Annotated in this window: 51 protein-coding genes, 1 tRNA gene, 1 riboswitch and 1 other annotated feature (1 of these 54 running past the window's edge); of the genes, 16 read left to right on the top strand and 36 right to left on the bottom strand. The window is 46.8% G+C overall.

Going from position 1 to position 57,671, the window contains the following annotated elements:
- From C8U37_RS11445 to C8U37_RS11435, 3 genes are all read right to left on the bottom strand, one after another.
- Positions 1-985, bottom strand: the 5' portion of a protein-coding gene (locus C8U37_RS11445) for a L,D-transpeptidase family protein (protein WP_108033354.1). 392 nt of this gene lie to the left of the window's left edge; only the first 985 of its 1,377 coding nucleotides appear in the window; it begins with the start codon at positions 983-985; its stop codon lies beyond the left edge, outside the window.
- Positions 986-1,772: 787 nt separating this feature from the next.
- The gene (locus C8U37_RS11440; RefSeq protein WP_108033353.1) at positions 1,773-2,501 is read right to left on the bottom strand and encodes an O-methyltransferase; all 729 of its coding nucleotides are present in this window, start codon (positions 2,499-2,501) and stop codon (positions 1,773-1,775) included.
- A gap of 70 nt (positions 2,502-2,571) precedes the next feature.
- Complete coding sequence (locus C8U37_RS11435) at positions 2,572-3,906, bottom strand: hemolysin family protein (protein ID WP_108033352.1); 1,335 nt, start codon at positions 3,904-3,906, stop codon at positions 2,572-2,574.
- A gap of 384 nt (positions 3,907-4,290) precedes the next feature.
- Here C8U37_RS11435 and cbpA point away from each other — a divergent pair, with 384 nt between their 5' ends.
- Positions 4,291-4,932, top strand: coding sequence for a cyclic di-AMP binding protein CbpA (gene cbpA, locus C8U37_RS11430; RefSeq protein ID WP_108033351.1), 642 nt, complete (start codon positions 4,291-4,293; stop codon positions 4,930-4,932).
- A 346-nt stretch (positions 4,933-5,278) separates the two neighbouring features.
- Here cbpA and C8U37_RS11425 read toward each other — a convergent pair whose 3' ends face one another.
- From C8U37_RS11425 to C8U37_RS11380, 10 genes are all read right to left on the bottom strand, one after another.
- Positions 5,279-5,926 carry an MBL fold metallo-hydrolase gene (locus tag C8U37_RS11425; protein WP_108033350.1) on the bottom strand — a complete coding sequence of 216 codons (648 nt, stop codon included), beginning with the start codon at positions 5,924-5,926 and terminating at the stop codon, positions 5,279-5,281.
- Between the two features lie 142 nt (positions 5,927-6,068).
- On the bottom strand, positions 6,069-6,557 hold the full coding sequence (locus tag C8U37_RS11420) for a QueT transporter family protein (protein WP_245879829.1): 489 nt from the start codon (positions 6,555-6,557) through the stop codon (positions 6,069-6,071).
- A 7-nt stretch (positions 6,558-6,564) separates the two neighbouring features.
- Positions 6,565-6,610, bottom strand: a riboswitch (PreQ1 riboswitch).
- A gap of 183 nt (positions 6,611-6,793) precedes the next feature.
- On the bottom strand, positions 6,794-7,915 hold the full coding sequence (gene alr / locus C8U37_RS11415) for an alanine racemase (protein WP_108033349.1): 1,122 nt from the start codon (positions 7,913-7,915) through the stop codon (positions 6,794-6,796).
- Between the two features lie 13 nt (positions 7,916-7,928).
- Entirely contained in the window at positions 7,929-8,279 is a 351-nt protein-coding gene (gene acpS, locus C8U37_RS11410) for a holo-ACP synthase (RefSeq protein WP_108033348.1), read from the bottom strand.
- Positions 8,280-8,402: 123 nt separating this feature from the next.
- Entirely contained in the window at positions 8,403-9,977 is a 1,575-nt protein-coding gene (gene cshA, locus C8U37_RS11405; protein WP_086987011.1) for a degradosome RNA helicase CshA, read from the bottom strand.
- A gap of 405 nt (positions 9,978-10,382) precedes the next feature.
- Positions 10,383-11,759: a UDP-N-acetylmuramoyl-tripeptide--D-alanyl-D-alanine ligase gene (locus C8U37_RS11400; RefSeq protein ID WP_108033347.1), complete on the bottom strand. Its 1,377-nt coding sequence runs from the start codon at positions 11,757-11,759 to the stop codon at positions 10,383-10,385.
- Positions 11,760-11,900: 141 nt separating this feature from the next.
- Positions 11,901-12,986 (bottom strand): D-alanine--D-alanine ligase, encoded by a 1,086-nt coding sequence (locus C8U37_RS11395; protein WP_108033346.1) that lies wholly within the window; start codon positions 12,984-12,986, stop codon positions 11,901-11,903.
- Positions 12,987-13,161: 175 nt separating this feature from the next.
- The gene (locus tag C8U37_RS11390; protein WP_108033345.1) at positions 13,162-13,911 is read right to left on the bottom strand and encodes a hypothetical protein; all 750 of its coding nucleotides are present in this window, start codon (positions 13,909-13,911) and stop codon (positions 13,162-13,164) included.
- A gap of 228 nt (positions 13,912-14,139) precedes the next feature.
- Positions 14,140-15,048, bottom strand: coding sequence for a zinc metalloprotease HtpX (gene htpX, locus C8U37_RS11385; RefSeq protein ID WP_108033344.1), 909 nt, complete (start codon positions 15,046-15,048; stop codon positions 14,140-14,142).
- Positions 15,049-15,084: 36 nt separating this feature from the next.
- Entirely contained in the window at positions 15,085-15,642 is a 558-nt protein-coding gene (locus C8U37_RS11380; protein WP_211306217.1) for a LemA family protein, read from the bottom strand.
- 182 nt (positions 15,643-15,824) lie between these two features.
- Here C8U37_RS11380 and C8U37_RS11375 point away from each other — a divergent pair, with 182 nt between their 5' ends.
- On the top strand, positions 15,825-16,604 hold the full coding sequence (locus C8U37_RS11375; RefSeq protein ID WP_108033342.1) for an SMI1/KNR4 family protein: 780 nt from the start codon (positions 15,825-15,827) through the stop codon (positions 16,602-16,604).
- A 280-nt stretch (positions 16,605-16,884) separates the two neighbouring features.
- Here the strand turns inward: C8U37_RS11375 and C8U37_RS14500 are convergent, their stop codons facing one another.
- From C8U37_RS14500 to C8U37_RS11325, 9 genes are all read right to left on the bottom strand, one after another.
- Positions 16,885-18,018, bottom strand: coding sequence for a YdeI/OmpD-associated family protein (locus C8U37_RS14500; protein ID WP_170100274.1), 1,134 nt, complete (start codon positions 18,016-18,018; stop codon positions 16,885-16,887).
- A 384-nt stretch (positions 18,019-18,402) separates the two neighbouring features.
- On the bottom strand, positions 18,403-18,666 hold the full coding sequence (locus tag C8U37_RS11360) for a type B 50S ribosomal protein L31 (protein WP_108033340.1): 264 nt from the start codon (positions 18,664-18,666) through the stop codon (positions 18,403-18,405).
- Positions 18,667-18,853: 187 nt separating this feature from the next.
- Positions 18,854-19,219 carry a DUF6568 family protein gene (locus tag C8U37_RS11355; RefSeq protein ID WP_108033339.1) on the bottom strand — a complete coding sequence of 122 codons (366 nt, stop codon included), beginning with the start codon at positions 19,217-19,219 and terminating at the stop codon, positions 18,854-18,856.
- A 94-nt stretch (positions 19,220-19,313) separates the two neighbouring features.
- Positions 19,314-20,573 carry a transcription termination factor Rho gene (rho, locus tag C8U37_RS11350; protein ID WP_108033338.1) on the bottom strand — a complete coding sequence of 420 codons (1,260 nt, stop codon included), beginning with the start codon at positions 20,571-20,573 and terminating at the stop codon, positions 19,314-19,316.
- Between the two features lie 136 nt (positions 20,574-20,709).
- Positions 20,710-21,981 (bottom strand): UDP-N-acetylglucosamine 1-carboxyvinyltransferase, encoded by a 1,272-nt coding sequence (locus C8U37_RS11345; protein WP_108033337.1) that lies wholly within the window; start codon positions 21,979-21,981, stop codon positions 20,710-20,712.
- 430 nt (positions 21,982-22,411) lie between these two features.
- Positions 22,412-23,269, bottom strand: a complete 858-nt coding sequence (gene fba, locus C8U37_RS11340; protein ID WP_108033336.1) for a class II fructose-1,6-bisphosphate aldolase — start codon at positions 23,267-23,269, stop codon at positions 22,412-22,414.
- A gap of 181 nt (positions 23,270-23,450) precedes the next feature.
- A complete protein-coding gene (locus tag C8U37_RS11335) occupies positions 23,451-25,058 on the bottom strand; it encodes a CTP synthase (protein WP_108033335.1) in 1,608 nt (535 codons plus the stop codon).
- A gap of 214 nt (positions 25,059-25,272) precedes the next feature.
- Positions 25,273-25,881: a DNA-directed RNA polymerase subunit delta gene (gene rpoE, locus C8U37_RS11330; protein WP_108033334.1), complete on the bottom strand. Its 609-nt coding sequence runs from the start codon at positions 25,879-25,881 to the stop codon at positions 25,273-25,275.
- 44 nt (positions 25,882-25,925) lie between these two features.
- Entirely contained in the window at positions 25,926-26,351 is a 426-nt protein-coding gene (locus C8U37_RS11325; RefSeq protein ID WP_170100273.1) for a YwiB family protein, read from the bottom strand.
- A gap of 215 nt (positions 26,352-26,566) precedes the next feature.
- On the opposite strand from C8U37_RS11325, the gene C8U37_RS11320 reads away from it, so the two are divergent.
- The 5 genes from C8U37_RS11320 to C8U37_RS11300 all read left to right on the top strand — a co-directional run bounded on the left by C8U37_RS11320 (position 26,567) and on the right by C8U37_RS11300 (position 31,202).
- Positions 26,567-27,409, top strand: coding sequence for a lipoate--protein ligase family protein (locus C8U37_RS11320; protein WP_108033360.1), 843 nt, complete (start codon positions 26,567-26,569; stop codon positions 27,407-27,409).
- A gap of 28 nt (positions 27,410-27,437) precedes the next feature.
- Entirely contained in the window at positions 27,438-28,823 is a 1,386-nt protein-coding gene (locus tag C8U37_RS11315; protein WP_245879828.1) for an HD domain-containing protein, read from the top strand.
- Positions 28,820-29,632: a sugar-phosphatase gene (gene yidA, locus C8U37_RS11310; RefSeq protein ID WP_108033331.1), complete on the top strand. Its 813-nt coding sequence runs from the start codon at positions 28,820-28,822 to the stop codon at positions 29,630-29,632. Before C8U37_RS11315 ends, yidA begins: the two co-directional genes overlap by 4 nt.
- Positions 29,633-29,876: 244 nt before the next feature.
- Positions 29,877-30,743 carry a helix-turn-helix domain-containing protein gene (locus C8U37_RS11305; RefSeq protein WP_108033330.1) on the top strand — a complete coding sequence of 289 codons (867 nt, stop codon included), beginning with the start codon at positions 29,877-29,879 and terminating at the stop codon, positions 30,741-30,743.
- 144 nt (positions 30,744-30,887) lie between these two features.
- A complete protein-coding gene (locus C8U37_RS11300) occupies positions 30,888-31,202 on the top strand; it encodes a hypothetical protein (RefSeq protein ID WP_108033329.1) in 315 nt (104 codons plus the stop codon).
- A 181-nt stretch (positions 31,203-31,383) separates the two neighbouring features.
- Here C8U37_RS11300 and C8U37_RS11295 read toward each other — a convergent pair whose 3' ends face one another.
- Positions 31,384-31,578, bottom strand: coding sequence for a 2-hydroxymuconate tautomerase (locus C8U37_RS11295; protein ID WP_256327908.1), 195 nt, complete (start codon positions 31,576-31,578; stop codon positions 31,384-31,386).
- Between the two features lie 67 nt (positions 31,579-31,645).
- Complete coding sequence (locus C8U37_RS11290; RefSeq protein ID WP_170100272.1) at positions 31,646-32,803, bottom strand: aminotransferase class I/II-fold pyridoxal phosphate-dependent enzyme; 1,158 nt, start codon at positions 32,801-32,803, stop codon at positions 31,646-31,648.
- A 263-nt stretch (positions 32,804-33,066) separates the two neighbouring features.
- Positions 33,067-33,334: a binding site (T-box leader), on the top strand.
- Positions 33,335-33,695: 361 nt separating this feature from the next.
- On the opposite strand from C8U37_RS11290, the gene C8U37_RS11285 reads away from it, so the two are divergent.
- From C8U37_RS11285 to C8U37_RS11260, 6 genes are all read left to right on the top strand, one after another.
- Positions 33,696-34,772, top strand: a complete 1,077-nt coding sequence (locus tag C8U37_RS11285; RefSeq protein ID WP_108033327.1) for a methionine ABC transporter ATP-binding protein — start codon at positions 33,696-33,698, stop codon at positions 34,770-34,772.
- Positions 34,769-35,449 (top strand): methionine ABC transporter permease, encoded by a 681-nt coding sequence (locus C8U37_RS11280; protein ID WP_108033326.1) that lies wholly within the window; start codon positions 34,769-34,771, stop codon positions 35,447-35,449. Before C8U37_RS11285 ends, C8U37_RS11280 begins: the two co-directional genes overlap by 4 nt.
- Positions 35,450-35,479: 30 nt before the next feature.
- On the top strand, positions 35,480-36,334 hold the full coding sequence (locus tag C8U37_RS11275) for a MetQ/NlpA family ABC transporter substrate-binding protein (RefSeq protein WP_108033325.1): 855 nt from the start codon (positions 35,480-35,482) through the stop codon (positions 36,332-36,334).
- An 80-nt stretch (positions 36,335-36,414) separates the two neighbouring features.
- Positions 36,415-37,278, top strand: a complete 864-nt coding sequence (locus C8U37_RS11270; RefSeq protein WP_108033324.1) for a MetQ/NlpA family ABC transporter substrate-binding protein — start codon at positions 36,415-36,417, stop codon at positions 37,276-37,278.
- Positions 37,279-37,398: 120 nt separating this feature from the next.
- Positions 37,399-38,259 (top strand): MetQ/NlpA family ABC transporter substrate-binding protein, encoded by an 861-nt coding sequence (locus C8U37_RS11265; RefSeq protein WP_108033323.1) that lies wholly within the window; start codon positions 37,399-37,401, stop codon positions 38,257-38,259.
- A gap of 81 nt (positions 38,260-38,340) precedes the next feature.
- Positions 38,341-39,528, top strand: coding sequence for an amidohydrolase (locus tag C8U37_RS11260; protein ID WP_108033322.1), 1,188 nt, complete (start codon positions 38,341-38,343; stop codon positions 39,526-39,528).
- A gap of 92 nt (positions 39,529-39,620) precedes the next feature.
- On the opposite strand, the gene C8U37_RS11255 is transcribed toward C8U37_RS11260, so the two are convergent.
- From C8U37_RS11255 to C8U37_RS11220, 8 genes are all read right to left on the bottom strand, one after another.
- Entirely contained in the window at positions 39,621-40,037 is a 417-nt protein-coding gene (locus C8U37_RS11255) for a methylglyoxal synthase (protein WP_108033321.1), read from the bottom strand.
- Positions 40,038-40,654: 617 nt separating this feature from the next.
- A complete protein-coding gene (locus C8U37_RS11250) occupies positions 40,655-42,091 on the bottom strand; it encodes a 6-phospho-beta-glucosidase (protein WP_108033320.1) in 1,437 nt (478 codons plus the stop codon).
- Positions 42,092-42,319: 228 nt separating this feature from the next.
- Positions 42,320-43,231 (bottom strand): ROK family protein, encoded by a 912-nt coding sequence (locus C8U37_RS11245; RefSeq protein ID WP_108033319.1) that lies wholly within the window; start codon positions 43,229-43,231, stop codon positions 42,320-42,322.
- 39 nt (positions 43,232-43,270) lie between these two features.
- Positions 43,271-43,897: a DUF624 domain-containing protein gene (locus tag C8U37_RS11240; protein WP_170100271.1), complete on the bottom strand. Its 627-nt coding sequence runs from the start codon at positions 43,895-43,897 to the stop codon at positions 43,271-43,273.
- A 62-nt stretch (positions 43,898-43,959) separates the two neighbouring features.
- Positions 43,960-44,790, bottom strand: coding sequence for a carbohydrate ABC transporter permease (locus C8U37_RS11235; RefSeq protein WP_108033317.1), 831 nt, complete (start codon positions 44,788-44,790; stop codon positions 43,960-43,962).
- 18 nt (positions 44,791-44,808) lie between these two features.
- On the bottom strand, positions 44,809-45,711 hold the full coding sequence (locus C8U37_RS11230; protein WP_108033316.1) for a carbohydrate ABC transporter permease: 903 nt from the start codon (positions 45,709-45,711) through the stop codon (positions 44,809-44,811).
- 139 nt (positions 45,712-45,850) lie between these two features.
- A complete protein-coding gene (locus C8U37_RS11225; protein ID WP_108033315.1) occupies positions 45,851-47,098 on the bottom strand; it encodes an ABC transporter substrate-binding protein in 1,248 nt (415 codons plus the stop codon).
- A gap of 87 nt (positions 47,099-47,185) precedes the next feature.
- Entirely contained in the window at positions 47,186-49,546 is a 2,361-nt protein-coding gene (locus C8U37_RS11220) for an alpha-L-rhamnosidase-related protein (protein ID WP_245879827.1), read from the bottom strand.
- Between the two features lie 219 nt (positions 49,547-49,765).
- Here C8U37_RS11220 and C8U37_RS11215 point away from each other — a divergent pair, with 219 nt between their 5' ends.
- Positions 49,766-50,842: an AraC family transcriptional regulator gene (locus C8U37_RS11215; protein WP_108033314.1), complete on the top strand. Its 1,077-nt coding sequence runs from the start codon at positions 49,766-49,768 to the stop codon at positions 50,840-50,842.
- 142 nt (positions 50,843-50,984) lie between these two features.
- Here C8U37_RS11215 and C8U37_RS11210 read toward each other — a convergent pair whose 3' ends face one another.
- Both C8U37_RS11210 and C8U37_RS11205 read right to left on the bottom strand, forming a co-directional pair.
- On the bottom strand, positions 50,985-52,421 hold the full coding sequence (locus C8U37_RS11210) for a 6-phospho-beta-glucosidase (protein WP_108033313.1): 1,437 nt from the start codon (positions 52,419-52,421) through the stop codon (positions 50,985-50,987).
- Positions 52,422-52,435: 14 nt separating this feature from the next.
- Positions 52,436-52,675 (bottom strand): SemiSWEET transporter, encoded by a 240-nt coding sequence (locus tag C8U37_RS11205; protein ID WP_108033312.1) that lies wholly within the window; start codon positions 52,673-52,675, stop codon positions 52,436-52,438.
- Positions 52,676-52,875: 200 nt separating this feature from the next.
- Between C8U37_RS11205 and C8U37_RS11200 the strand changes: the two genes are divergently transcribed.
- Both C8U37_RS11200 and C8U37_RS11190 read left to right on the top strand, forming a co-directional pair.
- Entirely contained in the window at positions 52,876-53,769 is an 894-nt protein-coding gene (locus tag C8U37_RS11200) for a MurR/RpiR family transcriptional regulator (protein ID WP_108033311.1), read from the top strand.
- 540 nt (positions 53,770-54,309) lie between these two features.
- Positions 54,310-55,287, top strand: coding sequence for an aldo/keto reductase (locus C8U37_RS11190; protein WP_108033310.1), 978 nt, complete (start codon positions 54,310-54,312; stop codon positions 55,285-55,287).
- A 372-nt stretch (positions 55,288-55,659) separates the two neighbouring features.
- On the opposite strand, the gene C8U37_RS11185 is transcribed toward C8U37_RS11190, so the two are convergent.
- Positions 55,660-57,075 (bottom strand): family 43 glycosylhydrolase, encoded by a 1,416-nt coding sequence (locus C8U37_RS11185; RefSeq protein ID WP_108033309.1) that lies wholly within the window; start codon positions 57,073-57,075, stop codon positions 55,660-55,662.
- A 468-nt stretch (positions 57,076-57,543) separates the two neighbouring features.
- Positions 57,544-57,627 (bottom strand) — tRNA-Leu (locus tag C8U37_RS11180).
- Positions 57,628-57,671 lie beyond the last annotated feature (44 nt).

The following is a 57,671-nucleotide window of genomic DNA, read 5'->3' as shown; positions in this document are numbered from 1 at the left end:
CCGCGCCGTCCGCATGATAGCCGGTGCCGTTGTAGTTCGGCGTCACCGTCACATCCTCACCTGCCAAAACATAGCTGATCAGGTTGTCCGTTTCAGCTGCGACAGCCAGTGTCCATCCATATGTGCCGGATGGGACTTGGACCGTTTCACCGTCCGTTGCCAAGAAATCCCGCGTTCGGGAATAGGTGCTGTATTTGTCGCTCAGTCCCTGCAGATAGGCTGCAACACCTTCGCGATTCACGGACACTTCGCCGTTCTCGTCTATGCCCAACCATTCGACGATGGCTGTTTGCGGCACAGTCTCTGTCTGTCCGGAAATGGTATATTGGATAACCGTATCCGTCAAATCATCCAGTTTTTGCAACGTTTCCGCCAAAGTTGGATCGTCTGCGGTTAATGTCGGTTGTTGATAAGCCTGTGCAAGATCGATTTCGGTTTCTCCGGCAATGATTGCTTCCAGCATCGTTGCCTTCAACAATTCCAGATCGACCTTGTTCCCTGCCGTTTCAGGCGAAATCGCGTAGCCTTCCGTCCCTTTGACAACTGTAGCGTTCACGGGGGCCGTACGACTCTCGTTCTCCAACGGCATCGCCGCCAAAATATTTCCTAAAGCCGTTTCGTCCACAGATACGCCGCTCAGGTCGGTTTCTTCCTGCTTTTCTTGGAACAGCAGGATTGGCCAATTCCAAACGTTTTGTTCTGCCTTCATCGTTTCCAGTTTCTCGGTGTTATCGATGGAAACGCCCAAGTCGGCGGGTGTGAATGCATGGATAGTCTCTCCACTTTCGACGATTTGGATCTGCGTTTGTGCGATTGCTGCAGTTGTCTCTTCTTTCGCTTGGGCTACGGTATCATTCGATATGTCAATGCCATCCAGCATCGTATTCGGTAAGAATTTATCCTCATAATAGCTACCTATACCAAAGTATCCGGCTGCGACCAATAAGACCGCTGTAGCGCCAATGATGATGGGTTTCTTTTTCACTGTCCAGACCACCTTCTTGTTTCATTACATTCCGATTACGTTTATGTTACAAATAATCGCGACTTACTTTTTATTACTTTACCATGTTTTCTTTAAAAAGCAACCTATTTTATCTTAATTTTTTTATAATAGGTCGGCTTCTTAGACACTAATCATAATACCAACGCGGAAGAAATGCAAACAGACACGCCCTCGTTTTCATTTGCGCGCGCCTTCGCCGGAGCTGACGAGCGCTTCATGGGTCAAGCTCCAGAACAGTTGCTCTCTGGTTGTCCGATTCTTCCCGGTTATCGGACAACTTGTAGAACATTTGCTTCTGGTTGTCCGGTTTTCCCCGTTTATCGGACAACTCGTAGAACATTTGCTCTCTGGTTGTCCGATTCTTCCCGGTTATCGGACAACTCGTAGAACATTTGCTCTCTGGTTGTCCGATTCTTCCCGGTTATCGGACAACTCGTAGAACATTTGCTCTCTGGTTGTCCGATTCTTCCCGGTTATCGGACAACTCGTAGAACATTTGCTCTCTGGTTGTCCGATTCTTCCCGGTTATCGGACAACTCGTAGAACATTTGCTCTCTGGTTGTCCGATTCTTCCCGGTTATCGGACAACTCGTAGAACATTTGCTCTCTGGTTGTCCGATTCTTCCCGGTTATCGGACAACTTGTAGAACATTTGCGTTCTGGTTGTCCGATTCTTCAATTTGAGTCTTTCTTCTCCGGAAAGCTCGTAGCCAACCTAAGCAAAAAGAAAGAAGGGGCGCCTCCAATCGAGACAGCCCCTCCTTTCCTATGCGCGATTCTGGTTCTCTGCTTTGATTTCATCGAGGATATAGCCGAAATCGAAGTCTTCTTTTTTGACGATCAGCAACAGGCCATCGCCCAGAGGAACGAGGGACGTTTCCAATGCCGGATGGTCCAGCACGGTATCCATCAGCTTGTTCAGGCGGCGGTGAATCTTGCGGACCCGTTTGGGAACATCCTTTTCATCATCCAGGATGGTGCCGCCTTGGAAAACATCATCGATGACCAGCATGCCTTCTTTCTTCAGAAGCCGGATACAGTGTGGTAAAAATTCATAATATTTTGACTTCGCGCTGTCCATGAAGATAAAATCATACGGTCCTTCCAAAGTAGGCAGGACTTCCGCCGCATCGCCTTCCAGAAGCGTCACCTTGTCCGCGATGCCCAGTTTTTCAAAGTTTGCTTTTGCGTGGTTGATCATGACCTCAAAACGATCGATGGTCGTGACATGGCCTTGCGCTCCGACATGCTGCGCCATCAGGCTGCCTGAGAAGCCGATTGCCGCTCCGATTTCCAATATTTGTTCAGGTTTGATCTGTCCCAGCAGCATATTCAGGAAAACAGCTGTTTCATGAGGGATGATCGGCACGCCTCTCTCATTCGCTGTCTTTTCCAGTTCCCCCAATTCTCCAGGGAAACGTTTCAGTCTGTCGCGCATAAAAGCGACCAGTTCTTTCTTTACGACGGGTCTATCCATCATTTCGTTCAATGCCATACTTTTTTCTCCTTATCGCATACTCTTTTATCAATGGCAACAAGGCTGGGAATGGATCCCAGCCTTGTGCTTATTCATCCTCTACAACCACTGTTTGGACGGGCTCTCTCGTGACACGGATGCCACGGATCCGGCCGCTTTCGACCTGCGTAGTCGTCAGCAGAAACTCTCCAGTCTGAATCGTCGCATGCTCATCATCTTTCGGAAAATAACCGAGTTCCTCAATCATGTATCCAGCGATCGTATCCACTTCTTCGGAAGCGATCGCCGTCTTGAACAATTGATTGAACTTGTCCAGCGGCATGCGTCCATTCACGACATAATGATTGTCATCGATTTTTTTCGACAGGCGGTAAATTTCATCATATTCATCTTCAATGTCCCCAACGATTTCCTCCAAAAGGTCCTCGAGGGTGATGATCCCCTCCACGCCACCGTATTCATCCTTGATGATGGCCATATGCGTGTGGGTCTTGCGGAACTCGACCAAGAGATCATCTATATAAATAGTGGAAGGGACGAACAAAGGTGTATTGACCAACTCACGGAAAGCGATCCGCTCGAAACCGACTTCCTTTGACGCCTTCAAAACATTTTTCATATGCAGAACGCCGATGATATTGTCCTTGTCTTCCTCATAGACCGGAATCCGGGAATATTGGCTGTTCAGAACCAGCGCGATGTTGTATTCCAGATCATCATCCAAATCCATCATCAAGGTGTCGGTACGCGGCACCATCAATTCGCGGGCAAGCTTCGTGTCCAACGAAAGCACACCCTGCATCATCGTGAACTCTGATGGATCAATGACCCCTTCGCCTCGGCTCTGTGCCAGGATGGCCTTCATTTCATCACGGGTGAGCTTCTCTTCCTCATTCGTGAATTCGATCGGCGTCAGCTTCTTCAGGATACCGGTCGAAAATGACAAAAGCCAAACGAACGGCTTGAAGAGAGTCTTGACGACAACGATCGGGCCAGCAGTGTGGCGCGCAATGGTTTCGGGCATCTGCAAGGCGATCTGTTTAGGGTACAGTTCACCAAACACGAGTGTGATGTAGGAAAGGACAACGGTGATGATGATCATCGCTATCGTTTTGCCGCCGGTGACGCTTCCCAACAACGGCTCGATATAGCCGACGAAATTGGATGAAGCGGACGCACTGCTGAAGAATCCGGCAAATGTGATGGCAACTTGGATAGTGGCCAAGAAATCATCCGGATTCTCTAAGAGACGCAAAACCTTTTGTGATTTCTTGTCGCCATCTTTGGCCAGCTTCTCGATTTTGGAACGGTTGATGGAAACAAATGCCAATTCGGCTGAGGCGAAATAAGCATTCAGTAAAGTCAGGGTTAGGATCAATGCTATTTTTGATAGTAACGACTGGCCTTCGGGGTCTGGGTTCATATGATTTTTTTCTCCTTTTTCATGATGACTCACGCAACTGGGGCATGCCCTGAAACAAGGCGCTGTGCAGTTGCATAAAAAAATATAGATTGTGTTCAATTATATACTACTTAATATAGTGAACTCCGCTCGAAAAATCAAGAGATTTTTCATACGGCACCTGCTGGAGCTTTCCGGCTCTCCTTCCTTCGGTCTTCTGGTACCGACAAGTGTTCTCATTCCAATCTAATGTTCATTGGAGGCTGCCACCGTCTTGGAAGGGCTTTACCGCTTGATTTATCAAATGTTTAAGAATTTCCAACTATGCGTTTATAACCGTTGCTTTTTTTTATTTTAATGTTATTATCACATTATACAACCGTGTTTTAGGAGGATTTTAACTATATGCTTATCCGCTCACTTGCCCTCCCCAAACGAGAGCTGACCATCGTCAAAGAGTCCGCCACGCTTCGGGATGCACTGGATATCCTCGAAGATTCCGGCTACCGTTGCGTTCCGATTTTGGACGAAACAGAAACCATTTTTCGTGGAAACATCTACAAAATGCATATCTATCGGCACAAAGCGAACGGCGGGGACATGAACCTGCCTGTCACGCATCTGCTGAAGAATGCCACAAAATTCATTTCGATAGACAGTTCATTCTTTAAGGTATTTTTTACCATCAAAGAATTGCCCTACATTTCCGTTTTGAATAAGGATATGACCTTTTACGGCATCCTGACCCATAACGCCTTGTTGAACATGTTGGCCCAATCATGGAGCATCGATGTCGGAAGCTACGTGCTGACTGTCATCGCGCCCGGTCAGAAAGGCGATCTGTACCACATAACCAAAATCATCAATCGCTATTCCTCCATCGCCAGCTGCATTTCCTTGGACATCAACCGGGAAGACGCGTTGCGCAGAGTATTGGTCACTTTACCCGCCGGCACACCCAAACAGGTGCTGGACTCCATCGTAAAGGCGCTGGAACGCAAGGATTTCCGTGTGACGGAAATCGAAAACCTGCAAGTCGATTTCTGAATCATAACGCGCAGCATTGGCTGCCCAGGGTTTTCCCGCTGAGGAGGGCCTCGCCGGGAATTTCGCGTTGATTTCTACATGATTTCCCGGTGAGGAGGGCCTCGCCGGGAATTTCGCGTCGACCGCTACATGTTTTCCCGCTGAGGAGGGCCTCGCCGGGAATTTCGCGTCGACCGCTACATGTTTTCCCGCTGAGGAGGGCCTCGCCGGGAATTTCGCGTTGATTTCTACATGATTTCCCGGTGAGGAGGGCCTCGCCGGGAATTTCGCGTCGATCCAACTCGACCTAACCAAAAAAGTCGGACCAAGCACAAGGCTTTGTCCGACTTTTTTGCGCGCACCCGGATCAGCGAGTAGCGCCATTCAGATAGGGGTTTGAATAGATTTCTTCCCTTACTGTCGTAGGATCGCCGTGTCCCGGGAACAGGACCGTTTCCCCTGGAAGAGGTACGATATATTTTTGGATGCCTTCGATCAAGGTTTCATGGCTGCCACCCGGCAAATCGCTGCGGCCGACGCTTCCTTTGAAAATGACATCCCCAACGATCGCGAACCCGTTCTCGCGGAAAATGAAAACGGTACTTCCTGGCGAATGCCCGGGAATATGTTGCATCTCAAAATGGAATTCACCGATTTCGTAAGGCCCCATCTCCTCGAAGAAGACATCCGCTTCCTTCGCCAGTTGGACATCGGGAACGTTCGGATTGCGTGCTGATCCATTCAGTTGCGGATCCAACAACCATTCCCGTTCGATAGGATTTTGATAGACGGGAACATCGTATTTTTCCCGGATTGTTTCGAGGGCTCCGATGTGATCATAGTGCGCATGTGTCAACACGATCGCTATCGGATGCAACTCATTCTCTTCGATGGCTGCGATGATGTCCTCCGCTTGCTCACCCGGATCAAAGATGATCGTATCATTCTCATGGTCTCCGATTAAAAAATAACAGTTTTCCTGGATAGGACCGACTGTGATTGCGTACATTTCCATATATTGTTGCCTCCCTCTTTTTCGATTACCCCTCTATTATAAGAGAACGATGAGAAATATCCTAGCAAAAAACGAGGATTTTTGCTGTTCATCCAGCAAAAGCCCCCGTTCTCCCGTTTTCTCATATGATTTTTTTAATGGATCAGGCCATTTTTTCGGCAAAACCGATGATCTTGTTCATGTATTTCATAAGCGGTGCTGACAAAACCAGCACGACAGCTTCCCCGAATGCCGCTGTCACAAAGCTAAACCAGAAAGGCAAATCAAGAACGATATAGAGCTCGATTGCGACAAGAACCATCGTCACTGTGAAGACGAGCGCAGTCATCATCATGCGTTTCATTTCAGAATCGTTGGGTTTGAACAATTTTTCCAGAATAAGGAAAGAGATCAATGTCTGACCAAATCCGAACACCAAGTCCCAAGCCCCTAATGTTGAAAAAATCAGATTGGCGATAAAAACACCCGCCAAAACACCGTATTTATAATCTTTGTGGTAACCCACCAAATGATTCAACATTTCTGAAACGCGGAATTGGATAGCACCGAACGACATAAAAGCAAAAATCCCTGTCAACGCAACATAAAGCGCTGCGATAATTGTATTGATAACCATTTTTCTTGTACTCAACCTTAAAAACCTCCTAGTTTTTTTTCGTGGGATGGTAGACGAACCACGCACTCATCCGAGAGCTAAAACAGTTTACCATACATGTTCGCTTTTGAAAACGACTAACGGCGCATTTTCATCTGATTTTCATTACCGGAGGTGGAGCTCTCAAGTGACTTTACTCCGTCTTTCACGCAGCAAAAAAAGCTGCCTACCCCTGACAGGCACAAGACAGCTTTACTGATTTTTCTGTTTTTCTATTTGTAGACGCGCGGAACGCGGGCATTGATTCCCGTCAAGATCTCATAGCCGATCGTGTCGATCGTTACCGCCATTTCGGAGGGGTTATTGACGAGTCCACCGTTTTCCCCCAAGAGCGTCACTTTCGTTCCGACCGGATATTCTTTCGGCAGACTGATCATGCATTGATCCATGCAGATGACTCCGCGGATTGGGCAGCGTTGACCATCGACGATGACTGTCTGATGGCGAAGATCCCGTCTCCACCCGTCGGCATAGCCAATCGGAAGTGTAGCAATCCATTCTCCCTCAAAAGTACGGTAGCGGGCGCCGTATGCGATCGTGTCGCCTTCATGCATCTGTTTGACATAACTGATCTGGGTATCCAACTGTACGGATGGTTTCAATTCATAAGGAAGCTCCAACACGGTGTCGGAAGGATTGTAGCCGTACATTGCGATTCCGACGCGGACCGCATCCGTCTGGAACGCTTCATGCCAAAGCGAAATCGCGGAATTCGCCAGATGTACAATTGGCGGGCGTTGCGCCATTCCTTGCAAAATCTCTTCAAACAAAGCCAGCTGGCGATCCACCAATGTTGGATCCTCACCGTCGGCCGTTGCGAAGTGCGTAAAGATACCTTCGAAAACAAAGCCATCCAGTTCCGCAAGGCGCTCCTCGAAGGCTTTGACCTCCTCGACCGTGCGCAGACCGATGCGGCCCATCCCGGTGTCGATGGCCAAATGCACTCGGACCGGCAGCTCCGTTTTCCGTTTCTGCAGATACGGTAAGGCAGCATCCAACCATTCCGTTGCAGTGACAGCAACGCTGATTCCGTTGTCCGCTATGAGCGCAGCGTCTTCTGCCTCCGTTGGGCCCACAACCATGATGAAGTCATCGGACAGCCCATTTTCCCGCAGCTCCATCGCCTCATCCAACAGCGCGACACAGAATCCGTCCACACCCGCCTCCTTCGCCTTTTTCGCGACCGGGACGGCACCCAGTCCATAGGCATCCGCTTTGACGACCGCGAAAAATTTCTTTCCAGGCGACAGACCCTTCCTGATTTGTTGGATGTTCCACGAAATAGCTTCCAAATCGACAGTTTCTATTGTGGGACGGTGCTTTCCTACTACCATGGTTAAAACCCCTTTACTTTTCTAATACCACTTGCGCGGCAATGATGTTCCCCGAATGGGTGATGGAAACGAATCCTGTCCCTTCAAACGGAGATTTGGTTATTTCAGGCTTCCGGTTCTCTCCGGGCAAAATTTCGACATCTTGGAAAGACAGCTTGCCGATGCCTGTGCCATAAGCCTTCGAAAAAGCTTCTTTCGCGGCATAGCGTCCGGCCAAAAATTCCATTTGGCGCGACCCACTCAGAGCCAAGAACAACTTCAGTTCCGCTTCGGTCAGAACCCGTTCCGCAAAACCCGAACGCCGATCGTAGGCTTTGGTGATGCGGTCCAGCTCGGTTACGTCCAATCCTATTCCATAAATCATTCCAATCACCGCCTATTCTGCATGCATTGTTCTCATTTTACCAAAAACGAACCAATTTTTCACCATAAGAAAAACCTCTTCCCCTGGCGTAGGCCAATTGGAGAAGAGGTTTTTGATCACGAATTAGTCGTTGTTGCTGCGGATAGTGAAGCTATGGCTGCTTTTTTTAGGTGCGCCGGCGCTGCCGCCGCCACGTTTGTCATCATAGCGTTTGCCGCCGGAGCGTGGTTTGCTGTCGCTTGAGCGATTTTTGTTGCCACTGCGTTCGCCGCTGCGTTCGCCACCGCCGCTGCCGCGTCTTTCTGATGAACTACGGTTACCTTTGTAGCCGCCGCCTGTGCTCTTACCTTTGTAACCACCGCCGCCTTTACCTTTTCTTGAAGGCAATGGGCGTTCTGGTGTGATCTTAACAGGAACATCAGTAGCATCTTTAGAAAGACTCTTCAAGAATGCTGCTACCAAATCTTCAGCAGTGTGCTCTTCAAGCAAACGAACAGCTGCACGTTGATATTTGTCTGTTTCTGTTTCTTTCACCAATGATTCCACTTCATCCATAGCTGATTTTACTTGGCCACGGAAAGCTTCTTCATCACTTGGTGGTTGTAATGGAGTGATCGGTTTTTTGGTTAAGTTTTCGATTGTACGCAAGTAATCCATTTCGTTTGGTGTAACGAAAGTCACTGACATACCTTCTTTACCGGCACGACCAGTACGGCCGATACGGTGAACATAGCTTTCTGGATCTTGCGGGATATCGTAGTTGTACACGTGTGTAACACCTGTAACATCCAATCCACGCGCAGCAACGTCAGTCGCTACTAAGAAATCCAAATCGCCAGTCTTGAATGCATTCAAAACGCTCATACGTTTTTGTTGTGTCAAGTCGCCATGGATTCCTTCTGCACGGTAACCGCGTAGTTCCAATCCTTTAGACAATTCATCAACACGACGTTTTGTACGGCCGAATACAATAGCCAATTCCGGATTTTGAACATCGAACAAACGAGTCATTGTATCGAATTTTTCGAAATCTTTACATTTGACGAAATATTGATCAATTAAGTTAGCAGAAGCGTGAGATGCTTTAATTTTTACGTGTTCTGGAGCATGCATGAATTTAACACCGATTTTTTTGATTTGGTCAGGCATCGTTGCTGAGAACAACAATGTTTGACGCTCAGACGGTGTTTCACTAAGGATGCTTTCGATGTCTTCCAAGAAGCCCATGTTCAACATTTCATCTGCTTCATCCAAAACTAGCGTTTCAATATGATCCAAACGAATTGTTTTGCGTTTGATATGATCCAATAAACGGCCTGGTGTCCCAACGATAATTTGCGGTTTGTTTTTTAAAGCGCGAATTTGACGGCTAATATCTGCTCCACCATAAACCACTTGTACTGATACATGTTTGTCTTTGCCTAAGCGATAAAGTTCTTCTTGTGTTTGAATCGCTAATTCACGCGTTGGCGCGATAACAATCCCTTGGATGGCTTTGTTTTCTGTGTTGATTTTTTGCAACATCGGCAATCCAAAAGCAGCTGTTTTACCAGTACCTGTTTGTGCTTGGCCGATAACGTCTAATCCTTTGAGTGCCAAAGGAATAGTTTCCGTTTGGATGGGTGTTGCTTCCTCGAAGCCCATTGTCTCAATCGACTGTAATAATACTGCATCTAAACCTAATTCTGAAAATTTCATGTTTCCTCCTAATTTTGAGAAACTAAAATTTAGAGAGTCTTTTCTTTTACCCGTATCTAAATACGGTTCATAATCTTATAAATAAAAGATAAACCTTTTTTACTTAATCCCTTGAATAGAAAGCTTGATAAATCAAACATTCTGCACTTCGCAGAAAAAACCCTCTTATTTCTCTATTCTTACCATCAGCAATAATAACACGTTCCGCAGATTTTTACAAATCATTTTCTCTTAAAATAATGAAATTTCTTACAAAAAAACCTTGTTGTAAGGATATTTCTAATGAAAATGACAAGTGAACCTACAATTTACCGACAATTGACACATGCGCTCCAAATTGGCTGAAAAAGGGATCTCCTTGCTTTTGCGACGACACGACCCATTCAAATTCCCTTACATTTCCTATTATACACGCAAACCTGCCACAACTGCCAACAAATCAGTGCCGAAACTGGATTTGATCAGCACTTGATCGGCTTGTTGAAGCTCTGCTTTCAGCTTATCGATCAATGGCGCCTTCTCCCCAACATAATGATAAAGTTTCCCTTCCGGAAAGGCAGTCTTTAAGTTTTCATAAAGAGCGGCCATTTCCGTGCCGTACAGATAGACCTGATCGAACTCTGCAGGAGAAATTTCAGCCGCCAAGGCAGCGTGCATTTCAGCAGAACGTTCGCCCAATTCCCGGATATCCCCGAGCACCGCAATTTTCTTGCCCTCACGCGGCAAATGCGCGAAGGAACGCAGCACAGCCGTCATCGAAGTCGGACTGGCATTGTAGGCATCATTCAACAGCTGCGAGCCATTTACGCCATTCAGCCACTGTGTGCGGTTGGCGGTCAGCTGAAAGGTCGCCAACGCTTCCTTCACTTCGGCGATCGTCATACCCAGCACCTGGGCAGCGGCTAAAGCAGCCAATGCATTACGGACATTGTACACACCCAATACAGGGATCTCCAAATCGACTGTCGGATCCAGATTCACATGAAAAGTTGTTCTGGTTTTGCCGGGAACGATGTCATAGGCATTGACCGCATCCTTTTCGTCCGTACCGAAAGTCAGCTGACGGAAGTTGCTTTCCTGAGGCAGCTCTTCGGCAATCAACGGCTCGTCGCCAGGATAAATGAACGTCCCTTCCGGCTTCAGCCCCTCCAAAATTTCCAATTTGGCTTTGGCGATGCCGCAGCGGCTCCCGAGGAATTCCAAATGGCTGTCCCCGATCAACGTGATGATGGCGACATCCGGTTTGGCCAATCGGCTCAACAAGCTGATTTCGCCGAAGTTGCTCATGCCCATTTCAAGCACCAGCACTTCCGTGTCTTCCGGCATCTCCAGAATGGTCATCGGCATGCCGATTTCATTATTATAATTGCCCTCCGTCTTGTGGACACGGAACCGGGCGGACAGGACGGCAGCCGTCATGTCTTTGGTGGTCGTTTTCCCGTTGCTGCCCGTAATTGCGACAATTTTGGGTTGGATTATATTCAGGTAGGCTTCCGCCAATTTTTGCAAAGCTTCCAGCGTGTCATCCACCAGAATGACGGCAATATCTTCAGGCGCTTCCCCTGCTTCACGGCTCCATAAAGTTGCTGCCGCTCCGTTCTTGATTGCCGATTGGACATAATCATGCCCATCCGTTTCCCCCTGCAAAGGCACAAACAAACTGTCCGGCGTTGCTTTACGGGAGTCGAAGACGACAGCATTTATTTCAGCGAAGCGATTAGCCGACGTATAGTCGATCGCTCCGACAGCTTTCACAACATCGATGATGCGTAATGGTTTCATATTTGGTTCCTCATTTCCGATTATTTCTCAGAAGCCCTTCCCTCTGATCTAAAAAAAAGGCCGTCCTTTCCCTGGGTTCGCAGCAAGCATTCCATGCTTTTGGTGCTGCTGGCGATCAGGAAAATCACGGCCTTTCATTCATCATTCTACAAATTGATAGGATAGTTTTTCTTCATGGCGTTTCAGGGCCAACTGGATCAACTCTTCCACCAGATCACTGTATTTCAATCCTGTGTGTTCCCAAAGCAACGGATACATGCTGCGGGAAGTGAAGCCAGGCAAAGTATTGACTTCATTGATGTAGATTTCATTGTTTTTGGTCACAAAGAAATCGCAGCGGCTCAAACCGCTGCCGTCAAGCGCTTGGAAAGCGATTGTTGCATAATTCTGCAATTTGGCTATGATTTCTTCCGGTAATTCAGCCGGAATCTGCAGCAGTACTTCTTCATTGCCGTACTTCTCTTCGTAGTCATAGAAATCTTTGGTTTTGACGATTTCACCGGGTACGGAGGTATGAACATCGTCATTTCCCAATACCGCGATTTCGATTTCACGGGCTTCGATGCCTTGTTCAACGACCACGCGACGGTCATAGCGGAAAGCCGTCTCGATCGCTGCGGTCAACTCTTCAAGATTCGTAGCTTTGGAGATGCCGACGCTTGAGCCCATATTGGCTGGCTTTATGTACATCGGATAAATCAGGCTGCCTTCGCATTGGATGAAGATCTTCTCGCGGTCATTTTTCCAGTCATTCCGGGTTACGGCCACATAAGGCACTTGCGGCAACCCTGCTTGTTGGAAAAGATGCTTGCTGACGATTTTGTCCATTCCGCTGGCGCTGGCAAGGACGCCGCAGCCGACATACGGCATATTCAGGACTTCAAACAGCCCTTGCACCGTTCCGTCTTCTCCGTTGGGTCCATGCAGTACGGGGAAAATGACAGCATCCTCAGACTGGATGTCTGCAGGTGAAATAAGTTCTCCGTAGGATTTCCCACCCTGCGAATCGGCAAAGTGCTTTTCGGAACCCGGCTCTAAATAAAGGTTCTCAGAGAATGCCACCGGTTCAGACAGGGATTGCCCTTGAATCCATGCGCCTGCCTTGGTGATATAGACGGGCACAACTTCATAATAGTTGAAATAGATCGCCTTTATGATCGAATGTGCTGTCAGGATCGAGATATCGTGCTCAGCGCTCTTTCCGCCGTAAATCAAATAAATTTTCATCGAGAAATCCTCCGAATTTTTTGATAACTACCTTAATCACCAAACATTGTACCATATTTATTTTTTAGCTAAAACGATTTTTGTGAAAAGTGACTTGGCATCCCGATTGCTGGGATCAAAACAACTGATTCCGGCTCAACGGATACAGAAAAAGCCTAAGTTCCGGCTTAGGCCTTTATTCGAAGTCTATATTTATTTTCCATTCATTGCGTTCCATGTCATAACAGATGGTGCCTACCGAATCCTTTTCGTTGAAACGGCCGCCAATACTGGCGTAACGGTCTTCCGCGATGAACAATGGGATGCAGTATGTATTTTCTTCGATGCTCATCTGCCTGAAAGAGATAACGGCTCCTTCTTTGAAGATCGGAATGAATTCCTTCACGCGTTCGATAGGGAATGGCGCAATTTCTTTGTCTTTCTGATAAAAGCGCTTCTTCTCATTCACTTTTTCCTTCAACTTGACGGTGATGGCTTCGGCGAACAGCTCATGGAATTGCTCCAGGTAGCGATAGTACATTTTTATGAAGCCATTTGGCAACGTTAGGTAGATGTAGTTGTTTTGTAATTTATAATAGAACGGTGAGTGCAAGTGCGTATGCGCATGGGCGATATACAGGATCTCGGATATTTCGATTGGGGTGAGGAGATGCAACATATCCACATTCACAAAATCAATCCATTTTCCCATAGCGGTTTGATTGTCCGTCCCTTTTTGGAAGAACGCTTTTACGTTTTCTTGGCCTTTGATAACCTGAAAACCGGTATGATTATCATATGTTCCGATGCTTTTTCTTCCGTCCACCAACAATAAGTTTTCCGGAAGCTTCCGGGCTAACTTTGTGTAATCCTTCACCGCTATCCCTTTGCTCAAAACATAATTGCTGACTGTTTCATAATGAACATATAACATATCTTCGCTCATGAATGATCCCCCCCTTTCCGAAATATCCCTTATTATCATTCTACTACGTGCAAAACCGATTAAGGTATCAGTACCATGTTAATATTATTACAAATCCGTATCTTTTACAAAGATAATTTGCCTTTTTCTCCTATTTTTTTTCACCACAACAAATTGAAAGGGTTTCCACACTAAAACCCGAACTTTATTTGTGCAATTTGGATAAAACGTCCGAAAAAAAGAAGCTATTTACATAGCTTCTAATCGTTTGATTCGGTTTGCCGTTGAAGGGTGGGTCGAAAACAAGCCATCGCTTTCTGTTTCGCCCTCCTTCATCCGTTTGAAAGGATTCACAATATAAAGCGAGGCACTGGCAGCATTTGCTGCCTCCATCGGGTCGCTATTCGCTATTTTGTTCAAAGCGGATTTCAGCCCCTCTGGATTACGCGTGAATGAAATGGCGCTCGCATCAGCCAGATACTCCCTGTTTCTGGAGAGCGCCAAGCGGATGATCGTGGCCACAAAAGGCGACAGAATCAGAATGAACAAGGACAACAGCAACAGGATAATGCCTGCCCCACCGCTGTTGTCGCTCCTGCGTCGGCGGCCGCCGCCACCCCAGAACATCATCCGGGTGCTGAACTGAGCCAAAAATGCGATCAGCCCTGCGATTGCTAAAGCGACAGTGGATAAACGGATGTCATAGTTTTGGATATGCGCGAACTCATGCGCCAATACACCCGTCAATTCTTCCCGGTTCAATTTCCCCAGCAAGCCCGTCGTCACGGCGACAGATGCCTTTTCCGGAGAATTTCCGGCCGCAAACGCATTCGGGCTTTCATCCTCGATGATGAAGATTCTCGGAAATGGCAACCGGGTCACGATCGTCATTTCCTCGACGATATTCCAGAGCATCGGGTATTGCGCCTTATCCGTTATTTCACGGGCATTGTTCAGGCTCATGACCACTTGTGTGGATTGTGCCACCATGATGACGACATAGACCACTCCGATGATCAAAGCAAGCGCGACACCGGACAAGGCGTTATCCCAATTCAGATAGCCGATGGCCGCTCCCAATGCCGCAAACAGGAGAAAGAATAAAAATACGATCAGCACGGTACGCCGTTTATTCTGCTCAATTTGTTGATGGAGCAATGGTACTCACCAACTTTCCATCTAATTCATATTTACTCAGAACGATACTTTCGGTACATTTTTTTCTTCTTCCGGAGTAGCCAGAACGACTTCCGGACGGAAACCATGGACATTTGCCACAACGTTGCTCGGGAATGTCCCTAATTTGATGTTGTATTGCGTAACACTCGAATTGTACAATTGGCGCGCATAGGCAATCTTATTTTCAGTTGCGGACAATTCTTCCTGTAATGCCAAGAAATTTTGATTCGCCTTCAGGTCGGGATACGCCTCTGCCAAAGCAAAAACAGTCCGCAATTGGCTCGACAGTTGATTGGACAGTTCCATCTTTTTAGCCGGATCTTCGGTTCCCATATCGGAAATCATATTGCGCAAATTGATGACTTTGGTCAAAGTTTCCTGTTCATACTTCGCATAGCCTTTGACTGTCTCAACGATGTTCGGGATCAGATCGTTCCTGCGTTTCAACTGGACATCGATCTGGCTCCAAGCTTCCGTTACCCACAATTTATTTTTCACAAGACTGTTATACAACGAAACCCATACTGCCCCGATAATCGCTGCCACTACAATGATTCCTATTAACCAATCCATTTTGCTCACAGCTCCTTTTCTCTCTTACCGACCTAACGGCTGACCTAGACAAATTTCCGTCTACACCTCCCATTATAGAAGAGTCTGTTCGTTTTGTAAAAAAATAGACTAACCACCTCTTCGCCGAAAAGTTCCGGCTAATGTGCTATCATGAAGGAAAGAAAATCAGATGAGGTGTCCATATGTATTTCATCCCGCAAGAACCCCTGAAAAATCTGTCCATCCTATTCAAACCCACCCCGTTATACCATGACGTGACCGCGGCTGCGTTGCCTCGGGCCTATCTTGACCTACTGACGGAACAGAACGGCGGCTATCTGCTGTACTCCCGCATCCCGACCATAGAGCCGACCTCCGACGGCATTGATTACGCAGCTGTCCATTCGATCCTCGGGCTTCACGACAATCGCCCGAACAGCCTGTATGCCCAGCAAAAAGTTGCCCGTTCAGCAGGGCTGCCGGATTATTTTGTGATTTTCAGCAGTAACGGCAACCAGCTCTTTGCCTTCGATTATTCAAAATTGTCCCCCTCCGGCGAACCGAGCATCCGACACATCGATATCGAAACGGACAATTGGCAGACTGTTGCTGGCGATTTTGACCAATTCTTGCGCAGCCTGACCACTGGACCTCTGACCGTTCCTGAAGAGATTCAGCTCACGCATACCGAAGGAGAACACGCCTTTTTGCTGGCTGACGCCGCGGGATTACCTGAGCTGTTTTTGCACTTTGAGGATGACACGGATAAACAATGGTATCTCCAATGGATCGCGCATTTTTCCACGCACCCTGATGCGGACTGCCGAAAAATCGCCTGCGAAGCGTTGGAAACGCAGATTCTCTACTTCAGGAATGAACTTCCGGAAACTGCCACGGATGTGCTGGCGAACTTTCAGGCTGATCAGGATCCTGCGATCCAAGAGCTAGCCAGAACGCTGGAAAAAGAGCTTGCGGATGAGTGAATGCGAGTGCTTAACAGTATGCAACAGTGCTGTTCATCGGAGACAGGACTGCAGAATCGTCACCAGCTCCGCCAAGGAATCTCTCGTCGGAGCTGGTGACGCGAAAACGGCGTCACTTCCGATGGAGAGGGGCTCGTCGGAGGAGGAACCACAGAATCAGTCGGAACTCCGGCGAAGCCTATGTTCACCGGAGAAGCGGTCGTTAACCGGAGACGGGAGCCCCCTAACAACAGCCAAAAGCAGGGGACTGCCGCGTTGCGGCAATCCCCTGCTTTTGTTGCTACCCTTGTTCCTTCAGCCACTGTTGGTAAAGGTTCTTCGTCTTGTGGCCTTTGCCGAGCACATCGAGCATTTCCGTTTTGCGTTTTGCTTGCGTAGCGGCTTGTTTGGCGCTGTAGATGTAGCGCGCCCAATCCCGCTGATAGCCCGGTGTCAGTTCTGCATAAAGTTTGGCGGCATCCGGCTGTCCTTCTTCCAGAAACTGTTTCAGATCCGGAATAAATTTCTCATAGTCGACCACATTGCCGCTACTCGCTTTAATCGACTTGTCTTTGCCTTTGACATCATTTTTCATCCCGACGAGCGTGAATGTATCATCCAGTTTGACCATCCGCGCAAATTTCAGGTTGCTGTCGCCGACATAGCCATTGCCGTCGTCCACGCCAAGACTGGGAAAGATGGCATCGCGATGCACGGATGTGTCATAGGTTTTGTTCCCGATTTTCGGATATGCGATGTAAAGATAGCCTTCCGGATTCAGGCGCTCCGCTTTGATCGTATCCCAGACGCGTTCATTCAGGTCCTCCAGAGTCAGAACGTAGGAAAAAATCAGATCGTATTTCCCGGAACCCAAATCCGTATCATAGGCTTCAAGATCCGTAAAATCGTCAGCCATGGCGCGCTCTTCCCCCAGAACGGCACACTTTTGGAATTTTTCGAATCCCAGACGCTTCGTGATCGACGTTGCTGCCGGAAGCGGTTTGCCGGCGACTTGTTCCCCATAAAGTTGGTGCGCATGAGCGATGTCTTCCCGGATCATCTCCTCGAGCACAGCCGTATCGATGTCGGACAGTTTGTTGACATACACACAACCCTTTCCGATTTTGTGTTTGCCGAGCTTCCCAAGCAACTCTTGCCGTCTTCCATCAGGCAGCATAAAATAAAACGTCAATGCCGTCTTGCGCGGCGAAAAAGCTGCCAGCGGGGCATCGCCTTCATGGCCGCTCGCGTACCGGTAATGATATTTCCCGAATCCGATGATGCTCGGCCCCCACATTTTGGCTTCCTCACCGGTCACTTCCGCAAACAACGACAACAGCGCGTATGCATCCTCTTTCTTTTGCGGCTGCTGGATTTCCTCGATGAACGCCTGCACAGACACTTCCGTCGGCTTGGTTTTAGGTTCGTATGCCATATTCGCTTCCCCTTTCGTTCCTTCGTGTTAAAGCTATCATAGCAAACCAATAGACCACCCACAAAATCCCAAGCCTCGACGACAGTCCGTTCACCGGAAAAATACCGTTTGACCAGAAATCCCCCGCTTCTCCGGCGAACATAGGCTTCGCCGGAGTTCGCCCCACATTTTCTGCCTTTATCTCCGATGGGGCGGTGCTCATCGGAGTTGGGCCCATCAAATTACCGGAGTCCTCCGGGGAGCGGGTCCTCACCGGAGCTGGCCACCGATTCCGATATCCCATCTCCGGCGAACGGCGCCGCCTCTCAAGTGAAGCCCTCCCCACAACCCAATACAAACAAAAAAAGAGCCCTCCCGAAACCGGGAAAGCCCTCTTCAAAAAGATTATGCTTGTTCTTCGTTGTTTTTGAAACCGTATTTCTTGTTGAAGCGGTCCACACGGCCATCGGCTTGCGTGAATTTTTGACGTCCTGTATAGAACGGGTGTGAATCTGAAGAAATTTCTACACGGACCATTGGGTAAGTGTTGCCATCTTCCCATTCAACTTTTTCGCTTGAACCTTTTGTTGAACCTGATAAAAATTTGAATCCTGTAGTTGTATCCATGAACACAACCGGTTGGTAATTTGGATGGATTTCTTGTTTCATGTCTCTTTCGCTCCTTTTTGCCCTGGATTATTTACTAAGCCAGAGTTGTCATTTTGTAATAAAAGGCCTACCACAGGGTAATCCTTTTTAACGTTAAAATGATACCACGCAAACAGCAAGAATGCAATGACAAATTTTAAAAACACGTTTTCCCCATCCAAGCAGCAGTGAGAAAAACGTGTTTGCGTTATTTTTCCAGAATGGCTGCAATCTCTTCTTTTGAAAGGCTGCTGTCGGCATTCAGGTTCGTGAATTGGCCCGGACCATCGATCCTCACAAGAGCAGGCACCGTACGGACGCCCATTCTGTCGCGCAGACTTTGGATCGCCGGGTCTGTCGATGTGTTCAGGCTGTCGAGATAGTGGATCGTCAGGTTCTTTTCTTTGCGGACCTTATCTAATTTAGGGACAAATTTCCGGCAATACGGGCAAACAGCTTTCCCGAGATAAACGACTGCTTTTTCTCCAGCAGCCAGTTTTTCTTCAAACTCTTCAGCCGTGATCTCTATGAATTCTTTTGTGTCCTCTTCGTAATTTCCTTTGTTGAAAAGCATTTGAAAACCTCCAGTTTTGCGTTTTGATAGTTCCACTATACCGGGAAGCTTTAAAAAATGCTCATGATTTGCTCACACGCCTTCTGGCACGCTTCTATTTCATCAACGAAATACGGTTCAGCAAAGCTTCATTGTTTTCGGTCGTGTTCATCTGTTTCAGGAAGCTCTCGGTGTATTCCAAAGCATCCCCGCGCATACCGCGGCGGACTTTGTAGATATTCTCCATCGTTTTCGCATCCAGCAGGAGGTCTTCTCTGCGGGTGCCCGATTTTTTGATATCGATGGCTGGGAAGATGCGTCGTTCCGCCAATTCACGGGAAAGCACAAGCTCCATGTTCCCCGTTCCCTTGAATTCTTCATAGATAACTTCATCCATCCGGCTGCCAGTGTCGACAAGCGCAGTTGCGATGATCGTCAGACTGCCGCCATCCTCGATATTACGGGCTGCACCAAAGAAACGTTTCGGGCGATAAAAGGCTGCCGGATCGATCCCTCCGCTTAACGTACGGCCGCTTGGCGGAATAACCAAGTTATAGGCACGGGCCAAACGCGTCAGGCTATCCATCAAGATGACCACATCACGTTTGTCTTCGACAAGGCGCATGGCTCTTTCCAGGACGAGTTCCGCAACCCGGACATGATTTGCCGGTTGCTGGTCGAAAGTCGAGGAGACGACATCTCCCTTCACACTGCGCTCGATATCCGTCACTTCTTCCGGACGCTCATCGATGAGCAGCATGATCAATTCGACATCGGGATGATTGGTGGTGATGCCGTTCGCGATTTCTTTCAGCAAAGTCGTTTTCCCTGCTTTAGGAGGCGCAACAATCATCCCACGTTGACCGAAGCCGATGGGCGAGAACAAATCGACCATCCGAGCGGTTACGTTTGTCCGTGTGTTTTCCAACTTCATCTGATGGTTCGGGTAGATGGGCGTCAATCCTGGGAAGTGCGAGCGCTCTTTGGCTTGATCAGGCCGTTTTCCGTTCACCGTACTGACTTGCATCAGGCCGTAATAACGTTCGGATGCTTTCGCAGGTCTGGCCTTTCCGGCTACTTTGTCCCCATTGCGCAGATCGAAGCGTCTGATTTGCGACGTCGATATGTAAATGTCTTCTTGGCTCGGCGAATAGTTGATCGGCCTTAAAAAACCGAATCCTTCCTGAGCAACGATATCTAAAATGCCCTCGGTCATGAAGAATCCCTGTTTCTCCTCTTGGGCACGGATGACCGCCAAGGACAACTCTTTTTTGTTCATTTGGCTGTAGTAGGGGATTTTCAGTTCTCTGGCATAGGTGTATATTTCTTTCAGCGTCTTACTTTCCAACTCATGCAAGGTAAGCATATCTTCCAAACAGCTCCACCTTCCTCTCTTATCATTCTTATGATGCTTGTTTTTGGCAAATGCAACATAGTTAGATATTCAAAGCACCTCCAAAGTCGGTTACTGCTTTGAAGGTGCTCCTTATTATCGTGCTGCGCGAAGAAGTTTATTCTTCGTCTTCGATCATTTTGATGTCTGCGCCCAAAGCGGTCAGTTTTTCGACGATATGATCATACCCGCGCAGGATATTCTCGATACCGGAAATTGTGGTTGTGCCCTCCGCCATCAATCCGGCGATGACCAGACACGCTCCAGCACGCAGATCGCTGGCTGTAACTTCCGCACCGGTCAATTTGTTGGGGCCTTGCATGAAGATCATGTCACTTTCTACCTTGGCCTTCGCACCCATCCTGCGGAGCTCCGGGATATGGTTGACGCGCTTCGGATAGATTGTGTCGACGATGGTGCCCTCACCGCTCGCTTTCAACAAGAGCGGAGTCAGTGGTTGCTGCAAGTCTGTCGCAAAACCAGGGTAAGGCAACGTCTTGATGTGGACCATCTTCAGGTTATCGGATTTTTTGACGAGGATGCTGTCCTCGCCGATTTCCATCTCTACACCCATCTCTTCCATTTTTGCGATCAGGCTTTCGATATGCTCGACGATGACATTTTTCACAAGCACACGCTCACCCATCGCTGCGGCAGCGGCCAGATAAGTCCCTGCTTCGATGCGATCAGGTATCACGGTGTGTCTGCAGCCATGTAAGCTTTCCACGCCTTCGATCCGGATGATATCTGTACCGGCTCCACGGATTTTTGCACCCATGTTGTTCAACAAGATGCACACATCAATGATTTCCGGCTCTTTGGCCACATTCTCGATGATTGTTTTGCCCTTAGCTTTGACCGCCGCCAAGATGATGTTGATTGTCGCTCCGATCGAAACCACGTCAAGATAGATGCGATCGCCTGTCAGACCCTCTTCCGGTGTGGTCAGATAGATGGCGCCCATTTCATTGCGCACTGTCGCGCCCAACGCCTCAAAACCTTTGATGTGCTGATCAATCGGTCTTGGGCCCAAGAAACAGCCTCCAGGCAGTCCGATGACGCCTTCACCAAATTTTGAAAGGATAGCTCCCATGAAATAATACGAAGCGCGCAAGCTTTTGATTTTCCCGGTAGGCATCGGAATGGAAATCATGTTGGTCGGATCGATCGTGATGATGCCCTCATCCTCATCAAAAGACACTTCGACGTTGAAGTCCTCAAGGATATCGATCAGAGAGTGCACATCCTGAATGTTGGGGATGCCTTCCAAGATGACTGGGGAGTCCGCCAAAATGGCGGCCGGTATCAGCGCAACCGTGCTGTTTTTCGCTCCGCTGATGGTGATTTCACCGTTCAACGGTTTATTCCCCTCTATAACTAATTTTTTCATAAAAAAGCCTCACTTCATGTGTAGTTGCCGAACGACAAATCATCCGGAAATAAATGGAATCGCTCGCACGGATTGCCTGTCACGGGAAAAACGGCGCAACGATACCGAAATACCATTATTTTTAGTTTTATTCGATTGTTGGTTGATCATTTACAATTCTAACAAAAATACAGGGTCCATTACTAGTTTTTTTATGCAATCGTCTGCTTTCCGCTATATTTCTCAATTTGATACGGCTGAACAGCGTAAAAAAGCTGCCTATCATGCTTCAACTGAAGACAACTGCCCTACCTTATAATGTAATGTTAACACAAACTCAGAAATACATGGAAAATGAGGCGCCGAAGCAAGAACTTTCCGGGAAAAATAAGAACAAAAAAGGAGATCCGGAACATAGGCCCCAGACCTCCTCGAAGATCGTTTGATTAAATTAAGCTTTGTTGCTTGAACCGAAAACTTGCATTCTTTCTTTAACGACAGCAACGATTGCTTCTTTACCAGGTCCGATAACTTTACGAGGATCGTAAACGTTAGCGTCTGTAGCTAATTTTTCTCTTACAGCAGCTGTAAAGACTTGTTGGCATTCAGTGTTCACGTTGATTTTTGAATGTCCGAACTCGATAGCTTTTTTGACTTGGTGTTCTGGAATTCCTGAACCACCGTGCAATACTAATGGTTTGTGAGTCAATTCAGAAATTTCTTTCATTTCGTCGAAACCAAGTACAGGTTCGCCAGAGTAAGGTCCGTGTACAGAACCTAATGCAGCAGCTAATGCATCGATAGCTGTTTCAGTAGTCAAACGTAGGCATTCAGCTGGATCAGCGTATTGAATTCCGCCAGTGATTCCATCTTCAGTTCCGCCGACAGTTCCGATTTCAGCTTCTACAGAAGCGCCTTTAGAATGTGCGTACTCAACCACTAATTTAGTTTGAGCAATGTTTTCATCGATAGGGTAATGTGATTTGTCGATCATTACAGACGAGTAACCAGCATCGATAGCGGATTTGCAGCTTTCAAAGCTTGTACCGTGGTCAAGATGCAATGCTACAGGAACAGTGATGTCCATAGTTTCTAGCAAAGCATTAGTCATAGCTGCAACAACTAAATGTCCGCCCATGTATTTTGCTGCGCCTTCAGAAACACCCAAAATAACTGGAGAGTTTTCTTCTTGTGCTGCTTGCAATACAGCTTGCGTCCACTCAAGGTTGTTGATGTTGAATTGTCCTACGGCATACTTTCCTTCTAACGCTTTGTTTAACATATCTGTCATACTTACTAAACGACTCATTCTTGTTGCCTCCTTGGAATCCATTGGTCTCTTTTGTTTGCAGAAAATTCACATATTGGAATGTGAACACTTTACAACAATTACATTTTATCAGAAAATGTAATTTTTTACTACCTTATTAGGAAAAACAGTCAAAATGAAAGCGCAAAATAATTCGTTTTCATTGAAAAAAAACTCTGATTTACAGGCTTTTTTTCAAGGCCGCCGCGATGAAGCCGTCAAAGATCGGCTGCGGTCTGTTCGGACGTGAAATGAACTCAGGATGGAACTGGGCAGCAATATAGAACGGATGGTTTTTCAATTCCACAATTTCCACCAAGCGTTGATCAGGGGATACGCCTGAGAAGACCATGCCTTTTTCAGCCAGGATATCACGGTAAGCATTGTTGAATTCATAACGATGGCGATGACGCTCTTGGACCATATCAGCGTTGTGGTAAAGTTCCTTAGCCAACGTGCCTTCCTTCAACTCGCAAGGATACAGGCCTAAACGCAGCGTGCCGCCCATTTCATCGATGTTTTCTTGGTCTGGCATCAGATCGATGATGTTATTTTTGCATTCCGGATTGGTTTCCGCTGAATCCGCGTCTTCCAAACCGACAACGTTACGGGCAAACTCCACACAAGCCAATTGCATGCCCAGACAGATACCGAAGAACGGCACATTGTTTTCGCGTGCGTATTGGATGGCAGCAATCTTGCCTTCGATGCCGCGGTCTCCGAATCCGCCTGGAACAAGGATGCCATCTGCAGTAGCCAAGTGCTCTTGCGCGTTCGCAGTAGTCACTTCTTCCGCGTTGATCCATTGGATATCGATTTCCGTATTGTGCGCATAACCGGCATGCTTCAATGCTTCAGCCACAGACAAGTAAGCATCCTGCAATTCCACATATTTTCCGACAAGAGCGATTTTAGTCGTTTTTTCAAGGCTTTGGACTTTTTCGACCAAGGCTTTCCAATCCGTCATGTCGGCTGGCGGCAGATCGGACAGTACAAGATAATCGCAGACGATCTGGTCCATGTTCTGTTCCTGCAGCATCAAAGGAATTTCGTACAACGTCTCTACGTCACGGGATTCGATGACCGCTTCAGGTTTCACATCACAGAAGGATGCCAATTTATTTTTGATGTGTTGCGGCAATGGCATTTCTGTACGCACAACCAAGATATTCGGTTGGATACCCAAACTGCGCAATTCTTTAACGCTGTGTTGCGTTGGTTTTGTTTTCAATTCGCCGGCTGCGCGCAAATAAGGGATCAATGTCGTGTGGATATACAGCACATTTTCAGCGCCTACTTCCATACGCATTTGACGCAAGGCCTCCAGGAATGGCAAAGATTCGATATCCCCGACGGTTCCTCCCACTTCAGTGATGACGATGTCAGAATCTGTCGTTTCGCCGGCGCGCATGATCTTTTCCTTGATTTCATTCGTGATGTGCGGGATGACTTGGACAGTAGCGCCTAAATAGTCCCCTTTGCGTTCTTTACGGATGACTTCGGAATAAACCTTTCCGGTCGTCACATTTGAATATTGATTCAGGTTGATGTCTATGAAACGTTCATAGTGGCCTAAGTCCAAATCGGTTTCGGTGCCGTCATCAGTGACGAACACTTCCCCGTGTTGGTAAGGACTCATCGTTCCTGGATCCACATTGATGTAAGGGTCGAATTTTTGGATTGTGATCTTTAATCCACGGTTTTTCAGCAAACGTCCCAAAGACGCCGCAACGATACCTTTACCGATTGAAGATACTACCCCGCCTGTTACAAAAATATACTTAGTCATTTTTTTCTTCCCCCTGTTTTTAAATGTGCAAAATTATGTCCGAAGGATTCTCCAACGCTGCAATAAACAAAATAAAGCTCCCTGTTCTTAAGAACAGGGAGCCGTAAAAATTCAACGTATGCTTTCCAAAAAGAAATGCTTTTTGGGAGCCCAATGAAGATGATACCTCCAATTAGATAAGGTGTCAAGAAAGAATTGGGGACCGGGGGAATGATTACTCCTCTTCGTCCTTTTCTTCCGCAACAAACTCTTCTTCCTCTTCGAACTCTTCTTCCTCATCAAGATCTTCCTCTTCGATGATCAAGGTCAAGTCTTCTTCGATGCCGCTCGTGATGTCATCATCGTCATCCGTGATATCCACAGCGTCGACATCATCGACTTCATCCTCATCCACATCGATTTCTTCATCTTCGTCAGCAACATCGATGTCTTCCGGATCGTCATCATTGTAGTCGATCACATCATCGTCATCTTCCGATGTAGCGAATGCATTCAGCTTCTTGCGTTTCTTGCGGCGAACCTTCACTTCATCCTCATCGATACTGGAAAGAATCTCTTCATCGATTGAATCAATTGGATACCATGAACGCAATCCCCAACGATTTTCTCCTAAAGAAATAAAGCTGCCATCAATGTTCAAGTCCGTGTAGAAACGTGTCATCTTGCCTTCCAATTCTTCTTCCGACATTTCAAGATAGTCCTGTACCTGAACCAATAATTGGTTAAAGTCCAGTACGTCACCGTTTTCTTCGAAAATTGCGTGTGCAACTTCTATCATTGACAATTCGTTTTTGCTAGTACCATCTAATTGCTTCAATTTCAATGGTGTCACGTCCTTTCAAAAGTTTACTCTTAATCATACAATACTCAGGTGGTAAATTGCAATTCAATTCGATAATCTCCCAATTTTTGTTCGTTCATTTGGAGTTCGTAATGCAAGGTAACTTTCCCGGCAAACGGCTTTTCCTTGAACTCCAGCAACATTTCATGGGTGATCGTTTCGATTTCCATTAATCCGGCCGGCGTCGGGAGCATAGCCATGCCTTTTCCTTCTGCATCGAAGGTCATGCGGCTCGTCTGTTCCATTCTGCGGATGATCGTCATTTTCCCTTCACGGGACAGTTTGAAAGTGACCGATACAGCTGTTTCGGCTTCGATATAGCGCAGATAGAGCCAGTTGCCCATTTCCACGATTTGACCCATTCCTTCATATAGGAAGCTTTCCTGCTCCCCTTCTTGCTTCACCAGCGTTTCCAATTGGAACTCGATGGGCATTCCTTCTTTTAAAGACACGCTTTTCCACCTCATTGACCCTCGTGCTGAATCCTTGCGGCCGCACGTGTTTTTCAAATACAGTATAGCGATAAAAATGAGTGTTGGTCAATCATTTGCGGGCTGTTTTTCCAAAATGCGAAGAAATCCTGCCTTTCGCTGTAATTCACCGTCAAATCTTTCCTGAACTTTGCTATAATGGGAGCAGAAACAGCCACAAAGATAAGGAAACGCATATGACAAGCCATTTAAAAAACAACATTTATTATATCTACGATACTTCACATGGAGCATTCGGCACCGATCCGCTCGCGCACTTCGCGATGGGCGATGCTTTGATCCGATTGGTCGGCAACGCTGAAGCTCCGGCAGCTCTGCATTTTTGGCCGATGGAAAACCTGGTCATCCTCGGCATGATGGACACGCGCCTGCCCCATCTGGAGGACGGCTTGCGTTACTTGCGGAGCGTCCCGACCGGTATCGTCGTCCGCAACGCCGGCGGATTGGCCGTCGTTGCCGATGAAGGGATCCTGAATTTCTCCCTGGTGCTTCCCGAAACCGAGAATGCCAAACTCACGATCAATGACGGTTATGTCCTCATGAAGGAACTGGTTGAGCAGACTTTTTCCGATTCCGAACAAACGATCGAAGCTTTCGAAATCAGCGACTCCTATTGCCCGGGCGACTTCGACCTGAGCATCAACGGCAAAAAATTCGCCGGCATCGCGCAACGCCGTTTCAAAAACGGAGTGGCCATCATGATCTACATGAGCGTAACCGGCAATCAGCAACAACGCGGGGAAATGATCCGCCGCTTCTACGATGAAAGCCTGCAAGGCGAGGAGACCCGCTGGCATTTCCCGGCCGTCGACCCCGCTTCCATGGCAAACTTGGCGGAGCTACTGGACAAACCTTTGACGGTAGCCGCTGTTAAGGAACGGATCCTGTCCGTCTTCACCAACAACGGCAATACGCTCCTGCCTGGGGAATACACGGAGCGTCTGATGTCAGAGTATGAAATAGCTTATGCGAAAATGAAGAAACGCAATGAACAAGTCAATCAGAACCAGCAGACCTAAACGGAATGACAGAAAGAGGCGATGCGATTTGAGTACACACTATACCGCGGAATTATTGCCGAAAGAAAAAGTATTCCGTGACCCGGTCCACGACTACATCCATATCCAGTACCGGATCATCATGGATCTGATCAACACACCCGAATTCCAGCGTTTGCGCCGGATCAAGCAATTAGGGACTTCTTCCTATACTTTCCACGGCGCCGAACACTCCCGCTTCAATCATTCTTTGGGAGTCTACGAAATCGCCCGCCGGATCTGTGATAAATTCGTCCGGAATTACCCCAGCAAAGAGCCTGGGGACGGCCTTTGGGACGATGGGGAGCGGCTCGTGACGCTTTGCGCTGCTTTATTGCACGACATCGGCCATGGCCCGTTCTCGCATACCTTCGAAAAAATATTCGATACGGACCATGAAGCCATCACAATCGAGATCATCACCTCTCCGGATACCGAAATCAATCGGATCCTTCAACAGATTGGTCCTGATTTTCCGAATCAAGTGGCCGCCGTCATCGCCAAGACCTACGATAATCCCCAGGTGGTGCAACTGATTTCCAGCCAAATCGATGCGGATCGGATGGATTACCTGCTGCGCGACGCCTATTATTCTGGCGTCACTTACGGCAATTTCGACCTGACGAGGATCCTGCGTGTAATCAGGCCTTACAAGAACGGCATCGCCTTTGATATTTCCGGCATGCATGCGGTGGAGGATTATATCGTCAGCCGCTATCAAATGTATATGCAGATCTATTTCCATCCGGTTTCCCGCGGCATGGAGGTCGTTCTCAGCCATCTGTTGAAACGGGCGAAGGATGTCTATTTGGATGAACAAGCCGAATTCCGCCATACCGCCACTTTCCTGACGCCATTCTTCAAGCAGACTTGGACGCTGAAAGATTACCTGCGTTTGGACGATGGCGTCCTGACGACCTACTTCAACCATTGGCTTGACGAAAAAGATCCGATTCTGAATGACCTAGCCTATCGCTTCGTCAATCGGCATCCTTTCAAATCGGTCCGCTACACAAAAGGACGCGATGATGCTACACTGGAACGCATGAGTGCACTCATTGAGCGCATGGGTTTCAATAGGGACTACTATACTGCAGTAAACAACAGTTATGACCTGCCGTATGATCTCTACCGGCCGTATCAGGCCACGACCCGGACCCAGATTGAGCTTGTCCAGAAAAACGGCAGTTTCTTGGAGCTTTCGCAAGCAAGCTCGATCGTATCGGCTTTGACGGGCAAGGTCCGCGGAGATGAACGTTTCTACTTCCCGCGCGAAATCACCCATAACGACGAGGAGGCGGGCATTAATCTGTTCGAATCCCTTTCGCAGGAATTTTCAACTTTTTTCGAGAATGACGAAATTTTACCAACCCAACAAACAGGAGGCACACTATGAGCATCAAATTAATCGCCATCGACATCGACGGCACATTGGTAGACCCGGAGTTCAAAATCACCCCGGAAGTAAAAGCAGCCATCACGGAAGCACGTGAACAAGGCGTCAAAATCGTACTCTGCACCGGCAGACCGTTCCCTGGCGTCAAACGCTACATCAAAGAATTGGAATTGGATCAGGACGAAGATTACGTCATCACCTACAACGGCTCTTTGGTGCTGTCCACCGCAACAAACGAAGTGCTCGTTTCGCATACGTTGGATTACAGCGACTTCGTCAGAATCAACGAATTGGCCGATAAGTTCAACGTGCACACGCACGGGATCGACAACGAAGCCATCTATACCGCAAACAAAGACATCAGCATCTTCACGACACGTGAGTCTTTCATTACGACGATGCCGATCCGCTATCGCTCGTTGGCTGAATTACCGGAAGACAAACTGTTCACGAAAATCATGTTCATCGACCAGCCCGAACTGTTGGATATCTTGATCCCAGCGATTCCAGCGCAGTTCCATGAAGACTATGTGATTGTCCGCAGCGAACCGCATTTCCTGGAGGTGTTGAACAAAGATGCCGGCAAAGCTAGCGCTTTGGTAGAATTGGCCGCATTATTGAATATTGATGCGGAAAACATCATGGCCATCGGCGACAACGAGAACGATTTGAGCATGATCGAATATGCAGGAGTCGGCGTCGCGATGGGCAATGCCGTCGATAAAGTCAAGGAAGCTGCGGATTTCATCACCAAATCAAACGCCGAAAGCGGCGTGGCGCACGCAATCCGGACTTACTTGAATAAATAACCCGTCAAAACCAGTTTGGCGGGGAAAATCCGTTCAAGTCACAGTCAGAAAACCCGCCGAAACCACCTTGGCGGGGAAAAACGTCCGCGGACAACGTGAGATTCCCCGCCAAACCTATTTTTGGCGGGGAATTCCGCCGCGAATTCGAACCTCAAACCAGACAACAATACCATCCAACCACAACCAGGGCTGTCTCATCGAGACAGCCCCATTATTTTAATCACGCGTGAAGCAGGTGCATGCTATGGACAATCATTCGGCAGGGTTCGGCAAAACCCTCCTAAGGATAAGAAAAAACAAACAGTATTCCCAACAATATATGGCCGAAAATAAGATCCATCAATCTACCTATTCCAAGATGGAAAGGGATCTGATCGAGCCGACGCTGGGCAACTATCGGCATCTTTTGAGCAGGCTGGACATGTCCGATGAAGAGCTCCAGTACATCATGAACGATTACAATCATTCCGAAAAGGAACAACTGCTGACGGCTTTCATGAACCTGTCCTTCAACGATGTCCCCCTCTTGCAAGAAATTCGGGAGAAAGCTCTGAAGTATCTGGACATGCACACTGATTACATCATCACCGACATCGTTCATCTGACGGATGCGCTGATCATTCTGGCAATAACCGGAGATATTGCAGACGCCCGTAAACATGTTCGCCCTGTTTGGGAAAGGCTCGAGAAGCTTGATGGCTGGTATCTGGTGGAATTAAGGATGATCAATGCAATGCTGTTCCTGTTCCCTATCGACGAAGCCATCCTGATTTCCGGGACCGCATTGGCCCAGATTCAAAAATACGTCAATCATCCCTTCGCAGGCAAAATCGCTATCTCGTTGCGCCACAACCTGTGCTTGTTGCTGTTGAAGAATGGGCGTTATGCAGAGACGATCATCCGAATCGATGAACTGATCCCGGCTGCAAAGGAAGCAGGCTCCTACCGGCACTTGTCCGTCTGCTACCTCAGGAAAGGCATTGCCTTAGCGAAGACGGGAAATCCCGAAGGCCAACTGCTGATCGACCAAGCATTCCGTTTAATCGAAGCAGCGGATGATCAGGATTTCAAAGCCAATCTCGAAAATGAATATAACCTCCTGAAAGAGTAATCAAACAGCTGATTGCTCTTTTATGCGTATAGGAATATTTCGTAAAGAGGCGAACCATCTGTATTAAAATGAAAGCACTTATGGGAAGTCTGTCGTGATAATTCCCAAAATGAGCATTTCTTGGAAGGAAGGCAGGTAAAGTCAATGAATCCAAAACGATGCAATCTATGCGCTTATATCCTCGGCTGTGCTTGCCTGATCGGAATGATCCGGTATCCGGATGTGCCAAAATCCTGGTGGCTCACAATCGGTATATGCAGCGGCTTGTTGTTTGTTTCCAGCAACTGCATGGAATCCGCGCAGCATTGGACCTTCCTTGGCATCGATGCCTTAAATCTGATTGTTCTGGCCTTGCTTATCCAGATCCTTCCGCCAAGTTTGGGGCTGGCTTTGAATGTGGTCGTCCTCTTAGCTATCTTCCTACTTCTCTATATCAAGAGCACTTTTTACGAAAAATAGCTGCTTTTGTATTCATGCTTCTGGTCGCAAGCTTGCCTGTTCTGTGAAAGGGGGCCACACCAATGAATTGGATCCGTCTGATCATCGGCGATATATGGTTTCTATAGCAAATCGATTACGCTAAAAAAAATAAGCCAAGGCTGGGCTTTTCATCCCCGTCTTGGCTTATTCCACGGAATCCTTAAGCTTTTTCGCCTATGAATTCGCCGTTTTTGGTCAAATGTTGTTTCGAAATCTCATTCAGGATCACGTGCACGCTTTCCTTCGATACGTTGGCGTTTTTCACGACGGCATCCACGACATCGCGCATCAACGCTTGTTTCTGCTCGTCGGTTCTGCCTTCCAGTAATTCGATGTGAACATATGGCATTTTCATTTCCCTCTTTTCGCTTTATGGTTTCGACTCAGTTTTATTTTAACAATTATCGCGGCGAGTTGCACCTCTATCTGGATGCGATGTAGGTCTTCAGGCGTTCCGCCGCCTCAGCGACCATCTCTGTGCTCAGCGCGTAGCTCATGCGGACATACCCTTCTCCGCCGGGTCCAAAGATCGATCCAGGCAGCATGCCCACTTTGGCGTTCATGCCGATTTCGCGGCAGAAGGCCTTATCGTCGGTACCGAACTTCGCCGGAATCTTCGCAAAAGCATAGAAGGCCCCCTTCAGCGCGGGAACCTCGAAGCCGGCTTCCTGCAAGGCGGGAACGAGGATGTTTCTTCTTTTTTCATATTCGGAGCGCATCTTTTCGACATCCGGCGCGCTGTTGCGGAACGCCTCTTCGGCCGCACGGTTAGAAACCGTTACGCCGGTCGTCACCAACTGCTGATGCGCCAAGAACAAAGTCTTCATCCATTTCGCATCTGCTGCAAGCACACCGACACGCCAGCCGGTCATCGCAAAGGCTTTCGAAGCCCCTTGGAACAAAATTGTGCGGTCGCGCAACAGGGTCGCGATCGAGGTATGCTTTTCCCCGTAGGTGATTTCGCTGTAGATTTCATCGCTCAGTACAAAGATGTCGTACTGCTTGATCGCGTCTGCCAAAGCCGTCAGTTCTGCTTTTGTATAGGTAGCCCCAGTAGGATTGCTCGGGTAGTTCAAAAAGAGCGCTTTGACATTTTTGTTTTCGGCCATCGTCTTGTGCAGCAACTCCGGCGTCATCAAAAAGTTGGTGTCGGAAGTGTCAACGAGGATGCACTCCCCGCGGTTCAGTTCCACCGCATAGCTGTACAATGGAAAATAAGGCGACGGGATGATGACCTGATCACCCGGGTTCAACAAGCCAAAAGCCGCTGCAAAGAGCCCTTCAGTGGCACCCACCGTCATCACGATTTCCGTTTCGGGATCGTAGTGCAGATCATATTGCTTTTCCAGGAATGCGCTGACTGCTTTACGGACGCCGATTTCGCCGGAAGTGTGCGCATAATGGGATGCGTTGTCCTCGATCGCCTTGATGGCGGCTTGCTTGACGTTTTCGGGCATATCAAAATCCGGTTCCCCGATCGTCATCGGAATGCAGTCTTCCACACTGCGGAATAATTCATCAAATTCGCGGATCTGCGAAGGTTTGATGCGGGCAAATAGTTCATTCGTTGTCAAAGCCATGTAGTACATCCTCCATCCAAGTGTGCATGACCGCCGGAAGCCCCTCGGATCATGCTTTTTTATAGGTTCATATCCTTTTTCTCACATAATTTTAATATTAATCAGAATACGACTATTCCGTTCATAAGTCAAGCACACCATGGCATTATCCATTATTAGAGAGCGTTTTCTCTTTCTCAAAATGAGAAAATTCGAAAATTTTCTGTTTCTTTTTAATCTTATTTGTTGACAAAGAAAGCGGGATTGGGTATATTAATCACATCAAAAACACAGCGAAGAGAAGAGTAAATCATTCCACTCCTTCATTAGAGAGCTTGGTCAGGTGAAAACAAGCAAGGAAGTGTTGGTTGAAGATGGTCTCAGAGTGGCTTGTCCGAAGAGTAACTTCTTAAGACAGGACGGGAACGCCCGTTACAGTGTCTCAGTATGACTTGCAGCAATTTGCAGGCGCACTGGCTAAGGCGGATGCAGCGATGCTTTCGTGAACTAAGGTGGTAACACGAGATCGAACTTTGACCTCTCGTCCTTATCTTGCGCATAAAAGATGCAGCAGATAGGACGGGAGTTTTTTGATTTTATGATATAATCTAAACGCAAGGAAGAGGAAAGTAAGAGTCGGAACGTATCACAGCGAGCCTGGTTGGATGAGAACAGGTATACGGAACGGTTTTGAAGATGGCCTCGGAGCGGGAGGGATGAGCTGCACAAGCAGTAAATCCTTCAAGGGAGCACCCTTTATCGTGCACGAGTGAAGCAAGCCTTCACTCATGGAGGAATCCTACCGCGAGGAGGATTCGAACAAAGGTGGTAACACGAAGCGTCCGCATTCGTCCTTAACGTCATATTTTTTTGATGTAGGATGGATGCTTTTTTTATTAGAGGAGGAAAGAACATGATCAGTCTACAGGATATCTCAGTGACTTTTAAAGCTGACAAAAACAAAGCCATCCATGCCGTACAGCATGTTTCGCTGGAAGTCGATAAAGGCGACGTCTACGGCATCGTCGGATACAGCGGTGCCGGCAAAAGTACATTAGTAAGGACCATCAATCTTCTGCAGCGTCCGACCGAAGGAAAAGTCATCGTGAGCGGAAAAGACATGATGGCATTGAACGACAAGGACTTGCGTGACTCGCGCAAAAAAATCGGGATGATCTTCCAGCATTTCAACCTGATGCGCTCGCGCACGATTCACGACAACGTCGCATTCCCCTTGAAGAATTCTTCCTTAAGCAAACAGGAAATCCACGACAAGGTAACCGACCTTCTTTCATTAGTGGGGTTGTCCGAAAAAGCCAATGCTTACCCTTCCCAATTATCCGGTGGGCAAAAGCAGCGTGTGGCCATCGCCCGCGCCTTGGCGAATGACCCGGAAGTGCTGCTTTGCGACGAAGCGACTAGCGCTTTGGATCCGAAGACGACTTCTTCGATACTGGCTCTGTTGAAAGAGCTGAACAAGAGACTGAACTTGACGATCGTCATCATCACCCATGAGATGCAGGTCGTGAAGGAAATCTGCAACAAGGTGGCTGTGATGGAAGACGGCGGTGTGATCGAATATGGCTCAATTTTAGACATCTTCACGAAGCCGCAGAACCAATTGACGAAGGACTTCATCGATACAGCCACACATGTCGAACACGGCATCGAAACGGTCATCACCCACCCGACAATCCTGAATCTGGGCGAACATGATGTGCTGACAAAACTTTCATTCGTCGGAGGTTCCACAGGCGAGCCGCTCATCGCCAAGCTTGCCAATTCGTTCAACGTGAACGGGAACATCCTGTTCGGAAACGTCGAAATATTGCAGGACACCCCCGTCGGCACCCTGCTCCTGGTGCTCAGTGGAACACCGGAAGCCGTCGTAAAAGCGGTCCGCTACCTGCAGGATAATGGCGTGACGGTGGAGATCATCACCGACGAAATCATCGCCGAAAAGAAAAATAAAGGAGGAGACGAAGAATGAACACATTCATCACAACATTTCTCCCTAACGTCTCTGAAATCTGGGATGAAGTGCTCCTTAGCACATGGGAGACCTTATACATGACGCTCGTTGCCGGACTGATCGCCGGTGGGCTGGGAGTCGTCCTTGGAGTCATCCTGTTGGTCACAGAAGATGGCGGCATCCTTGAGAACAAACACCTGTACAACGTTCTGGATAAGCTCGTCAACATCTTCCGCTCGTTGCCCTTCATCATCCTGATGGCCTTGATCGTACCTTTCACGCGGTTCGTGGTCGGCACTTCGATCGGAACGACCGCATCGATCGTTCCGCTGGTTGTAGCGACGGTTCCCTTCTATGCCCGTCAGATCCAAAATGCATTGGTTGAAGTCGATCCCGGCGTCATCGAGGCCGCCCAATCAATGGGTGCCAGCCCCGGAGAAATCATCTTCCGCGTCTACCTGAAAGAAGGCCTGGCCGGCATCATCCGCGTATCATCCGTAACGATCATCAACCTGATTGGTTTGACGGCAATGGCTGGAGCCATCGGCGGAGGCGGCTTGGGTAACCTGGCCATCACCCGAGGCTACAATCGATTCCAGAACGACGTGACCTTGGTCGCAACCATCATTATACTGATTATCGTATTCATCAGCCAAGCCATCGGCAATGCCCTGGTAAAGAAAGTAAGTCACTAAAATATAAAACAAAATCGGAGGAAACAAATCATGAAAAAGAAAAACGTATTATTCTCAGGTGTTGCAGCACTTACCCTTTTTTTAGCAGCTTGCGGAAGCAGCGACTCGAACACGGACTCAGCAGCGGACACGGCTTCTTCAGATAACGAAACAGTGAAGATCGGTGTAGTCAGCGAAGTCGAGGTCGACGTCTGGGAAGATGTGGCCAGCCGTTTGGAAGACAAAGGAATCGACCTTGAAATCGTCCAATTCACCGACTACGTACAGCCTAACGTCGCTTTGGAAAATGGCGACATCGACCTGAACGCTTTCCAGCACGTGGCTTATCTTGAAGATTTCAACGCCAACAACGAGTCAGATCTGACTCCGATCGGCTTCACTTATGTTTCTCCACTTGGTTTGTACTCTGAAAAAGTTACGGACTATGCGGAAATCGCGGAGGGAGCTAAAATCGCCATCCCTAACGATGTGACCAACGGCGGACGCGCACTCTTGTTGTTGCAAGCAATCGGCCTGATCAAATTGGACGAAGCCAAAGGAACAACACCGACAGTCAATGACATCATCGAAAATCCAAAGAACATCAGCTTTGAAGAATTGGATGCTGCTCAAATTGCCCGCTCCCTTCCGGATGTGGACGCAGCAGTCATCAACACAAACTATGCAACCGACTCCGGCCTGAATCCTAAAGAGGATGCTCTCTTCCTGGATACCGATAACATCGCAAGCGTTGCCGACGTATACAAGAATATCGTAGCGGCACGCGCCGCAGACATCGACAACGAGACCTACAAGACAGTCGTTGCGGAATACCAAACAGCCGAAACAGCAGCGATTCTGGACGATGTCACAGCAGGCAACGACGTACCCGCTTGGGAACAGTAAGACCCATTCACTTGTTTACAAAAATCACGTTTGCAGACGTGATGTAAAAATAAATAGAAAAAAATCGGAGGAAATACATTATGAAAAAGAGTAAATTATTTGGTGGCCTAGTCCTTACAGCTTCATTATTCCTGGCAGCATGCGGAAACGGCGGAACAACCGCTGATTCATCCGCTGCAGAGTCAAGCAGCACTGTAGCAGCAGAACCAACTACAGTCAAAATCGGCCTGGTCAGCGAATCCGCAGTCGAAATCTGGGAAGCCGTCGCAGAGCGTCTGGAAGACGAGAACATCGATCTTGAAATCGTCAAATTCACTGACTACAACCAACCGAACATCGCGTTGGATAACGGTGAACTCGACTTGAACGCCTTCCAGCACGTAGCCTTCCTGGAAAACTACAATGCAAACAACGACGCAGACTTGACGCCACTTGGATTCACTTTTGTTTCTCCATTGGGAATCTACTCTAGCAAATATGCGGATTACAGCGAAATACAAGACGGTGACACGATTGCTATCCCGAATGATGTAACCAATGGCGGACGCGCTTTGTTGCTGTTGCAAGCCATCGACTTGATCACTTTGGACAACGCAGCAGGCACCGCACCAACCGTAAACGACATCATCGAAAACCCTAAGAATCTGAACATCGAAGAATTGGATGCTGCACAATTGCCGCGTTCGCTTGAAGATGCAGGCGCTGCGGTCATCAACACCAACTTCGCCGTCGATGCTGGACTTGTACCGACTGAAGACGCCCTTTACTTGGATACAGACAACATCCAGGAAGTCTTGGACATCTACAAAAACGTTGTAGCGGCCCGTGCAGAAGACGTTGACAATGAAGTCTACAAAAAAGTTGTAGCGGCATACCAAACAGAAGAAACAAAAGCTTTGATCGCAGAAACAACTGCTAACACAGATATCCCTGCTTGGGACTAAGCTGACGCCGTTTCTCTCTTAGCCTGAAAACATAATAAATTTACGAGTAGCATCAAGCCGGTGCGTTTCTTTTCGCGCCGCTCTTGATGCTATCTTTATACACAAAGGAGCCTTTTACTAATGAAAAATAAGACATTTTTAGCAACATTGACCCTTTCAGCCAGCCTTTTCCTTGCCGCTTGCGGCAGCACAGCATCCGATTCCTCATCCAGCGACGTGACCTCTTCCGAAGCGACTGAGGCCGTCAAAGTCACATTGGGCGTCGTCGGAGAAGTCAACGAACCTTGGGATTACGTCATCGAAGAGCTGAAAGAAAAAGAGAACATCGAAGTCGAACTGGTCAAGTTCACCGACTACACGACCCCTAACAATGCCTTGGCCGAAGGTGAAATCGATCTGAGTTCTTTCCAGACAGAGATCTTCATGGACAACTACAACAAAGATCATGGAACAGAATTGACGACCATCGGCTATACGGTAATGGCTCCTTTAGGACTTTACTCCGATAAAATCACGGACATCAGCGAACTGAAGGACGGCGACACTATCGCCATCCCGAACGACGTCTCCAACGAGGGGCGCGCTTTGATTCTGTTGCAGACAGCCGGTTTGATCACGCTTGATCCTGAAGCCGGTTTGGTTCCGACCACCGAAGATGTCGTCGAAAACAAATTGAACCTACAGTTCCAAACGCTTGAATCCAACCAGACCGCCCGCGCTTTGCAGGATGTGACAGCTTCCGTCATCAACAGCGGCATGGCCGTGGATGCTGGCTTCATCCCGAGTGAAGATGCCGTCTTCCTTGAGCCGGTAACCGCAGATTCGAAACCTTATTACAACGTCATCGCGGCACTTTCCGAAGACGTCGACAACGAAACCTTCCAAACGATTGTAGAATATTATCAATCCGAAGGAACGGCTAAAGTCATCGAAGAATCTTCAAAAGGCTCGCAATTCCCCGTTTGGGACGAAGCAAAATAATTTCGAAAAGAGGAACATTTAAGGGGCTTGGGCCATTTGCCCACAGCCCCTTTTCCATAAATACCCAAGGAGGAATCATCCATGACCATCACTCAAAATCAGATCCACGCAGAAGTTACCGACATCTATGATTACATCGTCGCCTTGCGCCGCCACTTCCACCGCCATCCGGAGCCGAGCCTGAAGGAATTCGAAACGATCCAACGCATCAAAGAAGAAGTCGAAGAAATCGGTGTGCCCTACATCAATGTCGGCGAGACCGGCATCTTGGCCACTCTGACCGGCGGGAAAGGCTCCGGCAAGGCCATTCTGCTGCGCGCCGATATCGATGCGCTACCGCTGCCGGATGAAACCGGCAAACCCTACGCTTCCGTCAATCCCGGCTTCAACCATGCCTGCGGGCACGACGGGCATACAGCTTCCTTGTTGGGCGCTCTGAAAATCCTGAAGGAACATCAGGATGAATTCGCCGGAACGATCCAGTTCGCCTTCCAGCCGGCCGAGGAAATCGGCGGCGGCGCGCGCCAGTTCGTGCGCGGCGGCTACATCGACGGCATCGATCATGTCTTCGGCATCCATCTGCAATCCGGCACGCAAGTGGGCAAAATCGTCGCGACTCCGGGCCCTTCCAACGCGTCCTGCGATATTTTCAAAATCAAAGTCTTCGGCAAGAGCGAGCATGTCTCGCGTCCGGATCTGGGCCGCGATGCTTTGGTCAGCGCAGCCGCCATCGTTACGGAACTCCAGACCATCGTCGCGAGGGAAGTCAGCCCGATCGATGAGGTCGTCGTCGGAATCGGCGTGCTGCGCGCAGGGACGAACTACAACATCATCGCCAATGAAGCAGAAATCGAAGGGACAGTCCGAACTTTCAGCCATGAAGTCCGCGCCCAAGTGTTGGAAGCCGTGGAAAGGATCGCCCAGAACGTTTCGGCTGCGCATCGCACCACCATCGCATTCTCCAACTACGATGCCGCGGCTCCGCTGATCAATGACATCCAGGCCGCCAATCATGCCATCAGGGTTGCCTCGGATATTGTCGGCAGCGAGAACGTCATCACCGACAGTCCGAAAAGCATGGGCGCCGACGACTTCGCGGATTACCTGGCGGTCGCACCCGGCGTCTATTGCTTCGTCGGTACGCAAAGCGGCGAAGAGACGGCTTACGGCCACCACCACGAAAAATTCGACATCGATGAAAAAGGCCTAGCCATAGCGGCGGAGTTGCACATTTCCTATGCACTGGCATACTTGAACGATCCATTCTAATACAAAAAAATGCGTCGCTCCTTTGGATTTCCCAATTGAGCGACGCATTTCATTTTTTTATTCAAGCAAACGATCCGTTCCGACAAATCTGATCAGAACTGGATTGTGCCTTCCGCATTGTAGAATTCGCGCCAATCGACGAAACCGGCATCCAGCCCGCGGAGCAGAACTTCGGCTGTGCCGATGTTAGTGGCCAACGGGATTTCATAAACATCGCTCAATCGGATCAAAGCGGTTACATCCGGTTCATGCGGCATAGCGGCCAACGGGTCCCTCAGGAAGATGACCACATCCATCTCGTTTTGCGAAATCATGGCCCCGATCTGTTGGTCCCCTCCAAGCGGTCCTGATTTAAAACGGTGCACGTTCAGTCCGGTCGCTTCCATGATGCGGGTTCCGGTTGTCCCGGTCGCAAACAATTCATGCTCTTCCAGAATCGCTTTATAGGCAGTGCATAATTGAATCATCAAATCCTTTTTGCGGTCATGCGCGATTAATGCTACTTTCATCTGATTTCCTCCCTGCAATTTTTATAAGAATAGTATATCATTTTGCGGGTTTTATGGTGGAATCGATTGCAATATTTTTCTCTGCCGTACCAAAATAACCAAAATATATACGCTTTTCTTCATATTATCTTCACAATTCAGGACTATTATACAGATAGGCCAATCACAAACAATCTTTTACTCTTCTTTACTCCTCCAAAGTAAAGAACAACTCCTTTATGCCACCGCTCTTATGAGCGGTGGTTTTTTGCGCTCATGTGCTGGCTTATGATGCCGGTTGTCCGATTTACCGGAAATATCGGACAACCGTAGAACATTCTTGATGCTCCTTGTCCGATTACTCGGAAGTATCGGACAACTGTAGAACATTCTTGATGCTCCTTGTCCGATTAACCGGAAGTATCGGACAACCTCAGAACTTTCTTGATACTACTTGTCCGATTTACCGGAAGTATCGGACAACCGCTGAACATTCTTGATGCTCCTTGTCCGATTTACCGGAAGTATCGGACAACCTCTGAGATTTCTTGATACTACTTGTCCGATTTACCGGAAATATCGGACAACCACGCGAAAAGGCTGGCCCGTTGCGGGACAGCCTCGTCCACGCATGCAATTTAAGCCAACTCTTCCCCGTTTGAAGCAATAACCTGCTTGTACCAATCGAAGGAGTCTTTCTTGCTTCTTTCCAAGCTGCCGTTGCCTTCGTTGTCCCGGTCGACATAGACGAAGCCGTAGCGTTTCTTCATTTCGCCGGTCGTGAACGATACGCAGTCGATGCAGCCCCATGGTGTGTAGCCCATCAGATCGACACCGTCCTCTTCGACGGCCTTCTTCATTTCTTCGATGTGCGAACGTAGGTAGTCGATGCGGTAAGGATCATGGCAGCTGCCATCCTCTTCCTTGACGTCGATCGCGCCGAAGCCGTTTTCGACGATGAACAACGGTTTTTCGTAACGTTCATAGAACAGATTCAATGTGTACCGCAGACCTTCCGGATCGATCGCCCAGCCCCAGTCGGATTCCGTGATGAACGGGTTCTTCACGGAATGCGCACTGGAACCGTCCAGTGCTTTCGATACATCCTTATTCACGGTCGAATCGACGCAGTTGCTCATGTAATAAGAGAAGCCGATATAATCGACGGTCCCTTCCGCCAAAGCTTTTTTGTCCGCTTCCGTGATGTCCAGCTTGAAGCCTTTTCTCTCGAACATCTTCAAAGCGTAAGCCGGATAGTGTCCGCGGCATTGGACATCGCCGAAGAACCAACGGTCGTGCATCATCTGGTTGGACAGCACCATGTCGGCAGGTCGGCAGGAATACGGATAGATCGGCACCATCGCGATCATGTTCCCGATCTGGAAATCTGGATTGATTGCACGGCCCACTTTAACTGCCAACGCGCTGGCGACCAATTCATAGTGTCCGCATTGATACATGGCCTCTTCGGGGTTCGGATAGTCGCCGAAATGCGCGCCGGAGTTGGTCCATCCGAAGATGTCGTTCTTGTAGTTCATTTGGTTGTTGATTTCATTGAAAGTCATCCAATATTTCACTTTATCTTTGTAGCGCTTGAAGCAGACTTCGGCAAATGTGACGAAGAAATCGATCGTCTTGCGGTTCATGAAGCCGCCGTATTCTTTGGCCAAATGGTACGGCATCTCGAAGTGGGACAGGGTGATGACCGGTTCGATCCCGTATTTCAACAGTTCATCGAAGACATCATCATAAAACTGCAGGCCTTCTTCATTCGGCTCGGCTTCATCTCCGTTCGGGAAGATGCGCGTCCACGCGATTGAAGTGCGGAAACACTTGAAACCCATCTCCGCAAACAAAGCGATGTCTTCTTTGTAACGGCCGTAAAAATCGATGCCGACGTGGTTCGGATAATAATTGCCTTCGACCACGCCGTCCGTGATGACGCGGGGAACCCCGTGTTCCCCGGCTGTCATGACGTCCGCCACGCTCAAGCCTTTGGAAGTGTTCAGAACGCCCCCTTCAAACTGATGGGCAGCCAAAGCGCCGCCCCACAAAAAATCTTTATCCAATGCCATAATGATCCTCCATTAATTTGTATTTGATTTAGGCTTCTAACTATTGGATGTTATTGTGTTTAAGCCTAAACTTCCTATTTTTTATCAGATTTATATCAATAGCAAATGCTTCACCCCAAGCGTTAGATTTTTTACCCTAACATTTGGGGTGAAGCATCTTCTTTAGCGCATGTGCAAATTCGACTTTACAGGTCAGCTGCTTATGCTGTTTGTTTTGTGATCGAAGCCCTAATGCCTATCTGCCGTTTCAGGCATCGAAAGCAGATTGTATAATGCACCCAATATATTCGCATCATTGTAGAATTTGCATGGTAAAACAATGGGTTTACACATAGTTGCTTCCAGGGCCGGCAGATCCGAACGAATCTTTTGAAGCTGTACATCAATTTCTTGGATTAAGCGAGGCTGAGCGCTTATTCCGCCGCCGATGACCACTTTGGAAAAATCCAGGACAGCCTGAATATTCAAGATAGTGAGCGCCAGTTCGTAACAATAGTCTTCCAAGTGTTGAACCATCTCTTGATTCCCTTGATTGATGGCATCAAAAACCAGCTGACCATCCGCTTTAACGAGACCGATTTTTTGTGAACCATTTTCCACAAAGGCAACTGCCGACAAGCGATCTCCAGTCAACGATTTTGCAGCTCGTTCCTTTGCACGATGAACGATAAAGCTGAATTCGCCAGCTTGAAAATGCTCTCCTTCCAACAGTTGGCCATTAGCAATTATCCCTCCGCCTATAGCTGTTCCCAAGACGATGGCAACACCATTGTCACACCCTTTCAGGTTTCCGAGCCACAATTCCGAGAGGGCCGCAGCTTTCCCATCATTGATCACGCCAACAGGCAGATGAAACTCATCCTCCAGAATATCCTTTAACGGCAACTCATCCAGATACTGCAAGGAACCTCCATGAAATATCGTGCCTTTCTTACGGTCTACCTTCCCTGGACAACAGATTGCAATCCCATCGATATTTTCTGCATTTTTAATAACGATACTTCTTATGACATCCAGAAACCCCTCCAAATCAATTGGTGTGGTTTCTTTATTTTTATAGCTGATTTTGCCAAAATGATCTGCATAGGCATACTTGATGAACGTCCCACCGACATCAATACATAAATAATTACTCACCATTTCATCCCCTAAAAACTACTATTACAGACACTTACCTGTTCAATCTGATTTCTGTTTCAATCTCCTTATCAAACTGCCGTTAACTAAACTTAGCAGAGCAAATCCTATAGAGAAGTAGTAAATCAGGAAGAAACTGGCAAATGTCAGCAACCAAGCAAAAAACAATATATTCAAAACATTCCAGGAGACCAAACCGATTGTCACTAATGGATTTTGAAATCCTATGACAATATTCTTGATTACACTGTCTTTCACATTTGTTATATTCTCCACATCCGAAGTAAATGCGAAGGTCACCACGATTAAATACAGACTCAGAAAGAGCAGCACGACACTCAGCGCTACCATTTTCAATAGTGGAGTGACTATGTTATTTTCCAGCATGACCAGATTACCGAAAATCAATACAAAAAATAGAATGGTTAAAATCCAATTTTTTATGCCGCTTTTAAAATTTTTCTTGAAGTATTTAATATAGGTTGTAAAGACATAGGGCTCTTTATCATCAAGAATATTTTTCCCAACTTGATTAACTGTCAGCAGCGCCGTTCCGAATGTCAGCAGCGGGAGTGAACTGATCAAAAAGAGACAATTGAGAATGGCAAGATTGCCAACTTTCTCCAATAAGCTCCATGCTTTATTCTCATCTCTAGACGTATTATCCAAAATGCTTACCTCCGTCCTTTACCTTTCCGATCATCCACACCACTACTTCCAAAGTTCAGCCTTTACTCCTTAACCGTTCCATCCGTAATGCCCTCGACAATTTGACTGGAGCACAGGAAGTACAGTATCAGAATCGGAATCAGCGTCAGAACGACTGCCGCAAACGTCAGATCCCAATTCCGGACGAAGTCACTCATGTATTTATAGACACTTAACATGAGCGTTCTTTTATTCGAATCCGAAAGGAAAACCATCGGGATATAGAAATCATTCCAGATGCGGATGCCATTGATCAAGCCGAGCGTTGCCAGTACTGGTTTACAGATCGGAATGATGATACTGAAGAAAATTTGGAATTCGCTAGCACCATCCAGCCTTGCCGACTCTTCGATCGAAGCGGGAATATTCCGGAAAAATTTAGTTAACGTAAATACAGGGAAAGACATCCCTGCTACATACAGTAAGATGACACCTGTCATCGTATTGAGCAGTTGCAGGTTTCTCAAAATAACAAACAGCGGCATCACACACAATTGCACGGGAAACATCATCCCAATCAGGAAATAGGTGCTTACGACTTCTTTCCGCTTGAATTCATACCTGGAAATGCCGTAAGCTACCATTGCGCTCAGCAACAGCAGGAAGAACACACCCACTAACGTGATGAACAAGCTGTTGAACAAATATTTGAAGAAATTGTCTTCCGTGATTACTGTAATGTAGTTTTGCAAGGTGATCGTACTCGGAAATCCGAATGTATTTCTGGCGAGCTCTGAGCTACTCTTGAATGAATTCATAAAAGTAATGACCAACAAAATTAAAGTTATTGAAGTAAACAAGAGCAATAACAGAGACAGTGCATTTCTTAAAAGGGTGTCTTGCTTCTTTTTCATTTTATCTCTCCTATCTTTCTAATTTTTCTCAAGTTTCTTCAATAGTTGAGTCAGTGTCAGCGTAATCACTGCAATGATCAGGAACATGACCACGCTGATGGCGGCACCGAAGCCCATATTGGATTTCCCGTTCAACGCAGTTCCAAAAGTGTATCTGTAGAACATGATATTTACGAAATCCAGCGATTTATCGGCTCCCCCGGTCACTCCGCCCAACAGAAACGGCAGATCGAAAACAGCCAATGCCCAAATGGTCGACATCACCATATTGGTCGTAAAGGAAGAAATGGACATCGGAAAAATGATTTTTGTCAATTTTACCCACTCATTGGCGCCATCCATTTCGCTGGCTTCAATCAAAGAATTGGGAATACCCTGCATATCCGAATAGAAAATCATCATACCTGTCCCGATACCTTGCCAAAGGACAACCAGAATCAAGATTTTGAAAGCCATGTTTGGATCACCCAGCCACAATCCCCTGGTTCCGCCCATCGATTCAATCACTGCATTCAGACTGCCTATGTTCGGATCGAAAATTAAGGTAGTGAAGAACCCGATGATGGTTGAACTGATTACGTAAGGCAAAAACAACATCAATTTAAAATACTGGGCGCCTCGGATTTTGATGAAGAGGATATATGCCAATATGAATTGCACAGGTGTTATGACGAACCAAATGCACAATATATATTTCAGGTTATTGAACAATGCATTATAGAAAATTGGGGCCACCGTATCATCGGTAAACAGCGTAATGAAGTTATCAAGGCCAACAAAGGTCTTCTCCCCGATTCCAGGCCATTCAAAAAAACTGTAATACATGGCTGAAAAAATGGGGATGATGGCAAAAATGGTATATATCAGAAACCCTGGTAGGATAAACCCTATCTGAGGCTTTGTTTTCAATAGATTTTTCATGGGTACACTCCTTTTGCTGAAAATTGCAACATCCTGTCAGTCAGATGTCCTATCACTTTATAATACAGCATCCGTTCAGTCATTAAAGAGAGTGAACGGATGCTGCTTCAAAAATGATGCATCTAATTATTCGGTTGGGTTAATCCATGGCTGCTCCGATTTTATCCATCAAATCATCCACAGTAAGTTTGTCTCCAAAAATAGCGGTTCCTTCCTCTTCCCAAATGGAAGCTGCAGAGTTTGAACCAGAGGAGTGTTTTGTCAACATAGACTGCCAAGTACCTACTACTTGATCCGCATTCGAAATTTCTTGGGCAACACCCTCAGCAGATGGGATTTCTGAGTCACCTGAAACGGCATGCAATTCTTTCACCCAAATCTCTTGAGCTTCCTTCGTTGCACAGAATTGCAGGAATGCTTCTGCTGCAGCACTGTTTTCTGTATCAGCATTCATCGAGAACCCATTCGCAAAGGATCCCATCATCGTCTTTGTTCCATCATTCGAAGGAATCTGGAAAGCGCCAAAATTCAGAGCCGGATTATTTTTTTCGATTGTTTGCACCATCCAAGAGCCATCAATGGTCATCGCCGCTTTACCGGTCGTAAACGCCAACGTTTGTCCATTGCTGTCTACACCTTTGAATCCATCGCCGAAGTAGCCTTTTTCTGCCCATTCAACAACTTTATCCAATGCTGCTCTTGCTTCCTCTGAATCTGCTTTTACAGAATAATCATCGAAGCCCATCGTGTATTCTGGGTATTGTGATGCCAACAGCACTTCATAAACCCACAATAGCTGCCATGAACTCAACCCGGATAACGAAATCGGCACATAGCCATTGTCCTTGATTTTTGCAAGCATCGCTTCAAATTCATCGAATGTTTTTGGTTCAGTGATACCTAATTCTTTAAAGATATCTTTGTTGTAATATACAGCTCTTGCATCGAAGGTCATCCAAGGAACCGAATACGTTTTGTCGTCGATTTTAGCTAAGTCATACGCCTCTTCGGACAATTCACTCAAATCGACTATGTCTGTAATGTCAGCAACCTTTTCTTGTTCCACATAGGTTTGCATATTTTCTGTTGCTGTTCCGTTCGTCCAGAACAAATCAGGTCCGCTGCCTGATTGAAGGGATGTCGTTAACAGCGAGTAATAGTCGCTCCCTGACTTGGCCTCCACTTCAATAGAGACATCGGGGTATTCTTTATTGAACTCATCCACCAGCGTTTGTACAGGTTCTTCAAAACTAGGGTCATGTTCCCAGATAACCAAATCACCCTTAACTTCTCCATCAGAACTCGTGGCTTCTTGTCCGCATCCTGAAATTAACGGGAACACCAGCATCGTTGAAGCAATTGTAAATAATAATTTCTTTTTCATCATTATTCTTCCTCTCTTTTATAAAAACTGTTAATGATTCGTTTCAGTTTATCGGCACTACTAACAGCGTAACCTTTCAATCAAAGATTCTTATTCACTGATTTTCAACATAAACCGTCCTTCTTGACTTAATTCATTACCCGCGTAAACGCTCATGCCTTCCGGCACCTGATAACTGACAGTTAAAACATCTCCCTCCTTCGTCCATTCAACTTTGACAATCCCATGAGGAGTCATAACCTCCCCTTTGGCCCATGTCAGATATCCGGGAGTTGGAGCGATCACTACAGATTTATAGCCTGGTTCTGCCGGATACACGCCCAATGTCACACTCGGCAATTCATACAGCGCCAAAGACCCCCAAGCATGACATTCACTTCGCTCGCCGGCTTCTGCCTCAACGCAAGTCGTTGCATTATTCTTGATCATTCTGCGCCAAATATTCCAATAATCATCCGTTAATTCATATATACCTGCCTTATGCAAGGCCCGATAGAGATAAAAAGACATGGCCACCGAACATTGCGCATAGTTTTCTTTATGCTGGATCGTCTCCAACAGATTTGCTTTTCCCTGTTGCTGGGAAAGGGTATCCGTCAATAACGCAAACACTTGCGTATGTTGGCTATACATTTCAATACCCGGACCATCCTGGATCATTCCATTTGAGCCGATACAGAACTTCCTGATAGCCTGTTTTACCGATTCTGCTTTATCTTCCAGTCTGTCTGCAAATTGGCTACGACCAAGGTGTTCAGCTATCTGTGCAGCCGTCTGCAATCCCATGATATAGAGCAAACTTTCCATCGTGATCGCACCCTGTAAAGTTGCTGGCGGAACACCGCTTGTGCCATTCCACTCCGGCGTCCAATCGGTAAATGACCAGTAGCGATCGATTCCGTTTATGCCACCAAGCTTTCCTACATAACCTTCAGGTCTTACATTTCTCTCGAAGTAGTTCAACACGCTTTCAACAGTAGGCATATGCTCTTCAAGAAGCGTCATATCATCAAAATACATCATGTGGTCATGTAGCATCAAGATGTAGTATATGGAAAAACCGGGAATTACATTCGGCCCATAACAAGGATAAGAACCATTCAAGGTGCCGTCGTACCGATGAGAGCGCTTAAAATCATCCATACATTTGCGTGCGAGCCGATCGTCCGCAGAGACGGCATAGGTATATAGTATCTGTAGTCTGGAATCCATTGCATATTGCAATTGCTCATAGAAAGGACAATCCTCATAAGTTTCATGCATACATCGTCTGAGGGTCCTTTCACTTATATCCCAAATTGCGCTCAAACTTTCATCGGAACTTTCAAAAGATGTGCTTACTTCTAAAGGATAGCCGGTTTCGATATAATCAAAAGCTTCAAGAACAAGTTCATCATCGTTTGTTTCAATTTCTAGCCCAATGAATCGGAATGTCCGAAACCAAAAAGGTTCATAGCATTCCGGGGCTTGTTCTGTACCGTAACCAGCTACTGTATATTCATCATTGAATCCTTCCAGGTGCCCTCCTAAATAGTCCTCCCGATCTTCCTTCAAAGGTATCTCTAGACCGTTGACTACTGTTTTTGTGTTTTGGACGTAAGCTTCTGATTGAAGAATGTTGATTTTAGCGGAATGGCCTCCGGAAACCGCCAATTGGAGATAACCAGTCATTTCTTCACCAGCAGAAATTTCAATGATTTCTTTACTGTTAGGCGGAACAACAACGCGCTCTCTTTTGCAGAGAAATTTCTCCCACACTTCTTTTGGATGTACAGACTGCCTAATGGTCATAATTTTCTCAAACTTACGTTCCTTCCGGTACATAAATGGAATCGTACGTGCATACAAGTTACCTGGACTGACCGCTTGACTCATCTCAGATGGTTGATATGACCGCGCCATTTGCCAATCCCCTGCATCAAAATCAGCCTTCATCCAATCGGAATTTTTATCATCTCCGTTAACTTTTTCATATATCTGCAAGGGCGCAAAAACCGATGATTCCGAAACGATTTCAAAATTTGGATCAATAAGACATTGCCACGTTTCGTCTGCATGGATGCTCTGCACATCCCCTTCAGCGCTTGTAATTTCTCCCGAAACATAGAGCCCGGGCGTATCTGTACGGAATATACCATGATTCCCTTTTGAATGATCAAGCGGGTACCGCAGCACTTTTACTGCAAAGACGTTTGGTCCTTCTGACAAATACTTTGTGACATCAATCGTATCATAATACCAGATTTGCCGATCCCCTTTACTCGGGCCAACCTCCACAAGCTTGTCATTTATATATAGTTTATACCGAGAATCAGCGGATATCCTCAATTCTCCCTTAATTGGAACTGAAAGATTTATTTCTTTACGAAAATAGACTTGTCTAGGTGCTTCACCATCTTCAAGTGTCCAATCTTTTATCCAAATCCACTCAGTTGTTCTATTTCTATCCATCAGAACCCTCCTTCCATTTGAATTGTAAGGGTTCTCAAAGAAAACGGCCATTGCGTAATTACGCTAATAAAATTGACTTTTTTTAACAGATAATCCATAGTATAATGGAAAAGTGACTATTTTTATTAAAAAGCACAGATATTATTAACCAAATCGAATAAATAGGCCCTGAGCGAAAAGAATAAAATTTGCTTTTCTGGAATATAAAAACAGGAAGGAATGAGAAATATAATGGAGCTGGAGCAACTACTGCGGCAATTGCATGAATACTCAAAAGTCGAAGAGTATTTAATGAACCATCGAGAAATCCGGAACAATAAACGGCTCATCCAGGAATTCGTAGCAACGCTCAATGAAGATGAGGCAAAGGAACAATTAGTCCCGATCCTTCCACACATGGGTTCAGATACAATGAGTCATCCTGAAACATTTCCTGAAAGTTATTTTTTTTATGAGAATGACCCCTTAAAGGTCCGAATCACCCAGCATACGCGGTATTCAACTCCGGTTATGCACAAACACGATTTTTATGAAATGTTCTATGTCTATGAAGGTGAGTTTGAACAGTACATTGATAATAAGACATATGTTATGCGGACTGGTGATATCTGTCTCGTTCCGCCCGGTGTCTATCACTCCTTGGATGTGAACAACTATAGCATTGTCTTGAATATTCTGATTCAAAAGGATAGTTTTCAAGAGATCTTCTTTCAAAATTTAAGCGGCGACCATATTTTCTCAAACTTCCTGATCAGCAACGTCTATACGAAAAAAATAGACAGCTTCATTATTTTCCCTACCAACGGAGACCTAAAAGTCAAAAATATGATTTTGGATATGTACTTGGAGACGATCAACAAACAAAAATATTATGTGCAAGTCGTCCACTCCAATCTTTTGTTGCTGCTCAGCCATTTGCTCCGCCACTATGAAGACAGATCGATCATGCCGAAACCGCAACGCAAAAGGGACGTCATAGATTTTGAGATAATCACTTCAATCGAGAAAAACTATAAAGACATTACCTTGGAACAACTATCGGATTCCATTCACTATTCCACCCAACATATTTCTCTGCGGATCAAACAATTAACGGGAGAGTCTTTCACCAAATTTTTGCTGAGAAAGAGAATGACGGTTGCCTCTGACCTTCTGAAACACACCAATATGAAAATCCAAGACATTGGCCCTGATGTAGGGTATAAAAATCAGGAGAACTTCATCCGTTCTTTCAGAAAGTTCTATCAAACGACACCTTCCCAATTCAGAAAAGACCACAGTAACTTTAAGCTCTAACAAGTCCAGGGCGCACCATATCTGGTGAAGCCTTGCTTCGCCGGAGATTAAAAGACTGGCTGTAGATAAGCAGCGTTCGATCCAAATACAAAAAAGCTCAGCGGGATATTGCGATCCCCGCTGAGCTTTTCATGCATGCAATTTAAGCTAATTCTTCCCCGTTTGAAGCAATGACCTGCTTGTACCAATCGAAGGAGTCCTTTTTGCTTCTTTCCAGTGTTCCGTTGCCTTCGTTGTCTCTGTCGACATAGATGAAGCCGTAGCGTTTCTTCATTTCGCCGGTCGTGAAGGATACGCAGTCGATGCAGCCCCATGGTGTGTAGCCCATCAGATCGACGCCATCCTCCTCGACAGCTTTTTTCATTTCTTCAATATGCGTCTTGAGGTAGTCGATGCGGTATGGATCGTGGCAACTGCCATCCTCTTCCTTGACATCGATGGCACCGAAGCCGTTTTCGACGATGAACAACGGTTTTTCGTAACGTTCATAGAACAGATTCAATGTGTACCGCAAGCCTTCCGGATCGATCGCCCAGCCCCAGTCGGACTCTTCAATGAACGGATTCTTCACGGAATGCGCGCTGGAACCGTCCAGAGCTTTCGATACATCCTTATTCACGGTTGAATCGACGCAGTTGCTCATATAGTAAGAGAAGCCGATATAGTCAACGGTCCCTTCCGCCAAAGCTTTTTTGTCTGCTTCCGTGATATCCAGCTTGAAGCCTTTGCGTTCGAACATCTTCAAAGCGTAGGCCGGATAATGGCCGCGGCATTGCACATCGCAGAAGAACCAGCGGTCGTGCATCATCTGGTTGGAGAGTACCATGTCGGCCGGGCGAGAGGAATACGGATAGATCGGCACCATTGCGATCATGTTCCCGATCTGGAAGTCGGGGTTGATCTCTTTGCCGATTTTAACTGCCAACGCGCTGGCAAGCAATTCATAGTGCCCGCATTGATACATGGCTTCTTCGGGGTTCGGATAGTCGCCGAAATGCGCGCCCGAGTTCGTCCAGCCGAAGATGTCGTTCTTGTAGTTCATTTGGTTGTTGATTTCATTGAAGGTCATCCAGTATTTCACTTTGTCTTTGTAGCGCTTGAAGCAGACTTCGGCGAAGTTGACGAAGAAGTCCACCGTCTTGCGGTTCATGAAGCCGCCGTATTCTTTGGCCAAGTGGTACGGCATCTCGAAGTGGGACAGCGTGATGACCGGCTCGATGCCATATTTCAACAGTTCATCGAAGACATCATCATAGAACTGCAGGCCTTCTTCATTCGGCTCGGCTTCATCCCCATTCGGGAAGATGCGCGACCAGGCAATCGAAGTCCGGAAGCATTTGAAGCCCATTTCTGCGAACAAGGCGATATCCTCTTTATATTTCCCATAAAAATCGATGCCGACGTGGTTCGGATAATAATTGCCTTCGACCACGCCGTCCGTGATGACGCGGGGAACCCCATGCGCTCCAGCCGTCATGACGTCCGCCACGCTCAAGCCTTTGGAAGTGTTCAGAACCCCTCCTTCAAACTGATGGGCAGCCAAGGCGCCGCCCCACAAAAAATCTTTATCCAATGCCATAATGATCTCTCCTCTTATTTATATTTGATTTTATAAGCCAAAATGATTGATGCCAATACGAATGTGATGCCGTTCGCTGTGATGACGGCATAATCCTGGATATTGATTCCGTGGATCATCCATAAGAAAACACCCACTACGAACATGGCATACATGCCCAACGAGATGCCGGAAGTATCCTTTGTTTTGATGATCTGCCAAGCTTGCGGAACGAAAGACAGCGTCGTCAAAATGGCTGCGATGAACCCTATCATTATTTTCTCCCCCTACTCGTTTCTGCTTGCAGAAAACTATTACACACCTGATTATAAGGGATACAAAACCATTCGCAAGATGTCGCGCAAACTCCGTAACACCGTTTACAAAAACCAGGCATTTTTAACGGAAATATCTAAATCCGGTTCGCAAATTTGGTATGATAGACGCAAGAGATGAAAGATGAAGGAGGAATCACATGCTTATCAGAGAGCGGCTTGAGAGTTTTGATTTTTCGAACAGCGAACAAAAGATAGTAGACTATATATTGGAGAAAAAATCGTCCATCAAAGAAATGACCACCAAAGAAATTGCTGAAGTAACCTACACATCTCCTTCCACATTGGTAAGGATTGCCCATAAGATGAACTTCAGCGGTTGGAGCGACTTGAAGGAAGCCTTCTTGAAAGAAGAGGAGTATTTGCAGAAACACTTCAGTGAAATAAATGCCAACCTTCCTTTTCAAGGTAATGATACCATCATGTCCATTGCAAGTAAAATTGCTGCCTTGGAAAAAGAATCCATCGACGACACCTTGTCGCTGATCACCCATGACGACCTGCAGAAAGCCATCCAAATCATCCGGAAGTCTTCCTATATCAGTCTTTTTGCGGTAAGCAACAACCTGTTGATCACGCAGGAATTCCAACACAACATGTCACGGATCAAAAAACGGGTGGACATCTGCACCTTGCAGGGTGAAATGATCTTTAAATCCTGCCTTGCGGATCAGTCCTCCTGCGCAATCATCGTCTCCTATTCCGGAGAAACTGAAATACTGAATGAGTCGATCCAGTATTTGAAGGCGAACAACATCCCCGTCATTGCCATTACAAATATCGGGGACAACACAACGGCGCGCCTTGCGGATTGCGTGCTCAGAATCTGTACGAGAGAGAAGCTTTATTCGAAAATCGCCACCTTCTCCACCGACAGTGCCATCGTCTACCTGCTGGACGTGCTCTATTCCTGCATCTTCGCTTTGGATTATGACAGAAACCTGCAGCTTCGGATCAGCACTTCCAAGATGATCGAAGCCGGCCGATCTTCAACGTTGGACATCATCAAGGAAGAGGATCACGTTTCAAGATAAAAAAATATCAGTTGTGTCCATGAAAACAGCGAAAAAAAGTTAGCGTTTCTTCACGTTTTTTTCACACCTGAGGCCTATTATAAGGACAAGCCAATCAAACAATCTTTTACTCTTCTTTACTCCTCCAATGTAAAGAGCATGCAAAAAGCCATCGACCTCAATCAGGCGATGGCTTTTTGCGCGACTGCAATCCAAGGATTTTCTTTTCCAAGAAGTCGCACTCGTCGACCCATAACTCTCTCCTGACCGGAACGGTACGGAGACCTTCTCCACACAACTTTAAATAGTCGATCAGCGGTTCGATTGATAACCCTGCTGACCGCACGGCGATCAAGAATTCCAACCATTCCGAAGCCGTTATCCGCCAAAAATGTGGCGAAGTGCTTCTGATTTTCCGGCATTGTTTTCAACAGGTTATCCACAACATCAACGGCAGAAATTGAAAGCTATTTTTTTGAATATGACTAAAAGACTTGCCTTGGAGTGAACTCCAGCATGTACAATAGCTGTATAATGAAAATAAAAACTGGAGGCGTTAACATGGAATATCTGAAATTAGGGAATACCGGCATGGAAGTCTCAAGACTATGTCTAGGGTGCATGGGGTTCGGGGAACCAGAGCTCGGACATATAAAATGGTCCCTAGGTGAAACGGAGAGCCGGGAAATCATCAAAAAAGCGTTGGAGTCCGGAATCAATTTCTTCGACACCGCCAATATGTACTCCAATGGTTCCAGCGAAGAAATCGTCGGTAGAGCATTGAAAGATTTCGCCAACCGCGATGAAATCGTCCTGGCTTCCAAACTGTATTTTCCGATGTTCGAGGGACCGAACGCGAAAGGCCTGTCCCGCAAAAGCATCTTCATCGAAATCGACCACTCTCTGAAAAGATTGCAGACGGATTATCTGGATCTGTACATCATCCACCGTTGGGATTACGACACGCCGATCGAGGAGACGATGGAAGCCCTGCACGACTTGGTGAAAATGGGGAAAGTGCGTTACATAGGTGCTTCTTCCATGCATGCTTGGCAATTTGCGAAAGCGCAATTCATCGCCGAGAAGAACGGCTGGACGAAATTTGTCTCCATGCAGAATCTGTATAATCTGATCTACCGTGAGGAAGAACGGGAAATGATCCCGTTGCTTCAGGATCAAAAAGTTGCGATGACGCCTTGGAGCCCGCTAGCCGGAGGACGGCTGACAAGGGACATCGGTGCCGTCACAGCCCGTGCTAGCCAAGCCGCGCAAGTAGAACTGCCTGCTTATATTGTTGATTCCAATAATGAAGTCATTTCAAGAGTCCACAAATTGGCGGACGAACGCGGCATCACCCGTGGACAAGTCGCGACAGCTTGGATGCTTAGCAAAGACTTCGTAACGTCGCCTCTGATTGGGGCAACAAAAGTGAAATATCTGGACGATGCCTTGGGCGCATTCGAAGTCGCATTGAGCGCCGAAGAAATCAAGTATTTGGAAGAAGCATACGTTCCTAGGAATATCTCCGGATACAGATAGAGGATGAAATTCTGCGGATGGCTCAAGATAGCTTAGCCTGGGGAAGCTCGTCACCTCCGATGAGGAGTGCTTCGCCGGAGCAAGGAAACAATCCAGACGCTCAACTCCGGTTAATGGTCGCTTACCGGAACTGGGTAGAGTAATCAACATCTGAACTCCTGCGAACAATTGCTTCGCCGGAGTTCAGATGTTCTATGGTGAGAAGTAAACTTGCCGCAAGCTGCCGTTCTCTTTGGGTCATTTAGCTAATTTTCTTCGGGTGAAAAATGGAATTGGGGGCGATATTCTTCAACATAATAGTTTCTTGAAGTTATCAAACTAAAAACGATAAATATTACTCCGACTGATACTAACTCGACTTTTATCATTCTCTTATGATTCGATCTTTAGATTACCTTCAATAGCTGTTATCGACCAATCACTACCCTTAGCTTGATACATCCGATTTGAGAGGACAATTTCATCATCCAGATAGAGAACAACAATATCATCTTCTAAGACCAGTTTAATAGTTACACTTGATCGACCCGCAAAGTCAAAGGGCATTTCAGTTTGTGGAGCATAATTTTCCATCCTATCTAAAGAACGATTATAGTATGCGACTCTATTTAGTTCTGTGTCAAAAATAACATTTAGATCCGATTGGGTTTCTTTACTATTAAATTGAAAGGCCCATTTTTTCGTTTGTTCATCTAAGACGACTTTTCCAGAATAAAGAACGGTTTCCTCATCAGCATCAAAAGTGATGGATTGGCCTTCAGGAATTGTCTGATTTGTGAAAGCTACCGTATTCACCTGTTCTTTAACGCTCTCAGGCAACGTCGGCAATAGTTGACCATCCTTAGCTATCAATTCATGGACAGCAAGATTGCCTGCCCAATTATAGTTTTGATTGTCACGATGTTGTTCTTTTGTTGGAATCCAACCCATTACATAAAGTTTCTCTCCATCTGTTTCTAATCTTCCAGCATAAAAACCAGAACTATCCCAATGATCTAAGTTAGCTGGTTTGACGAAAGGTCCATTGACACTATCCGCGATACGGTAATGAACAACACGTTTATCCCATTGATCCGAAAAAGCCAAATACCATTTCCCTTCAAAATAAACAAGTGATGGACACTCTAAATTGGAATCGTTTCCAAAATCATTTGCAAAAAAGGTACCCTGATCTTCCCAGGATATTAAATCTGTTGAAGTATATTTAGCAATAACACCTGTTCCATTTTGACGAGCTGTAATGAGCATCCAATACTCCTGAGAATCTTCTTCGTAAAACACAAAGGGATCTCTGAAATCATCTGCTTCATACTGTGTGCTAGCGAAAAACGTGTGTTCTGGCTGCTTATTCCACTTGACTCCATCTTTACTGGTGGCATGCATAATTGCTTCCTTAGGTGACAACGATCCATTATAGCCGGTATAAAATGCATGATACAATCCATCTGAATCAATTATGACAGAGCCAGTTCCTAAGGCTAACTCCTGATCATTCTGATCATTTACAAATGGAATCACTTCACCATGATCTGTGTAATTAATAAAGTCAGTCGTCGTGATTAAACTAATCGGATGAAAACCAGTCTGATCATCTCGTAAGTCTTCTAAATAATAAATCATAAATTCCTCACCATTAAAATAAGGCATCGGATCTCCAACAAAGCTCTCATTCGAGCGTGGATAAACTTGTTGGATCGTCGTCTTATTAGAGAAAAAATCTGTTTTGCTTATCAAGAACAACCCTCCAATGAAGATAGTGCTTAGACCAATACTTAGCCATTTTTTCAATTTAGCCCCTCCTATTATTTTTTGGAAACGTTTCCGTTTTCAAATATAACATTTTAAAGTTAAATTGACAAGATTAATCCATTTGTTTTTGCTATAATATTCTTTATTTTTTTATTATATAAACTGAATACGAATACCTACCTAGCCACAGAAAGCGCAAATTATATTATTCTCAACAAAATGAATGATGGTAATGTGAACTACTCCCGCAAGTTTAACTGACCTTAACGAAACTATCTAGTTTAGTGCAAACTATCCAATTTCTGTACGTCAGTACGAGTTGTGTTTGCGTCCGACTTCCTTCAGAATCCAACTCACGGTGGATACCCTTGTCATTCACCAACAGTTCCTACCTCAAAGTCTGTAGCGGGTTTTCACCACAAAGTTATCACCCCCTGCCCCGCCGCACAAAACAAAACAAGCCCAGAAAGATGGAAACCATCTCTCTGGGCTTGTTTTTTGGTGTGATACCGGCGGCCGGGGTCGAACCGGCACGCCCTTGCGGGCACTGGATTTTGAGTCCAGCGCGTCTGCCAATTCCGCCACGCCGGCATGATATGAAGCTTGCAATGTTCCATCTTGTTGTTATGGAAAGG

This window comes from Trichococcus patagoniensis (genome assembly GCF_003051085.1).
In the GTDB taxonomy this organism is placed as follows: domain Bacteria; phylum Bacillota; class Bacilli; order Lactobacillales; family Aerococcaceae; genus Trichococcus; species Trichococcus patagoniensis.
This window is presented reverse-complemented; position numbering and strand designations above follow the sequence as displayed.

What these genes read in the sequence shown, in the direction of transcription:
- C8U37_RS11440 (WP_108033353.1), bottom strand. Translation starts at nt 2,501, where the DNA reads ATGGCATTGAACGAAATGATGGATAGACCCGTCGTAAAGAAAGAACTG.
- C8U37_RS11435 (WP_108033352.1), bottom strand. Translation starts at nt 3,906, where the DNA reads ATGAACCCAGACCCCGAAGGCCAGTCGTTACTATCAAAAATAGCATTG.
- cbpA (WP_108033351.1), top strand. Translation starts at nt 4,291, where the DNA reads ATGCTTATCCGCTCACTTGCCCTCCCCAAACGAGAGCTGACCATCGTC.
- C8U37_RS11425 (WP_108033350.1), bottom strand. Translation starts at nt 5,926, where the DNA reads ATGGAAATGTACGCAATCACAGTCGGTCCTATCCAGGAAAACTGTTAT.
- alr (WP_108033349.1), bottom strand. Translation starts at nt 7,915, where the DNA reads ATGGTAGTAGGAAAGCACCGTCCCACAATAGAAACTGTCGATTTGGAA.
- acpS (WP_108033348.1), bottom strand. Translation starts at nt 8,279, where the DNA reads ATGATTTATGGAATAGGATTGGACGTAACCGAGCTGGACCGCATCACC.
- cshA (WP_086987011.1), bottom strand. Translation starts at nt 9,977, where the DNA reads ATGAAATTTTCAGAATTAGGTTTAGATGCAGTATTATTACAGTCGATT.
- C8U37_RS11400 (WP_108033347.1), bottom strand. Translation starts at nt 11,759, where the DNA reads ATGAAACCATTACGCATCATCGATGTTGTGAAAGCTGTCGGAGCGATC.
- C8U37_RS11395 (WP_108033346.1), bottom strand. Translation starts at nt 12,986, where the DNA reads ATGAAAATTTATTTGATTTACGGCGGAAAGAGCGCTGAGCACGATATC.
- C8U37_RS11390 (WP_108033345.1), bottom strand. Translation starts at nt 13,911, where the DNA reads ATGAGCGAAGATATGTTATATGTTCATTATGAAACAGTCAGCAATTAT.
- C8U37_RS11380 (WP_211306217.1), bottom strand. Translation starts at nt 15,642, where the DNA reads ATGGATTGGTTAATAGGAATCATTGTAGTGGCAGCGATTATCGGGGCA.
- C8U37_RS11375 (WP_108033342.1), top strand. Translation starts at nt 15,825, where the DNA reads ATGTATTTCATCCCGCAAGAACCCCTGAAAAATCTGTCCATCCTATTC.
- C8U37_RS14500 (WP_170100274.1), bottom strand. Translation starts at nt 18,018, where the DNA reads ATGGCATACGAACCTAAAACCAAGCCGACGGAAGTGTCTGTGCAGGCG.
- C8U37_RS11360 (WP_108033340.1), bottom strand. Translation starts at nt 18,666, where the DNA reads ATGAAACAAGAAATCCATCCAAATTACCAACCGGTTGTGTTCATGGAT.
- C8U37_RS11355 (WP_108033339.1), bottom strand. Translation starts at nt 19,219, where the DNA reads ATGCTTTTCAACAAAGGAAATTACGAAGAGGACACAAAAGAATTCATA.
- C8U37_RS11345 (WP_108033337.1), bottom strand. Translation starts at nt 21,981, where the DNA reads ATGAAAAAATTAGTTATAGAGGGGAATAAACCGTTGAACGGTGAAATC.
- fba (WP_108033336.1), bottom strand. Translation starts at nt 23,269, where the DNA reads ATGAGTCGTTTAGTAAGTATGACAGATATGTTAAACAAAGCGTTAGAA.
- C8U37_RS11335 (WP_108033335.1), bottom strand. Translation starts at nt 25,058, where the DNA reads ATGACTAAGTATATTTTTGTAACAGGCGGGGTAGTATCTTCAATCGGT.
- C8U37_RS11320 (WP_108033360.1), top strand. Translation starts at nt 26,567, where the DNA reads ATGACAAGCCATTTAAAAAACAACATTTATTATATCTACGATACTTCA.
- yidA (WP_108033331.1), top strand. Translation starts at nt 28,820, where the DNA reads ATGAGCATCAAATTAATCGCCATCGACATCGACGGCACATTGGTAGAC.
- C8U37_RS11305 (WP_108033330.1), top strand. Translation starts at nt 29,877, where the DNA reads ATGGACAATCATTCGGCAGGGTTCGGCAAAACCCTCCTAAGGATAAGA.
- C8U37_RS11300 (WP_108033329.1), top strand. Translation starts at nt 30,888, where the DNA reads ATGAATCCAAAACGATGCAATCTATGCGCTTATATCCTCGGCTGTGCT.
- C8U37_RS11295 (WP_256327908.1), bottom strand. Translation starts at nt 31,578, where the DNA reads ATGAAAATGCCATATGTTCACATCGAATTACTGGAAGGCAGAACCGAC.
- C8U37_RS11290 (WP_170100272.1), bottom strand. Translation starts at nt 32,803, where the DNA reads ATGGCTTTGACAACGAATGAACTATTTGCCCGCATCAAACCTTCGCAG.
- C8U37_RS11285 (WP_108033327.1), top strand. Translation starts at nt 33,696, where the DNA reads ATGATCAGTCTACAGGATATCTCAGTGACTTTTAAAGCTGACAAAAAC.
- C8U37_RS11280 (WP_108033326.1), top strand. Translation starts at nt 34,769, where the DNA reads ATGAACACATTCATCACAACATTTCTCCCTAACGTCTCTGAAATCTGG.
- C8U37_RS11275 (WP_108033325.1), top strand. Translation starts at nt 35,480, where the DNA reads ATGAAAAAGAAAAACGTATTATTCTCAGGTGTTGCAGCACTTACCCTT.
- C8U37_RS11270 (WP_108033324.1), top strand. Translation starts at nt 36,415, where the DNA reads ATGAAAAAGAGTAAATTATTTGGTGGCCTAGTCCTTACAGCTTCATTA.
- C8U37_RS11265 (WP_108033323.1), top strand. Translation starts at nt 37,399, where the DNA reads ATGAAAAATAAGACATTTTTAGCAACATTGACCCTTTCAGCCAGCCTT.
- C8U37_RS11260 (WP_108033322.1), top strand. Translation starts at nt 38,341, where the DNA reads ATGACCATCACTCAAAATCAGATCCACGCAGAAGTTACCGACATCTAT.
- C8U37_RS11255 (WP_108033321.1), bottom strand. Translation starts at nt 40,037, where the DNA reads ATGAAAGTAGCATTAATCGCGCATGACCGCAAAAAGGATTTGATGATT.
- C8U37_RS11250 (WP_108033320.1), bottom strand. Translation starts at nt 42,091, where the DNA reads ATGGCATTGGATAAAGATTTTTTGTGGGGCGGCGCTTTGGCTGCCCAT.
- C8U37_RS11245 (WP_108033319.1), bottom strand. Translation starts at nt 43,231, where the DNA reads ATGGTGAGTAATTATTTATGTATTGATGTCGGTGGGACGTTCATCAAG.
- C8U37_RS11235 (WP_108033317.1), bottom strand. Translation starts at nt 44,790, where the DNA reads ATGAAAAAGAAGCAAGACACCCTTTTAAGAAATGCACTGTCTCTGTTA.
- C8U37_RS11230 (WP_108033316.1), bottom strand. Translation starts at nt 45,711, where the DNA reads ATGAAAAATCTATTGAAAACAAAGCCTCAGATAGGGTTTATCCTACCA.
- C8U37_RS11225 (WP_108033315.1), bottom strand. Translation starts at nt 47,098, where the DNA reads ATGATGAAAAAGAAATTATTATTTACAATTGCTTCAACGATGCTGGTG.
- C8U37_RS11220 (WP_245879827.1), bottom strand. Translation starts at nt 49,546, where the DNA reads ATGGATAGAAATAGAACAACTGAGTGGATTTGGATAAAAGATTGGACA.
- C8U37_RS11215 (WP_108033314.1), top strand. Translation starts at nt 49,766, where the DNA reads ATGAGAAATATAATGGAGCTGGAGCAACTACTGCGGCAATTGCATGAA.
- C8U37_RS11210 (WP_108033313.1), bottom strand. Translation starts at nt 52,421, where the DNA reads ATGGCATTGGATAAAGATTTTTTGTGGGGCGGCGCCTTGGCTGCCCAT.
- C8U37_RS11205 (WP_108033312.1), bottom strand. Translation starts at nt 52,675, where the DNA reads ATGATAGGGTTCATCGCAGCCATTTTGACGACGCTGTCTTTCGTTCCG.
- C8U37_RS11200 (WP_108033311.1), top strand. Translation starts at nt 52,876, where the DNA reads ATGCTTATCAGAGAGCGGCTTGAGAGTTTTGATTTTTCGAACAGCGAA.
- C8U37_RS11190 (WP_108033310.1), top strand. Translation starts at nt 54,310, where the DNA reads ATGGAATATCTGAAATTAGGGAATACCGGCATGGAAGTCTCAAGACTA.